A 57,671-nucleotide genomic window follows, 5' to 3' on the forward strand; every position below is an offset into this window, starting at 1 on the left:
GGATGTATTGACCTGATCTCTTTGTTTTCAAACTCTATCCTGTACTTCATAAGGATGTTTTACCGATAGGCCACCAAAACAATACCAGCATAAATTATCGCAGCTTCATATGTATATATCCTTAAGTTTTAAAAAAAAGAAAATATTAATACCTTAGCCCTCCTATAGAGGGCGTGTATGAAAAAGGCATTGAAACAGATCGTTAAGAAGATACCGATAGCGTTTACAAAAAATCAGCAGTACGATAAGTTAACTAATAAGATCATTAAGAAGGTCTGCAAGCCCGACACTAATTGCATTGACGTAGGCGCGCATAAAGGTGAAGTGTTGGACATCATACTGAAGTATTCGCCAAATGGCACTCACTATGCCTTTGAGCCAATACCGGACATGTACGAAAAGCTGAAAGAGAAATATAATAGTAGAGCCGGCTGCAACATAATGGATATCGCCGTCAGTGACAGGAAAGGCACTTCTACTTTCAACTATGTTGTGTCAAATCCTTCATACAGCGGGCTTATTAAGCGCAAGTACGATCGCCCGAATGAGACCGACACCACGATAGAGGTAAAGACAGACAGGCTGGACGATGTATTGCCTGCCGACTACAAGCCCGGACTAATGAAGATAGATGTAGAAGGAGGTGAAATGCTGGTATTGCTTGGAGCAAAAGAAACCATCACCAGGCATAAACCGATCATCATATTTGAACACGGCCTTGGAGCGTCAGACTTTTACGGTTCAACACCGGACAAGTTGTTTGAACTGCTGCATGGCTACGGAATGAAAATATCAACATTAAAAAACTGGTTAGCAGAGAAACCTTCTTTATCACAAAGGGAATTTGGAGAGCTTTATAAACACAATACAGAATACTACTTTATCGCTCATCCGTAACTTAAAAACTCTTGCTGATCGGCCGTAGCTTAATACTCTTACTCAGCGCAACGATATTGGTTTGCTTTACTTCCTGTAAAGAGCAGGCGAGATATGAGGATAAGCAACCCTCAAAAACATCGGCTGCCTACCTCGAGCAGGCAGTACAGATCGGCGATTCTGGTTTTCACCGACGAGCGCTGCACTACCTAGACTCAGCCTACTCCACCGAGAACAAAATATCTCCTGTTGATAAATACTATTACTACGCTTTCTTTTTCAATACCTATAATCACAGGTTGAAGGAACTGGATAAGGCTACGCGATATGCTGATAGCATGCTGCTGATAGCTGAACAGAACGAAAAGGAATACGGTAAAATGCTGGCTGAGGCCAACTACGCTAAAGGTGACGTGCACTTATCGCGGGGAGAGTACAGTGAAGCTTATGGTCGAATTTACAAGGCCAAAACATTAGTGAGGAACAACCTTGATTCCTGTGGTCTGAGCGACTACAGCTACCGTCTTGGAATGATCCTGTACAAACAGAAACGCTATGCGGAAGCAGGCGAACAATTCAAACAGGCTTTTTATGAATCCGATAAATGCCCTGATGTTTTTCTTTACTTCTATCGCCGGCAAGAGCTGTTGGATAACGTTGGACTTTGCTACACCAAAACCGGCGACTATGACTCTGCCCTGCATTATTTCAACAAAACGATCGCGTTTGTCGAGGAACAGAAAATAAAATACCCCGAACGCAACCCCGCAGTTTATGGTACTGCCAAGGCAGTGGTGTATGGGAACATGGCAGACGCCTATGTTAGCCAGGGCAACGACAGCATGGCAGAGGCACTGTATAAACGAAGTATCGATACTAATACCCTATTGCTGCATGACAATGTGGATGCCCAAAGAACTCGCCTGAAACTTGCCGCTCTTCAATTAAGCGATAACGAGATGGACAAGGCCGGTGGTTTGCTTCAGCAAGTAAAAACAATTTCTGACACACTGCACGACAATGCCGTGACGCTACGTTGGTACGACCTTATGTGGCAATACCACCAAAAGAAAGGAGAACCTGCCGTTGCATTCAACTTTCTTCTAAAGCACAAACACATCGACGATTCTATCAACAGTGTTACTCGTGAATTCGTAGAAACGGACATAAACGAACGTTTCAAAAACATGGACAAGCAGTTTGAACTGGAGATCCTGAAGAAAAATAATGAACTGAAGCAGAACTATATCATTCTTATGATAGTTGGTGCTGTGCTGTCAATTATCATCCTTGGTCTTATTTACGTTAACTGGAGAAAATCAAAAAAGAACGTTGAAAAACTTACAGAGCTCAACGACCAGATAAATGCCCAGAACCAGCACCTGGAAAAACTCTTGAAAGAACTGGAACAAAGTAATAAAGAGAAAGACCGCATCCTGCGCGTAGTCGCACACGATATCAGGAATCCAATATCCGCTATACTTGCACTGACTCAGTTCTTGCTGACAGAACATGAGAACTACACCCCCGATCAAAAGGAACTGTTGGAGCTGATCAACGAAGCATGCTCCAATGCTATGACTTTAACGAAGGACATTCTTGAAGCAGCTACCCCAGAACAAACCGGACCACTCGAAAAAGAATGGGTTGATATAAACGCTTTACTCGCTAATAGCATCAATCTTTTACGTTTCAAGGCCGATGAAAAAAAACAAACGATCGATCTTGCCCTGCCGGAGGCCCCGATCTCTTTATACATCAACAAAGAGAAGATCTGGAGAGTGATCAATAACCTTGTGATCAATGCTGTTAAATTCAGCAATACAGGCGCTAAGATCATAGTAACAGCTGAGAGGGATAAAGACAACCTTCGTATATCGGTAAAGGATTCCGGCATAGGCATTCCTGACAATATGAAGAACAAAGTTTTCGACATGTTCACAGACGCGAAACGATATGGCACCGCAGGCGAAAAATCGTTTGGCTTGGGCCTCTCTATTTGCCGACAGATAATTCAGGACCACGGCGGCTCAATTACGTTCGAAAGCCAGGAGAACAAAGGAACAACTTTCGCTGTTATCCTTCCAATCGATAGCATTGCGGTATCTAGCCGACACATATAAGCAAACACAGCCACTGGCGCTAACTTTACTATATTTGAGCCATGAGAGTTTGGATAGTTCTGCTGGCTGTTATAATAATGAGCTCCTGCCGTAAAGGACCATTTATTTGCTACTGTACTGAAAACACGGTTCAAAATGGAACACAGGTCTATCGCCTTACCGAAACCGATTACCAGGAAGCAAAGGCAAAATGTGAAGGTTACCAATGGACCTTGAACCACAATGCATATAACTACAGTTGCATAGTTGATAATTAATAATTGCCTCCGCTTCGCACTTCATACATTTTAACGATAACAGTGAAATGGCGCATACTGATAAACGAATAGACGCTTACATCGCAAAGTCTGCAGACTTTGCCAAGCCGGTATTGGAGCACTTGAGAGCTTTAGTGCATAAGGCTTGTCCAGAGATAACAGAAACAGTAAAATGGGGAATGCCTCACTTCGAATACAAGGGAATCGTTTGCAGCATGGCTTCTTTTAAACAGCACTGCGTTTTCGGTTTTTGGAAGGCTTCAATCATGGACGATCCACACGGTATACTGGAGAAAGTTGGCAAAACGTCTATGGGTAGTTTGGGATCGATCACCAGCAAAAAAGACCTGCCCGCTGATAAGATCATCATCTCGTACATCAAGGCTGCAGTAAAGCTGAACGAAGAAGGTATCAATATTGAAAAAGCCAAGCCAACTACTTCTCCCAAAGACCTGCAAATTCATGAAGACTTTAAAAAAGCGCTGGCAAAAAACAAAGAAGCCCGTAAAACCTACGATGTCTTCAGCCATACGAATAAGAAAGACTACGTGGACTGGGTAAACGAGGCCAAGACGGATGCAACCCGTGATAAACGCATCGCCACTGCTATCGAGTGGATGGCTGAAGGAAAGATCCGTAACTGGAAATACGTAAAGGCAAAATAATTCAAGTTCAATTCTGCTATGACAGCTGCACGCAAACAACAGCCCGGTTTTATTGTTCGCTTCTTAAAAGCCGTTTTATACATATTCCTTGCATCGCTCGTATACCTGGTGGTCTGCAGGTTTATTTTTCCGCCTGTCACCATTACCCAGGTCAGCGCATTGGTCTCTGGATATGGACTCAAAAGAGACTACGTAAGCTGGGATGAAATTTCCCCAAACATCAAGCTTGCTGCCATAGCCAGCGAAGACCAGCTATTTCCTGACCACGGAGGTTTTGACTGGAAAGCTATTGACAAAAGCCTGAACGGTGATCAGCGTCGCCGCAAACGCAAGCGCGCCAAAGGCGCAGCGGCTAGTACTATCAGCCAGCAAACTGCTAAGAACGTGTTCCTTTGGCAGGGAAGCGGGATATGGCGCTACATCCGTAAGGCACCCGAAGTAGTTTATACCAAAGGCATCGAGCTGGCCTGGGGTAAAAAACGCATCCTGGAGGTATACCTGAATGTCGTTGAAATGGGACCTGGCATTTTTGGTGTGGAGGCCGCTTCGAGGGCATATTTTAATAAATCTGCCAAAAACCTCACAAGAGCCGAGGCAGCCATGATCATCGCAAGCCTGCCCAACCCTAAAAAGTATACGGTGAAACCCATGAGCCGCTGGGTAAGATGGCGCCACAACGGGATCATGCGCCAGATGAGTAACTTGGACGGAGACCCGGATGTAGCAGCACTCATCAGGTAGCGGGCATAATATTTATGAGGCTGATCTATAATAATTCATGAACTGCAAAAACCGATAACATGAACAAATCGAAACAGATCGCCTTTTGCCTGGCACTGGGCCTGGTGACCGCCTCTTGTGGAAACGATACGGAGGATGGAAGCAGCACGCCTATTGACACAACAAATGTGCACGGCACGGCGCCTGCCACCTATTCTCCCGAAGATCCGGCCCACCCTAATGCACCCGTTTATGAAGGAAACCTGGACACCGGACTTCAGTCAAATACTATGTCTGCCGAAGACAGCGCGAAAATGCGTAAGAAATAGGTTAAAATTTGAAAAGGCGCCTACCTGTGGCGTCTTTTCAGCTTTAACTGGCGCTCCCAATACATACCTTTGAGCCAGCCGAGGATGAGGAATGTGGTCATGGTGCTACCCATCAATCCGATAATACCCCATAAAAAAACATCGAGGTTTGTTGTGTGTTCCATGGTAAAAGGTTTAACTTATAAAATAAACAATCGTACCAGCTTACTATACATGAGTTTGATCTATAGATATATTGCATTCTTTTTGTTGGTGTTCACGCCACCAGCAGTATTTGCACAGAAATCTAATGACACGCTCAATATTTTCTTTGATCTTGATAATCCGGCACTTACACAAAAAGCCACTACCAGCATTGATCAGTGGTTGTACAACGATCGCATCACACCGCAGCAAAATATCCTCATAGTTGGGTATGCAGATTACCTCGGTACTGACAAATACAACGACAACCTTTCCAGGAACAGGGCTTCTAACACGCAGGACTACCTGGTGAAAATGGGCATTGATACATCTCACATTAAACTGTTGGTGGGCAGAGGCGAGGTGAAACGCAATATTGAACAAACCGACGGATACCCCACCGACAGGCGAGTAGATATTGTTTTGCTGAGCGACAGCATCCCTCCACACCCCACACCACCACCACCGGCAAAAAAAACTGTATCGCCAAAGCCTGCTGCTCCCCTGACGTCGACAGAATTGAAACTCACGACTCTTAAACCGGGGGAAACCTTTCCGCTGGAGAATATCTACTTCTACACCAACCGTCATGTTGTGGTCAAGGAGTCCATACCGGAACTCGACAAACTGTACCAGGCACTTGCGAACAACCCCACCGTCAGGATACAAGTGGAAGGGCACGTGTGCTGTGTGAAAAAGGACCAGGACGCGCTCGACGAGGATACGCTTGAACAAGCCCTTTCTGTAAATCGCGCCAAACATATCTGTGAGTACCTCGTGAGGCGAGGCATAACACCCGACAGGCTGGAGTACCGCGGATTTGGAAAATCTCGCCCCCTTGTTGAAAACGAAGTGACGGAAGAAGATGCCGCCAAAAACCGCCGGGTAGAGATCCGCCTGCTGTCCAACTAACTTTCTTGCTGGTACAATTTTTAGCACAACCAAATGCATTAAGCCACAAAGGCTTAAATCAATGACCCACAAGATCTGGGACGTAATAATAGTAGGTGGCGGCCCTGCCGGCCGAAGTGCTGCTGTAGTGCTGGCTCGCTGCAATCGTACCGTACTTATCATCGACGAAGGGCAGCAACGCAACAGTCGATCGCAAGGTATACATGCATTCATTACCCGCGACTCTATGTTACCGGCTGAGTTCCTACAGGCTTCCGACGAAGAACTTTTAAAATACGACGTCCAATTCAGGCATGCCCGTGTCATCACGGCAAGATCGCTGGAAGACAAGGGCTTCCAGTTAACGGATAATAAGAGGGGCCACCATGTGTGCCGCCGGATACTATTGGCCACCGGGGTCACGGATGTCATTCCCGACATTCCCGGCATGCAAGAGTTATGGGGTTGCTCAGTATTCCACTGTCCGTTCTGCGATGGATGGGAGGCTAAGCACAAGTCAATAGGAGTATATTCGAACAGTACTAATGGATATGGGATGGCGCTTACCTTACGCAGGCTAACGGGTACAGTTACGCTGTTTACCGATGGCGCCCGGTATCTCAGTCCCAGGCAGCGTGCAGACCTCGCAGCCAATCGCATAGCCGTTATAAGCAAAAGGATAGAAAGACTGGAATACGAGGGGTTTACACTTAAGCAGGTCATATTGAAACATGGAGAGGCAATAGATTGCGATGTGTTATTTGTAAACGAAGGGCATACCGTCAATTCAGACCTACTGCAACAGCTCAACTGCGACTGCACCAGGAAGGGCGCCGCTGTTACCAACCGCAAGCAGCAGACCAATATTGCCGGGGTATATGTAGCCGGCGATGCCTCGTACGATATGCACATGGTAGTTGTAGCAGCGGCCGAAGGGACGAAGGCGGGCGTAGCCATACACAATGACCTGCAGAAGGTTGATAACGTAATGGACTAGGGTTGGTATAGTAATTTTACACTTCACATAAACAATAGGCTATGTCTGCGAATTTCCAGGAACTGATACAATCTGATAAGCCGGTGTTAGTTGACTTTACAGCCGAATGGTGTGGCCCATGCAAGATGATGGCCCCGATACTGCAAGAGCTCAAAACCAAAATGGGCGATGAGCTTACCATCGTGAAGATAGACGTGGACAAGAACCAGACGGCCGCCCAATATTTCCAGATACAGGGCGTACCAACGCTGATACTCTTCAGGAAGGGAGTGATCAAATGGCGTCAATCAGGTGTGATGAGTGCGGCTGCGCTGGAGCAGATCATCCAGCAGCACCAGAACTAACTACAGGTAATCGAAGAATACCTCTGTAGCGCCAAATCCATACTTGCCCTGCCATTCGTTTACATACCGTTCTATCCCGGGAGTCTCGGCCAGCACTTTATGCACTTCATCGCGTAGCACTCCCCTGCCCAACCCGTGTATGATCATTAGCCGTTCCTGGCGATTCATTACTGCATCATTCAAGGCCTGCTTTAATGCACTCAGTTGTATCTCCAGCATTTCGGCATTAGAAAGACCTTTTGTGGTGGACACCAGGTTTTCAATGTGCAGATCGATCTCGTAGACGGCTGAACGTGACGACGGCTGAACAGTTTTTTGTTGTGCTGTCACCTTGGGTAAGTCCAGTTTTTCCGGCGCATGAACTCCGGTATCAGCTGATAACTGAACGAGGGTTCATTGTTCTCGAGCATATCTGATACCTGCCTGAACAGCTTATCAGGGCGAATACGAACGATACCCTCTTCAGACTTCATCTCCGGATGCTCAAGATCGTCGAGCTGCCAATGAAAGCGCGGTTGGTCGTTCATATCGCCAAAGTCGATGGTATGCAGGTAAACATTACCAAAGCCGTGCAGCTTACCTTCCAGCTTGAACAGCGTTTTTTGCAGCAGCTTCACTTCGTAATTGAAATGAACCGTTTGTGGCAGCTCATTCAGCAGGTGAATTTTTAACTGGTCCACTATGTCCTCCATCTCGTTTGGCTTAAAGGTGGGAATGAAGGACAAATAGACACCTTTGGCCAGTCTTACAGGTCGTTGCTTTGCCTTTTCTACAGGCAGCTGCTCTGGAAATTTGTTGTCTTTTGTTGTCGTTTTAGGCTTCTTTTCCGTGAACCACTTTAGGTAAGGATGGTCCACCTCGTCGAGATATACAGGAAAGCTGGTCCCGTTCACCTCCACTTCCACCATTTGTTTATTGATGTATGCTACAACACGGCCTTCTTCGCCCGTGCGCTTCAATACCACTTTATCTCCTATCGAAAACTTCATCGTCCTGTTTGCTCTTTTAAAAATGCCACCATGGCCCTCACTGCCTTGCCCCTATGGCTGATGTTATTCTTTACATCCAGCGGCAGCTCTGCAAAAGTCTGCTCGTAGCCGTCGGGTACAAAGATAGGATCGTAACCAAAGCCACCGGTACCCCGCTTTTCACTCAGCAAGCTGCCATGACATACACCTTCAAAATAATGGGTTTCGCCCTTCCAGATGAGGCAGATGACCGCTTTATAGTAGGCCGACCTGTTGTCTTTTGTTGCCGTTTCGGCCAGTAATTTCTGCAAATTATCCTCGTCGCTGGCACCGACTCCGGCATACCGGGCGCTGAAAACACCTGGCGCACCACCCAGAGCCGGAACACAAATGCCACTGTCATCGGCAAACACACTCTTGCCGGAGAACCGGTGTATCGTTTCAGCCTTTATATGTGCGTTTTGCTCAAACGTATCGTAAGGCTCAGGTATCTCGTCACTAAAGCCAATGTCTTTTAAAGAGAGCAATGATATATTGTCTATCATCGATCGTATCTCCCTGATCTTTCCGGCGTTGTTAGAGGCTATTACCAGTTCCTGCATGTGCTATTGATATAAAACAGATTATGATCGTCGTTGTTGTCATTTGTTGTCGTTTTTTTGAGTCGCACTAACGTCAACAAATAATAAATTTATACAGACTTCGTACATTCATTTACTATTGTAATTGGCAAACTAATCATAATACAAATTTACAATAAATCGCCAAAATACTAAAATCGTTTATTTAAATGCTGACATACAGGCTGGCTACAACTGACGATATAGACCTGCTGGTTGACCTCAGGGTAGAATTTTTGAACGAGATATCTGGCCCCCACCCTGCAGAAACAGAGAACGAATTGCGCGGGTTGCTTATGGAATATTTTGAACATGCGGTCGTTGATGGCAGCTATGTTTGCTGGCTGGCATTCGACCACGGCGCTGTAGCAGGCGTGGGCGCGATGGCCATATGGACCAAACCAGGTAACTATAAATGCCCCAACGGTAAGGTTGGATATGTAATGAACATGTACACTCCACCTGCCCATCGCAGGCAGGGCATCTGCAGCGAACTGCTTCGTAAGCTGATAGCCACTGCACGCGAACAGGATATCACTATGCTGGAGATGCACGCCACCATCGATGGCGAACCTGTGTACCGCAAGCAGCATTTCACAGAGCCTAAAAGTCCCTTTCTCGAATTGCCATTGTAGGTATAATTTGTTTCAGATATCCGGTCATGATCGTTTACAGCATGTTGTTTGTCACCCTGCTTACCGCGTTCGCAAGTTTGCGAACGGTATGGCGGGCGTCTGCACGCTATCTTGGCGATAGCTGGCCGGCCTTGTTGCTGGGGCTGGCAACGGGCTGGTTTATTTACCTCTATGGTACCTGGGTGTACCTGTCGGTTTATCTGAAATACGTATTCGCGGCATTGGTTTTCCTGACGCTCTTTATCGGAATGACCCGAAATAAACAAGACCACAGAAAACCGGGTGCGGGCAAAAAAGCTGCGAACATCTCCGGAGCTTCCCTATTAATTCTTTTATGCATCCTGTATTACACAGGAATTAATGGTAAGCCCAGAACGGTTGCTTTGCAATTTCCCTTAAAGACCGGGAAGTACTTTATTCTGCAAGGCGGCAAAGGCCTTCCCGCAAACCTGTTTCATTACAGCTACCGCGGTGCCATCTACGCTATCGACATCGCACGACTGGACGAACGTGGCAACCGGGCAAAAAAGATATTCTCTAATCGGCTCGAAGACTATCACATCTTCAACGACACCGTTTACAGTCCCTGTGCGGGACGCATTGTAAACGTGCGCAACGATAACCCTGACAATATACCCCCCCACCGCGAGCGTGGCCCCAGCAACCTGAATGCTGTTTTGATCGAGACGGACTCATTCTATGTTTTCATGGGACACTTCAGAAAAGGCAGCGTAATTGTTTCCGAGGGACAAACAGTACGCGCAGGACAGGCATTGGCACAAGTAGGCAATTCAGGTATGAGTCTTGAACCGCACCTGCACATACAGGCACATACAAAAAAGCCTGGTCAAAGCTGGTATTCCGGAGCCCCTTTGTATATTGAATTTGATGGAAAGACCTATCTTTTATTTCAAACCATCAGGCCCAAAAATGTGTCTATGATAGGCGGGAAGTAATAGCTATATTACTAAGTACCGTAAACCAACAATATGAAAAAGCCCATTTTATCGAGTCTGTTATGCATGGTTATACTATGTTTTCAAGCCATTACCACAAAAGCCAACTATGCCGCAGGTGGCGAATTGCTTTATGAGTGGACCTCCGGAAGTACTTATCGTTTCTACTTCAAACTTTACCGCGACTGTGGAGGAATAACGGAACCAAGTACTTTGCCACTATGCTTCAGCAACAGCTGCAATTCTTCGAGTTTCACTACAACACTGACCAAGTACCCCATGACGGTACCACCTTATAAATTTCAATGTTCACAGATACAAACCAAATGCGATAATCCGTCGTCCACAATACCTGGCTATCAAGAGGTTTGGTATTATGCCGATGCGACCCTCCCTTTTCAATGCAATTCGTGGAGAATATTCACTTACCTCGCCACGCGGAATACATCTAATAATATCACCAACTCCAGCTCTACAAACATGTATGTTGAAGTTTTCTTCAACAACACGGGCACTTTCGAAGGAAATAGTTCATCTTATTACAGCGTTAAGCCTTTTATAAATGTTTGTCAGAATACACCATATGCTTTTAACAACGGCGCAGTTGATCCGAATGCAGACTCATTGGTGACCGAGGTAATTCAGCCTTTAACGGGCATTACCAGCTGTTCAGGAGCAGCAGCTCCGGTAGGTTTTGTTTCCTCTATACCGGCACTCAGTATACCAACCAACCCCTTCCAGACTGGCACCAGCTTCACCATAAACGCGCAAACCGGGCAGATAGGTTTTAGTGCAGCCCAGGCTGGCGTCAGTGCATTAGCCATTAGAACGAAAGAATACCGGAACGGTGTGTTTGTAAGCTCTATCATGCGCGAAATGCCGGTAAATGTATACAGTTGCCCCTCTACATGGTTCCCGCCCGCGCTTAACCTGGTCGGAGGCACACCGCCCGGTGGTGTTTACAGCACCTGTATCGGGCAAAACCTAAGCTTCAGTTTCTACTTCAAGACAGGCAGTCCCACTAGCAGGCTGTATGCCATGAACGCACCATTCCCGGGTGCAACCGTCAGTTATACCAACCAAGGCACCGATTCTGTGGCCGGAACATTTAGCTGGACACCATCTGCCAACGCAGCCGGACCATACAACTTGTTTGTGACGGTACATGATTCAACCTGCGATGTCCCGGGTATTATTTATTCCAACATGTACATCATATCAGTCATGGCTTGGAACAAAGTGAATGCTGGCGTCGACACCACCTTATGCCTGAATGCTACAGTGGATCTGAAAACAAATGGCATAGGGCAATTCACGTGGACGCCAATATCGGGTGATATGAACAGCCTCAATTGTACGACCTGCGCTTACCCGACTGCTGCACCAAAAACATCATCGCAATACGAAGTTGTTGTAAACGGACTCCCGGCGGGTTGCGCACCACAAGTGGATACTATTTATGTTGACATCATTCCTTACAACAAACCGAATGTGAGCATCGTAGCGAGCCCAAGTACTAACGCATGGCCAGGCCTCAATGTGACATTTACCGCAACGCCTGCTAACTGCGATACTCCATCCTACCAGTGGCGCATAAACGGAAACGACGTACCTGGCGCAACCGGTTCAGCGTTTAATACTACTACACTTGCCAACAACGATATTGTAACCTGTGTGCTACATTGCAGCGATACCTGCATCATAGATACACCAAGCAGTGCCATAACTATGAACATTGCTACAGGAATTCACAACACTTCAGCAAACGGCTTAACGATATACCCCAATCCTAACAACGGCAGCTTTACACTAGCCTTGCCGGTTGGAAGACACAGCTTAAAGCTTGAGATAGTAAACACGCTTGGACAGGTTGTATGGACACAACAAAGGACACGGAGCACAAATGCAAAAACTGTAGAAATCGAAACTGGTACACTTCCCGAAGGTCTTTACATATTAAAAGTGGGCGATAACGGCACAACTGATGTGCTTCGCTTCACGATCAGACGCTAACATCTAAATAGCAGAGAATCAAAGCCCCGCCATTGCGCGGGGCTTTTTTCATGCTAAGAGGTCGTTAACTACATGCTAAGCAAGCGTTAAAGACGCACGTATATTTTGCGGGCTATCAACCTATTACAACATTTGCACAAAGGCCCGGTGCTTATGCGCAGTTTTCTTTTGATCGTGTTCCTGTTACTTCTGCTGCTGTTGGTGATATCGACGTTTGCAGGTTACGGAAAGAAAATTGCACCATACATACCGGCCAATCAAACACCAAAGCGCTAACAAACATTACTTAACTCGTTCAGCTGGATGCATGGCAACAGTTTAGTGGACCACAGGTAAATGCCCCAGTTGTACTTTCAACACAGAAGAAGGGATAAGGCTGCAAATTCTTCTTCTAGCGCATAAACAGGAAAAGGCTGTATCAGTACAGCCTTTTTTCTTTTGCATTGCTTCCGGCCAGTGCCGGAAAAACTCTTTAGTACATAGAACCTACACTGCTATCTATTGAAGAGTCAACCGATGAAGTAGTTGACTTCCTGTTTTTTATGTTGGAAACCAGGTTTTCTACATCCTTTTTCCAACCGTCCACCCTGTGCATCAAATCGTTTTTCACATCTTTTCCTCGCTGGGTCTTTAAAAAGGCATTGATACCGTAACCAATAGCCGCCAGCAACAATAATCTTGAAAGTCTCATAACACTCATTTTGCCTATTTATCAATGAACATCATGCCATTGTGCAACGAAAAAATGTTAAAAACAGCTTAACTGCACACAGTAACAAAAAAACCTTTATGATAAAATAAGTTAAACGACTTAATACTGTTGCTAAAGATAAATTAAAACAACCTTACAAATTGCGAAAAAGATTCATAAAAACACGCTCTCAGCACGGAGTTTAAGTACATTTTAATCATTTTTTACAACAGCAAATTTAATACTCATTTAATTAATAATGCTGCGATTAAATCATAAAATTTGATGTTGAAAAGTCATCAAATATTTTGTTTATGAAACCCAGTTTTACGTTTTTTCGCGGTCCTTTTTTAACGCTTTTTTTGTGCTTGATCGTTGATGCTGCTCACAGTCAACAAACAGCGATCATTGGCGCAGGTGCTCAATCAGGCACGTCATCCAATAGCTCTACAGGCGATCCCGGGCCTGTATACCGATCGTCTGCATCCAGTTCTAACGACTACTCGCGCCACCACTACTTGTATACGCAATCAGAGCTAACGTCAGCAGGCATCACGCCGGGATCCGTAATTACCAAACTGGCCTGGTACAAAGCAAACAGCGCAGCCAGCAATGGCAATTATCATTTCGAGATATGGATAAAGAACTCCTCGCTAACATCAGTGCCAGGCGCCCCGCAGTCGTGGAGTACGCTTACGACCAGCAGTACGCAGGTGTATAATACCAATTCGCAAACCATGGCATCGGCTACGGGTTTCATTGACTATACGTTCACAACGCCTTTCACCTACACCGGTGGCGCGCTGGAAATATCAGTGCACCACAACTGCTCCATGATATCTGGTAGCCCGTTCAACAACGGCATATCATGGAATAAAGACCCGATCAGCAATCGTACTATTTCTTATACGGGCACCAGCAATTCTACTACACTAAGCTATCAACGCACTGTACGTCCCCAGCTGCGCATTACCTACAATGCATGTAGTGCTCCTACAGGGCTTAGTGTTTCCAATATTACTCCAACATCGGCTGTGGTAAGCTGGAACACTGTTTCAGGATCTGCAGGCTATGAATACGTGGTAGACCAAACTGCAACTAGCCCAACCGGAACCGGTACCTCAACCAGCGCAGCCGGTTTCAACGCTTCGGGCCTGCAGCAAAACACCACTTATTATGTACACCTGCGCAACAAATGCAGCAGTAGCAACTCTGCATGGGTAACTGTTCAGTTCGCAACACTCACCAATTGTTATCCTCCAACCAACATCGTGGCCAGCAACCTTACCGGCAGTACCGGTACCCTAAGCTGGATAAAGCCTGCTGTATCTACGGGCTTTGAATATAAGATCGACCAGGTGACCACCAACCCCGGCAGCGTCTTTCAAACCACCACTACACCGGTTGTTAACTTTACAGGTCATACACCCGGACAGACCTATTATGCGCACGTTAGGAACGTATGCGCCGCTACTGACAAGTCGAACTGGATCAGTCAGTCGTTCACAATGCCCGAATGTAAAAAACCAACAAACGTGCTGATCAGTAATATCACCGATTCGTCAGCCAACGTATTATGGAGCCTGATGCCCAATTCCGGCGGGTTTGAATATGCAGTTAATTTCAGCAACCAGCCGCCTACAAGCGGTATAACATCGACCACAAACATCAGCGCCCAGGTCAACAAGCTAATGCCTAATTCAAAATACTATTTCCACCTCCGCAATAAATGTTTTGCTGTCGACAAATCAGGATGGCGCCTCGACTCGTTTGTTACAAAGATGGTTTGTTACGGGCCAATCGTACAGGTAAATAATTTAGGCACTAACCAACCCTATGCATTTTGGGATCCTGTTCCTACTGCCGTAGGTTACGAATACGCCACTACAAGTAATGCAGTTGGCCCTGCCTTTGGCGCTACCATTTATACCGAATTCGTGGAGCTGGAGTTGCCTGCTGATGGAAAAGACTACTACCTGCATGTGCGCACAAAATGCAATAGCATATTTACCTCGTCAGCGTGGTCAACGGTTCAGTTACGCACGGGCGCAACGCGCGTGCAAGACATCAGCAACGCCGGGTTGCATATCTATCCAAACCCGGCAAACGATGTTGTAAATGTACAAGGCATTATCAACGGTGAGTATTCCATTATCAGTGCCACAGGACAGCTCGTTCAGGAGGGAAAGATCGAAGATCAACGCATATCAATATCACAATTGCCCACGGGCGTATACATTCTACGGTTGAATAGTCCGGTTCGTGTTTTCCGGCTTATCAAACAATAAACCAATATAGGTTTCGCACGAGAGGTTGCCTGTCCAGGCAACCTATTTTTTTTCCAGCTGTTTCGACCCTACGATATCGTAGAGGCGTTTTGCGAATGGATCGTATTCTATGAAGGTATCGGGCTTAGCCATGTAATCTGCAGCGCCCAGGCTCATTACCTTATCAATAGTATTTTTTGTAGAAGAAGTGGAAGTGATGATAATGGGAATATTCGAGTAACCGGCATTTGCCTTCATCTCTTCGAGAATATCGTAACCATTCTTGCCGGGCATATTAAGATCTGAAAGGATCACATCAGGCAGGTTGTTGCCGTTCCCGGCAAGCCATTCCTGCAGCGTATCGCCATTCTTTACAATGGCTATAATGTCAAACAACCCCGAATTCTCGAAGGCCTCACGCATAAAGAACTGTTCGTCCTGGTCGTTCTCTACTATGACGATCTTTTGTTTATTCATGTGGTCGGTTGATTTGCAGTTGTTGTGTCATTAATAGTAAAATAGAAGGTGGTACCCTTACCCGGAGTAGACTCGGGCCATATCTTGCCGTGGTGGCGGTCTACGATCTTTTTACAGATAGCCAGGCCAATACCAGTGCCGGGATATTCTTTACGCGTGTTCAAACGTCTGAATATTTCAAAAACCTTGATCATTTCACTTTGCTCAATACCTATACCGTTATCTGAGATCGCAAATTTAATATGCCCGTTCTCTTTTTCTGCCCTGATCCTTACTTCTGGCTTATCTGTATCGGTAAACTTCAATGCATTGCTCAGCAGGTTTTGCACTAGTTGCACCAATTGCACCCTATCACCTTCTACTATCTCAACACTATTGTCCACCGTGATCTTTGCATTGCTGGTATCAACAGAACTCTTCAGGTTTTGCAGCGCTTCATTGACAATATCATTTACAGCGACACGTTCTGTAATAAGTTCCATCTTGCCCAGCTGAGAATAATGCAGCAAGTTATTGATCAGTTCGCGCATGCGGTTAGCTGCGGTTATCGACTTACCTATGTAGGCTTTCAAATCTATTGTTTGCGCCGCATCCAGCTTCATATCTATCAACTGCAGGAAGCTTTTAATAGTACGGATAGGCTCCTGCAGATCGTGCGATACGATAGACGTGAATTGTTCCAGTTCTCGGTTGGTATAAGAGAGTTCAGCGTTGGTCACCTGCAGTTCACTGGCCAGGTTGCGATAGCGGTCAAAACTTTCGTGCAGTGCACGCTCTGCTTCTTTCCGTTCGGTAAGGTCGCGGGTTACTTTGGAGAAGCCGATGTGAGACCCTTCAGCATTGTATACAGCGGTGATCACCACGCTGGCCCAGAAACGGCTGCCGTCCTTTTTGATGCGCCAGCCTTCCTCTTCGTACTTACCTTCTTCTTTTGCTATGCGCAATTCCATCGCCGGCTTATCGTTCAGTATATCTTCTTCAGGATAGAACGTAGAGAAGTATTTGCCGATTATTTCATCGGCAGCATATCCACTAATATTTTTTGCCCCTTCATTCCAGTTAACGATACGCCCTTTTTCATCCATCATGAAGATGCCGTAATCCTTCACCTGCTCTACCAGCCCACGATAGCGCTCCTCACTTTGGCGTAATGCTTCTTCGTTCTGCCTGCGTTCTGTAAGATCGCGCGTTACTTTTGAGAAGCCTATGTGCTTGTTCTGATCATTGAATAACGCAGTTATGACCACGTTTGCCCAGAACAACGACCCATCTTTTCGTACACGCCAGCCCTCTTCCTCGTATTTGCCGGTAGCCACTGCAATCACCAGCTCACGTTCAGGCTTCTTTTCATCAAGATCGACCTGGGTATAAAACGCCGAGAAGTGTTTGCCTATGATCTCATCAGGCGAGTAGCCTTTGATACGGCGGGCGCCTTCATTCCATGTCACTATGTGGCCGGTTGTATCCAGCAGAAAGATCGCATAGTCTTTCACGCTTTCCACCATCAGGCGGTAACGTTCTTCACTTTTCCTTAGTTCCGACTCACGTGCCATACGCTCCGAAAAGTCGCGAAGGATGATGCTATAGCCTGAAAAATTATTGTTTCGTTTATCGATAATAGGCGCCAGCGACAACTGTGCCCAAAAGCGGCCACCGGTCTTTGTCGGCTTCCAGCCTTCAGATATAAACTTGCCTTTAGATTTAGCCTGCGAGAGTTCGTATTCCGATCGCACACGGTCTTCCTCACCGTTGTAAATCTTGTATAATGGCTGACCGATCAATTCGTCGGCTGCATAACCTGTTAATTGAGATGTGGCGGGGTTGATGTCTTTTATGTAGCCATCACTATCCAGGATAATGATCGCTTCGTTTATGGTCTCAAATAATTGTTGACAGTCGTGCAGCATGAACCCGAGGGCCTTTTAGAGCTAATAAAGTTATAACGTCTTAAATGCAAGGCAAACACATGTAATACACTTCACATTTATTATCCTTACTATGTGGCATAATCTAGACTGTTAAAAAATCATGCCAACAGACTGCTTTTCAATCAACTATGATTGTAACCAGAAGCAAAAATGCCGCGCTTTCGCACGGCATTTTTTAATAATACATTAATAAAATTTCTTACTTCGCGTCTTTCACACGCTCGCCTAAGATATAGATCTTATTCTCATCGTACTTGATGGTAACCATGTGCATATCAAAGTCGCCTGCCGACCATGCCTTTACCTGGCGGCCACCGCTTACGGTCTGGTAGATGTCTTCCTGCAGCTCGGTGATCAGTGTGTGCTGCTGGCCATACTCTCCTTTGTTGGTTTTAACCGTGCCGTTTGACTCCGCCATTATCCACCATTTTATCTTATCTGCTGGTACACCATGACGTTGAAACAAACCGGTACCATCGGGATTTAGTTGAATGATAGGTTCACCTTTCCCCTCGTACTTATATGTACCGGTAACGGTGTATCCGGGTATGCTGCGCACACCATAGTAGGTTTCGTCTTTGATCTTGATGGCTTCTGCTTTCTGGGCGTAGCTATTTAAAACGAAGAAAACTGATAATACAATTAGAGAAAGTACCCGGGTCATAAAATTGGCTTTTAGTTTAGACCCGAAAAATAGACCGCGCCTTCTAGTGCTGAAATACCCAGATATGGGTAATATTTATGCGTAAACGCAGGCTCATAATACATAAAAACTATGCAAATACAAGTCATAAAACCTGCTCATATCATTGCCCAAAACCCATATATTTCATAACTTTGCAAGCTAAAATTACCCACTGCTAATGCGCCGTATTTATTTCGACAATGCTGCTACCACCGCGCTCGATCCGGAAGTGCTGGATGCTATGATGCCTTACCTGACAGAAAAGTTTGGCAACCCTTCATCCATCTACTCTTATGGCCGTGAAACCAAGATGGCCATCGAGACAGCGCGTAAATCTGTAGCCCGCATTTTGAACTGCAACCCGGGTGAGGTATTCTTCACTTCGGGCGGTACGGAAAGCAGCAATACGGCCATACATTGTTCTGTGCGCGATCTGGGGTGTAAACACATCATCACTTCTCCTATCGAGCACCACGCTACCCTGCACACAGTAGAGCACCTCGATAAATCGGGCCAGGCAAAACTGAGCCTGGTGAAACTGGGTAAAGACGGTCATATAGACCTGGTGCACCTGGAAGAACTGCTGGCTGGTAGCTCTGAAAAAACGTTGGTTACACTGATGCACGCCAACAATGAAGTAGGCAACCTGCTGAAGATAAAAGCTGTTAGCGAGCTGTGTGAAAAATACAGCGCCATCTTCCACAGCGATATGGTGCAGACCATCGGTCACTACCCCATCGATCTGAAAACTATCAACGTACACTTTGTGAGCGCTGCAGGCCATAAATTCCATGGTCCTAAAGGCGTGGGCATGTTGTATGTGAACGAGAATATCAAGATCAATCCACTGCTGTGCGGCGGCGCGCAAGAGCGCAACATGCGTGCAGGTACGGAGAACCTGTATGGCATCGTAGGTTTTGCCAAAGCGCTGGAGCTGGCAATGGACCGCTACGAAAGCGACAGCAATCATATCAAAGACCTCAAACAATACATGTCGGGGAAATTGCAGGAGCAATTCCCCGGTGTCTGTTTTAACGGCGATACTAATGGTAGCTGCCTGTACACCGTACTGAATGTCGGCTTCCCTAAAAACGACAAGTCAGACATGCTGCTGTTCAACCTCGATATCGCTGGTATCTGCGTAAGCGGTGGCAGTGCCTGTAGCAGCGGTGCCAACTCTGTAAGCCACGTGATCAAAGCCATCTGCAATGGCCGCAGTGAAACCATGGTACCTATCCGCTTCTCTTTCTCCCGCCACAACACCAAAACTGAAGTGGACGAGGTAGTAGAAAAGCTGAAGGAGCTGGTGTAGTTCACTAAATAATCAGCGATCAAAATAATTAACGAAAGCCATCCAACGGATGGCTTTCCTGTTTCTATAACTTTTTGCAGCCAGCTGATTTCTTGCTATTGAGCATCGTTGCTGCCTGCCCCGCCCAATCGGCGGGGTCGCACCCTTCAACGGCGGGACTTCTACAACATAAGAACCGGCATGAGCGATGAAAGCGTTAAGAAAAATGTCGGAACGCAGCGGCCGCATTGAAAGTCACAGTAGCGCTATCAGACCAGATCAACATTGCCTGGCACTTACTACTAATGACGATAGTAAGCTATTTCAATGCAGCGTAGTGCAGGCATTTTTTAGCTTGAGTCGCTAAGCCTTGAACTTTTCTTTGCTTCTTTCTTTTGGTTCAAGCCAAAAGAAAGAAGAAGATAATATGAGCTATCGTTTCGTCACCTTCACAACACTCCTGCTACCATCAGCCCCCGTCAGCAGCACCACATAACTACCCGGTACAAACTGCGAGATATTGATAACGTCTTTAACAGTAATTATAACGCCATTATACACTTCCTGCCCCAGCACATTCAGTATCGATACCTGCATACCGGCTTCGCCTTCTATGGTCATCTCATTAGCAACCGGGTTAGGATATACTTTGTAGTGCGTATTTGCAACATCGTTGATGCCCGTCTTGATGTGCACTGCTATCTTGTTGCTTTCTACATTGGCGGGGTTGGTACACCACTCACTGCTGGTTATTACGCAGCTGATCTCATCATTGTCTGAGAGATTATTAGCACTCCAGGTGGTGCTGGTGGCGCCAACTATGTTGCTGCCATTGCGTTTCCATTGATAGGTTGGGTTGCTGCCTGCATTGCCGCCGGGCGTGGCGGTGAACATCACCGTTTGCCATGGGCTGAGTGGTGTAGATGGATTGGCTGTGATGCTGATAGTAGCCGGAGGAGCTGGTGGCAATACCGTCATACCTACCTTGTTGCTATACAATACAAGCGGCGCGCTGCATAACCCTGTCACTGTCATGCGGCAATAAAAGCTGTCGCCGTTGGCTATACCGGTTGCCGGGAAAGTGAGCCCCATTGCACCTGTCATCAGGTTACCGTTCTTGTACCATTGATACTGTGGACTGCTGCCGCCGTTATTGGGCACAGCCACAAAGCTGGCGTTGGGCGACAGCTGGCAAATGGTATCGTTCGGGCTCGGGTAGGCACCAATGCTCGATACGTTATTGACCACGACAACTGTACTACCTGCGCCTGTTGAGGGGCAGCCATTCAGCGTAGCGGTTACGCTGTAGATACCTGCATTATTTAGTGTCGCCGGGTTGATAGCAGGATTTTGCTGGTTTGATGTAAATCCGTTAGGCCCCGTCCAGCTATATACGCTGCCTGCTGTACCATTTGCAGTAAGATTGAGTGGTGCACCCGCGCATATCGGCGTGTTGCTGCCGGCCATTGGCGTAGCAGGTGTAGGTTTTACAATAACGGTTGTATTACCTGCTGAAGAAGTGCAACCATTCAGCGTAGCGGTTACATTGTATACACCTCCGTTGCCGGAGTTTACGTTCAGCACATAAGGGTTTTGAAGACCGCTGCCGAACGATGCAGGACCATTCCAGTTATAGCTTACACCTGCAGTGGTGCTGCTCGCAGTCATGCCCAGGCTGTCGCCGGGGCATAGCGGGCCATTATTCGTTGCTGTAGGTACGGCGGGCATGGGTTTTACCAACACGGTCACCGTGTCCTTGGCATCGCAGTTATTGAGCGTTGCCGTTACTATATAGTCACCGCTGTGCGCTGTGGTAGTGCTGACGCGCGATGGGTTCTGCACGCCTGCTGTATAGGTTGCCGGCCCCGTCCAACTGTACGTAGCACCTGCGCCACCGCTGGTGCTTGTCAGGCTCAGAGTTCCGCCTTCGCAAACAGCACTGTTGCTGCCGGCAGTTATTGCTGCGGGCGACTGGTTGACTGTTACAGTCACCGTATCCTTACCTATGCAGCCATGCAGCCTGCCAGTCACTATATAATCGCCCGACTGTGTAACGGTACTATTGGCGATAGAAGGGTTTTGCACATTAGAAGTATAGGACAAAGCCCCTGCCCAGCTCCAGTTATAACCGCTGCCTGTTGTATTGGCCGTAAGATTAAGCGTACTACCTGAACACACCGGTGTGTTAGCTGCCGCATTCAGGCTGGGTGGCGGTGCATTGCCTATGGCAATGTTCTTTATGTTGATGTCAGAAGTATCTACAGGGTTAGTAGAGATGATGCGCAGCTTGTAGCCGGTACCTGTAGGCGTATTTACGGGGATCTGACATTTAATGGTATCTGTAGTATCTGCCGAACGGGTACCGATATTAATGGGAGTAGCGAAGCTGCCCGCAGCATTAGAAAGTTGTGCAGTAAACACATTGTTACTCTTAAACCTGCCCATGGTGGTAAACGCCAGCTTAATACTATCAAGAGAGCAGAGCAGGGTGTCTTGCATAGGCTCTTTTATAGATACCGTAGTATCACCACCGAATTGGAAACTAAAAAGACTACCGCCCCCAGCCCATGTTGGTTCCATGACACGTATAGAATCGATAGCGATAATATTAGTAAAATGTACTGCGACATTGCCCACGCCCTGAATATCCCCTGACGAATTCACTGTGATAGTATTTATTGGGCCGCAGCTAGAACTCGAAAACATGGAAGAATTCAGAAAATAATGGCTACCGTTAACGTAAAAACTCAAAATTTCTCCCGTGTGTATTTGAGTGAATTCTACAATTACATAATTAGCTGGGTTTGAGAACGTGAACATCCAACCTGTGTTAACAGCCTGCCCAGCAGCATACGGTCCAACGCAGCTATAACCATTAGGGGGACTGTTAACTGGGGTCACTGTTACCGTTCGGTTGCCTATCGATTGCGCTCCGGAAAGATGGGTTATAGGGTAATAAACCTGTGCGCGAATGCTTACATGTGCACATATTATCAATAAGAGAAAGAACAAACTGGCGGTCCGGTAATTCATGCAGATAGTTTTGTACTAAGCTAAAAAAAATCTACCGGTCAGAAAACCCCTGAAAACAGGGGTATAAAATTGGAGGTTTTCCGGGATTGATGTAGCAATAAGGCGGGTGTAGCCCCATCTGGCGCGGGTCTTCCGCAGGACGACCCGTGTCTAAATAAATCAGCCGGTCTCTGACCGGCATTTGAAATACAAGAGCTGAAATTAACTACAAAAGCATTTCAAGTTTTAATAAACCCGGCTTATTGTTGTAATAATCGTCAGCACTACTATACTTATAATGTTGCGGCTCCCAAACAATACCGGCGCGGACGGGGTTTTCGTGAAGGTAGTTGAGTCGCTGACGTGTGAGATATTCATTACTCAATTCAATAGGATGATAGTCCTGTTGCCAGAATTGATGTCCCTCATTCGCATTGTTGTTTCCACCTGCGAACCGAAACATATTCATCAGCCATTCCTTTCGGCTCTCCTGTGGGTTTTGATCAATAGCATTTATCAGCGAACGGCTTGTAAACTTTTTGAAATCACGGACGATATCCGGTAGTTGCTTACCGTCTGTCGCACTGACTATTAAATGCAGATGATTACTCATGATCACCCATGCGTGTACAATTAACCCTTTGTTTTCCTGGCAGTATTTCAGACTGTCGATGATTATGTCCTTGTATGCTTCTCTGCTAAGAGCATCTGCCCATCCAACTACTGTTGTTGTAATAAAATGTGGCATCCAGCTTTCGTGTACTTTATATCTGTCGGACATGCTACAAGATAATATTTGGCTGCGGTTCTTTGAATGCCGGTCAGAGACCGGCTGATTTGGTTTGACACGAGTGATCCTGCGGAACACTCGCGCCAGAGTAGTAATAGACTCCCCTCCTCAGATGAGGAGGGGCACACCGGCAGAGGGCGAACAGCCCGTTGCCGGTCGGGGTGGTTGAAACGCTGAGAATTTAAACTTCCGCTGAAGGAACATTCCTCAGCCATCCAACCACCCCGGTTTGCAACGAGCCCTTCGGGCTCTCTGCAAACTGCCCCTCCTTATTTAAGGAGGGGAGTTTCTATATTACTGCACAACAAAATAAATAAATCATTGTATATTTGTAATAAATAAAAAACTGGGCCTATGCCTTGCACGATCAGGTCACCAAATGCGAAATAATTGTTCTCTCCCGTTTGTTTCCTCACAGGGAATAACACCAAATTGACAACAACGGCAACAAAAAACACGCTATGAAAACATCCTTTCTCAATCCCAACCCGCTTTACTCCTGCATTAGAGCGCAAACTGCCGCAACACTGAAGCTCCGGAAAACAAAATCCATGACAAAACCGGCAACAAATGCTATCAACGAATAGAAAAATTCATCAATCCTTTCACAAATGTTAGTTTCAAAAACGACAACATCCTGTAACAAATTCGGCTGCAAAGCTGTCGCTACAATAGCGTCGGTCTAATAAGTCAAATCGGATTAATCTGAGGTTCAGAAACATTGGAACAACTTTTATAATACAACCTATAAATCAACGCCACATGAGCAAAGACACTATTTACGACTGGAGCCGTTTTATATTGAAGATCAACATAAAAGCCCCCGTTGATGCTGTTTACTACGCATGGACGCGTGCCGACGAGCTGGAAAAATGGTTCCTGCGCAGGGCGCTTTTTCACAACCCTGTCAAAAAAGACCTGTCAAATATTCAGCAGTTTCATGCAGAAGACACTTATGAGTGGTGGTGGCATGGGCGCGACAACACAGTAGTGGAAAAAGGAAAGGTGCTGTACGCCAACGGTGTTGATAAAATTCAGTTTTCTTTTGCAGGGGGCGCGCATGTAACTGTGCAAATTGGCACGTTTATGGATGAGACGATTGTGATGCTCACGCAGGATAAGATACCCACTACAGATATAGGAAAGGTGAAATACCATATGGATTGCAAATGCGGCTGGACATTTTACCTGGCCAATCTCAAATCATATCTCGAAGGCGGTGTAGACCTGCGCAACAAAAACGTTGAGCATGCGAACATGGTAAATTCCTGATAATGAAGCTGAAAATAGGGATAATGATGGCCTGCCTGCTGGCGGGCACTTCTGCTTTTGCACAAAGCATGGAAGAGGACATTTTAGTGCTGATAAACAAATACCGCAAGAAGCACGGACTGGCGAAGCTGGAAATGGTATCGGCCATAAGCGCCGAAGCTGAGAAACACAGCCGGAATATGGCCACGGGTCATACCGGCTTTGGTCACAGCGGCTTCGACGACCGGCTGAACAGGCTGATGCGCAAGTTGCCCGGTAGTAATGCAGGGGCAGAGAATGTAGCCTATGGCGCCCGCACGGCAGAAAAAGTAGTAGACATGTGGCTGAACAGCCCCGGCCACCGCAAGAATATTGAAGGCAACTACAACCTGACCGGTATCGGTGCTATAAAAGGAAAAGACGGTACTACGTTCTACACGCAGATCTTTATACGGCAGCGTAGCAGGTAGCAATCCACATCAGGAGTATAACTCAGTACTTTGACGTATCAGCGCTTGAATTATCTTTAACGGAAATTCACAGCACAACATGGCAATACTGTCGAAACTGGGCAGATACCAGGACACCGGATTATTAGTGATGCGCGCAGGCATTGGTTTCATGATGATCATGCATGGATACACTAAACTGTTTGCAGGACCTGACAAGTGGACCAAGCTCGGCACTAATATGAAATACTTTGGTGTTCACGCCTACCCGGAGGTTTGGGGTTTCATGGCGGCAGCGTCTGAAACCGTAGGTGGATTGTTCCTGATACTCGGATTCTTTTTCCGTCCCAGTGCATTTTTCCTGATGTGCACAATGATCGTTGCTGCGGCAAGTCATCTGTATAAAGGACAAGCTTTTATGGAAGCGTCGCATCCAATTGAGCTGGCATTTGTGTTCTTCGGGCTGTTTATCATTGGCCCGGGCGTACATTCTGTGGATAAGGGCTAATTAAGCCCTGAAAGCATAATAAGGGAACTGGATGTTTCGGTTGATCCGGACGCGCTTCTTAGGCGTTATACTATCGGCAAGCAGGGCGCATTTTATACCGTCAACTATATTGTCGGTTATCATGTTACGCTTATCGCGGCTTGCTGTGCGTTTGCGGTTCACCAGGTAAACATCGTCTTCTGAAAGTGTATAGATCACCGGGATGCTGGCGTACTTAATATTGTCCAACAGTTCGTGGTAAACCTTAGTACTATGCAACCCGGGATCGTGGGGATTTACGAAAACCAGGTCTGGCTTGATCTCAGATATAGCCTCCTCTATATTCTCTTCCTCGCAGGTGTATACCAGGAAGCCCCGGTCCTTAAGCATTTCTGCCTCAGTTCGCATGTACTCCTGTTCTGCACCTGTCATTAAGATCCGAATCCGCATAAATAACGTTTTTCGAGGTTAGAGAATTTTTTTGTTTTCCGTAAACCGCGCTCTGGTTTTATTTGTGAAGCATTACCAGGTTATGTATAACCTCCTTACAATCATGTATCCTAACAGTGGCTGCTGTGATCACTGTGTAGGTAATCTCTCTTTCAATATCAAAGAAATACTTCAGAACAAACATCAAAAACGGCATCAAATACTTCGTTGTCATAACCCTTCTTTTTAACTAACTCCAATTTTTACTATTATCATCATCTGCCTAAGTAGTAAAAAGAACCATGCCAAGCCTGAATTCAAATTGTATTCACTATGCAACAACCATTAATAAAGACAGTTATTAGCTTATATGAAGTTGGTTTTTCACCCTGAGAAATTATTATATCATAACTCTGTGGGAATGTGGAATCGCGCCCGCAAAGCGGCCCGATATTTAAATAAAACCGTAAAATGATTTTTCAACCATAACTTTAGGCAAAAATTGCACTGGAGCTTTGCTTCACAGCCATGATATTTGACATATTTCTCACACTCTTCCTGGTTTTCCTCAACGGTTTCTTTGTTGCTGCAGAGTTTGCTATTGTAAAGGTTAGATCCTCCCAAATCGAAGTTAAATCGAACGTCAACAAACGCCTGGCAGGCGCTGCCAAATCTATTGTCAGTAACCTGGATGCGTATCTGGCCGCCACTCAGCTCGGTATTACACTAGCCAGTCTTGGCTTAGGTTGGGTTGGCGAAGACGTTATGTCTGGTATCATACTAAAGATATTTGACTGGATGAACCTGGACATGTCGGTAGAGGCTGCACACAAACTGGCGCTGCCGATCGCCTTTGCGTTGATCACGATTCTGCATATTATCTTCGGGGAGCTTGCCCCGAAGTCTGTCGCTATACGGTTCCCAACCTCGACAACCTTTGCTGTTGCATGGCCGCTTAAAGTCTTCCACTTTGTTTTCCGTCCTTTTATATGGATGCTGAATGGCCTGGCAAACCTGATACTGAAACTGATCGGCATTCAACCTATTCATGGTTCAGAAATACACTCCGAAGAAGAGCTGAAAATGATCATTAGTGAAAGCCAGGAGGGAGGCGCTATTGAGCAAACCGAGAGGGAACTGATCCAGAACGTTTTCGATTTTGATGACCGGAGGGTTTGGGATATACAAACGCAACGTAAAAACATTACTGGCATCGAGATGCGCAGCTCTCTTAAAGAGGCTATCGATTTTGCGATCATAGAAGGTTATTCGCGCTACCCAGTATATGACGGAACAATAGACGATATCAAAGGCTTCATCAATACAAAAGACCTGATGAGGACCATGGTTTCTACTACCCCTCCTTCCGGCATTGGCACGCTCATCAGGAAGACCATTTTTGTATCTGAGAATAAAAAGATCAAAGACCTGCTGAAAGAACTGCAGGTAAAGAGGCTCCAGATGGCAGTAGTAACTAATGAAATTGGCGAGGTAGCCGGTATCGTTACCATGGAGGATATTCTTGAAGAGCTGGTTGGTGAGATACAGGATGAGTACGACAATGAAAAACCTTATGTGCAGCGCATATCAGAAAGCACTTACCTGATCAGCGCGCACCATAAGCTTTCCGACATCAATAAATACCTCCCCTACCGTTTCGAAGAAGACAGGCACTATGAGACCCTGGCCGGCTACATCGCCGAACACTATAAAGGCGAATTAAGAGAAGGTACTAAGCTGTGGCTCAATAATTACGATATTACCATCATCAAAATGTACCGTAATTCGGCCGAGTTGGTTGAGTTAAAAATGTCACAAGAAGAGGAAGAATTCTAGGTTTTTTGGAGTGAGTTTTCGTAAATTCACGTAACTAAAACCGCGGGCTATGTTTGTACAAACAAAACGGACCAATATACGCCCATTCGTTCACAGCGACCTCGAGTGTCTCTGTCAGCTCTGTAGTAGTGCTGACGCTATGCAATTTATCCCACCACATTTTGGTCCTGAAACAGAAAAACTAACGGAAGACCGGCTGAAAAAATACATGCGACATCATGATGCACATGGTATTAGTTTCGGCTATGTATCCAACAAGAAAGGCCAGTTCATTGGTCGTGCAGGGTTTTATTTTGTACCTGAAGTAAATCTGTACGAGCTCGGCTATTCTTTGCTACCTCAACATTGGGGCAAAGGATTGGCCACAGAAATAGCGAGCGGACTGATCGACTATGCTTTCAATAATCTCAATCTGGATTCGGTATGCGCACGAACAATTTCCGGAAATGAAAGTTCAGAGAATGTTCTGCATAAGATAGGGTTCGTTCGTTTAGGAGAACGCATGTTTCCTTTAAAAGGAAAGCAGATCTTTTGGAACTACTTCGAATGCTATAACGAAACTAACCTGGACTTTGCAGACCAGCAGGCTAATGCACGTTTTGCCGACGACTGGGACCTGTCATTGTAAAACATTCAAGCTCATCTGGTTAATCGCCAATAATGGCATGGTATTGGTCGCTTCATAAAAAACTATGAGCGATGAAATTGAGAAAGTTGTTAGCGGGGATGCTGGTGGTTTTGATACCGATTTTCGGGTTTGCCCAAGGACATGGTCATGGGCATGGCCATGGAAGAGGTCATGGGCATGGCCACCCTGGCCCTCCTCCGAATGCAGTTAGGGTTTACCCGGGTAATCCATATATATATAGAGGCTACAGAGGCAGACCTGTAAGAGTATATGACAGGAGAGTTGTTGGATATCCAGGCTACGGACGCAGGGTCGGGCCACCACCATGGGCTCCTGCGCACGGATACAGAGCTACGCAGCACGTTTACTTTCCCGACTATCGTTTCTTTTATGATCCTTACCGTGGCGGGTATGCTTACTGGTACGGCAACCGATGGGTTTTCAGTCCAAACATGCCGGGATACATGTCCGGCGTAGACATGGGGAGAGTACGAATCCAGGTATTGAATGGTATTCCGTTGACGACTCATCCGGAACTCTACTATCATAGGTATTCGAATATATATCCGTCACGCGTAGTAAACATTACGATACCGATACCGAGGTAGTACAAAGATTAAGACTAATAAAGGCATGAGTTCTGCTCATGTCTTTTTGATACTGAGTTGTTCAAGCTCATCATTTTAACAGCCGCTCCACGCCGGATGGCATGGTATTGGTCGCTCATCAGTAAAACATTAAGGCGATGAAACTAAGAAGAGCGATCATAGGAATACTGATGGTCATGATGCCAGCTTTGGGCTCTGCACAAGGCAAAGGTAAGGGCCATGACCAGGGACACGGTGGTGGCAAACCCGCTAAAGTAAACAAGGGTAATCCCAATGTATACAAAGGCAAGTCAGTAAAAGTTAGAACACAACAACCAGGAGTGTATACCGGGCGTGTAAAGGGCGGACCTCCACCATGGGCACCGGCGCACGGCTATAGAGCAAAGCAACACGTGTACTTCCCAGACTATCGTTTCTTCTACGATCCTTATCGCGGCGGTTACTCTTACTGGCAAAACAATGGCTGGGTTTTCAGTCCGACTGTACCAGGATTCTTAGGCGGTGTAGATCTTGGCAAAGCACGTATCCAACTGTTAGGTGATGTTCCGCTCGCGACCCATCCAGAGCTGTATTACAACAGGTACTCTCAAATGTACCCGGCACGTCCTATAAACATTTCGGTACCAATACCAGGTCGATAAGTAGATTAATATAATATTATAAAGGCACGAGCTATTGTTCGTGCCTTTTGTTTTAGGGCGATATGAAATAGCTTTACGGCCCAATCCGTCATTTATGATACACAACATACTGAACGACAAGCCTACCAAACTCTTCATATTCCTCGCCTCGTTCTTCGTTGCCAATGCACTGATAGCTGAATGTATCGGTGGCAAACTATTCTCGTTGGAGCTGCTGCTGGGAAGACAACCAGAACCCTTTAGCCTACTTGGAGAAGAAGGACTGACTTATACACTCACGGCAGGCGTACTTCTTTGGCCGCTGGAATTTGTGATGACCGATATCGTCAATGAGTACTACGGCCCAAAAGCCGTACGCCGTATCTCGTATATCGCTGTGGCTCTTATCTGCTATGCTTTCCTTATGTTTTATATGGCCATCAGCGTTCCTGCCGAACGATCTTTCTGGATAGGCAGCCAAAAGGAAGCCGGGATACCTGACATGCAGGCCGCTTTCATGGGCGTATTTGGCCAGGGCATGTGGATAATCATTGGCAGCCTCGTAGCCTTCCTCGTTGCGCAGATATTGGACGTTTGGGTGTTCCATAAGATAAAGAAGGCTACCGGTGAAAGAAAAGTCTGGCTACGTGCCACGGGCTCTACTCTTGTCTCCCAATTCGTAGATAGCTTTATTGTGCTGTTTATAGCCTTTAAAATAGGCAGGGACTGGACCTGGCAACGTGTGCTGGCTATTAGCCTTGTTAACTACTCTTATAAGGCTTTTATGGCCCTCGTTCTTACCCCTGTGATCTACCTGGTAGAAAACAGGATAGAACACTACCTTGGTAAAAACACAACCGCCGCTATGAAAGCGGCGGCGATGTCGAATGAATAATATCGTTTTTATTGTTGTCTGTAAGGTTTGTACTTGTTGCTGCTAAAGCGGTAGCTCATGTTGAACTGCAGTGAAGGCAGCTGGAAAACCTCTTTCGATACCCTTGCAGCACCGGCACCTGCAGCGTTATCCCATACCGACTGACTCATGCGCATATCTAATTGCACAGCTGGAGACACCTGGTAACCTACACCGAACAGGTAGCCAACTCCGAAGCGCGAACCAAAGTCAGAAGAACTCATGATAGCACCACCTTCTGCAGGAGTGATCGGCGGCTTAGCACCTGTCAAACGATAAGGCTGCTCAACATGGTTCGGACTGAATCCCATATAGTAAGCCAGGTTAGCACCAGCCAACACATTGAATCGATTGTGAGAGTATTTAAACATAACAGGAAGCTCAACACTGCTAACCGTAGGATATGTGAAATAGCTCACAACAGAATCCCACTGATAGCTCTGACCATTGTTAACTGACTGCGTGTTGGTTATGTAGTCGTTACGATTGCTTTCCCTGTTGCCATTCTTGAAACGTTGCATGTATTTCAGTTCAGAAACGATGCCCCATTTCTCATTCAGGCTTAAGTTACCTGTTACACCCACCTGGAAGCCGGTCATGCTGTTCTTACCGCTCAGCGCCGTATTGATACCTACTATCAGCCCGGGATAGAAACGAACACCGCCCAGTTGCAATTTGGCATTCTTCACCATCTCTTCAAAGAAGTTATGGGTTTCGTAGTTGCTGTTTTTGCTGGAGGTACGGAAGTTAGACAGAGCAACCAGCTTTTCTGCTTCGTTCTCTGATTTTACTGCAACTGCAGCAGCAGGAACTATAGCGGTTGCGGTATTGTCAGCAGGTTTATCCACGTTCGCCACTATCAGGTCTTCCTGTTTTTTCCATTCTACTTTACCCTGGTCGATCGTATCCTTTTTCCACAAGCCTGTCTTACGATCATACGTTTCCCTTTCTTCTACTTTATCGATCAGGTTTTTCTTGTGATTATCATTTTTAGCCACTTCGTTTTTAGCACTGCTTGCAGCTGATGCACCTACCGAAGCCGACGGCTTATTCTGCAACTGCGCGGCTACAGGCTTTTTGTTGTCATTTGTTGTCGGAGCCGCAGATGCAAACATTTTTTCCTGTGTAGGAGTATTGCTGGTTGTTGCAGTTGAAGACTTGTTAGCTGAGTTTGAAGTCGCAACAGGTGTTGTAGTAGCCTTAGCAGCCGTCGCATTTGATGCATTTGATGCGCCACCGATCGAGATAGCTACAGTCGGTTGGTTGATATTTGATTTTCCTGTTGATGCAGTATTTTTTCGCGTTTCGGCAAGTTTGTTGTCGTTTGTTGTCGTTTTCGTGGCCGCAACCGTTGTTACAGTTGTAACGGTTTTGCCGGAAATGTTGCGTTTTGTTGTGTTTACAACTGGTTGTTGAGCAACAGTTTGCTGACTGTTGTGTGTTTTAGCGACAACGCCGTTATTATCTATTGCCTGGCCGGCAGGGATATTTGACGTGCTATTTGCAATAGCAGTCGCCGTTTCAATTTTTTGTTCAGTTTTGCCTGTTACCACCATGGCAGACGAACCGCCAAAGCCGCCTGGATTAGTTGTGTTAACAGCAACCGTCGCAGGAAGTTGTTTTTCTGCATCCCTGAAAGAGGTATAGGCTGTATAACCGCCAATGCTGGCAGAGGCCAGTAACACCAGCCCGGCTGCATAGCCGAACATACGACGCCAGTTGGTCGTATTGCCTGCAGCAACAGGCATTTCTTTGTCCAGCAGCTCCCGCATCTGCAGCCAGGCTCCCGGGCGCTCTTTATCCTCGCCTCCGCTGAGCCCCTGCCTGAACAGGTCATCTATGTTTATCATGTTTTTATCCATCTGGATAAAATTTTATTTTTTATAATGCAATTGCAATTTCTCTATCTTATCCTTCAGCATCCTGCGCCCTTCGGACAGGTGCCATTTTGAAGTGCCCTCGCTAATGTTCAGCATTTTGCCAATTTCTTTATGCGAGAACCCTTCCATAACATACATATTGAAGACCGCCTTAGTAGCATCCGGCAAGGATTGTACCAGCTCCAGCAGCTGGTTGTAATACATCCTGTCTGCGTGGTCTTTATGTATGAACTGATCTTTTTCCACCAGCACGATCTTTTCATTATAACGTACATTTTGTTTCACATAGTCTGAAACAGCGTGGAAAACTATCTTTCTTAACCAACCTTCAAAAGAACCTTGAAAAGTATACTGTTCAATTTTCTGGAAGGCGCGGAGAAAACCATTATTCAGTACCTCTTCTGCCTGCTCCTGATGATCAATATACCGCCTCACCACGCCCATCATGCGCGAATAGAACAAGTGGTACAACTTTTCCTGTGCACTCCGCTCGTTGCGGATACATGCCTGGATGAGCTCTTGTAACTCACTAGTCTGACCGGGTACACTATATGCCAAGGCGACGGACAAGTAACGGGCGTTTTATCAATTTACCATATACATAGACTGAATCTATGGTACGCTGGTTGGGTAAACCGCCGTTTATATTTTAAGGATGAACAATTGATTTGCTGCTGCTAAGATAAAATTTAAGGGCCGAACTGCATAATTAAACCATATGAACCTCGTTTCACACAGCCCTCAAGATCAATATATAGCAAACGGCGTGCCGTGTGAACCGGCTATATAAGAGCACATTTAATATTTTATTTGGTGCTTTTTAAGGGGTTTTAACACCCGATGGTAGATGTTTTTTAGCAAATGGATGGGATAAAACGAAGAGGTATGAAAACACTAATTTATATCGTAGCGGCTGTATTGACCCTGAGTTTCGCTTCGTCGTGCGTTTCAGGTCCGAAAGAGGCCCGCAAAGACAATGTGAACTATTGGAAGCACGGCGATAAAGACGAATGGTATGATGGGGATTAATACGGCTTAGTAATAAAATAAAAAAGGGCTGCAGATGCAGCCCTTTTCGTATAGAAGTGTTTCATTTTATCGTAACAAAGTCACGTTGCCGGTATAGTTCTCAGATACGTTGTTTTTGAAAGTAACAGCGATCTGGTAGATATAAACACCCAGCGGCTGAGGTTCATTGTTGAACATGCCATCCCAGCCACGGCCATCGATGGTAGATGTTTCAAACACTTTCTGCCCCCAGCGGTTGAAGATGGTCATAGAGAAATTCTTCACACCTTTCGACAGTATCTGGCGTGGCAGGAAATAATCATCCAGACCGTCGCCATTTGGCGTAAATGCATTCGGAATGTTCACATAGCAATTCTTAAATACCATAATACTGTCAGTAGTAACGCAACCGTCCACTTCAACCGAAGCAGCATACACACCTGGATGACGAACCAGCAGGTCTGAAGTTGTATCACGTTTCACATCGGTGTTCCACCTATATCTTGCCAACGGATTAGCTGCATTGAAAAGATCCCGGATCAATACCGGCGCACCATTAGGACAGATGCTTGTATCCGGACCGAGGTCGAGCAATGGATAGGCATGCACCACCATATCGCGGGTAGTGGTAGCATCCGGACATACGCGGTTGAACGTCGTAAACTTAACCGGGTAGGTACCAGGAATATCAAAACCATGTTGTGTGATCGGTGTATCGGCAACTTTGTTTCCGTCACCAAATTCCCACAGCTGGGTCACCGAACCGAAGCGCTCATAGACACCTGAGAAGTTGATCTTATCACCCGCGCATACCGTACTATCACTGACAGTGAAAGATATTGGCCCCGTGGAATCGATAAACATCCACCGCTGCGCTGAGTCTTTACAACCCAGATAATCGGTTACAGTCAACGTCGCCAGGTATACCCCTTGCTCATGGTAGGTAAATTGCGCGTCGAAAGTTTGCGCGGTATCTCCGAACTTAGTTTTAAACTGCCACAAGTAGGTGTGTGTAGGACCAGTTGCAGCCGAAGACTTGTTGAAAAAGTCAATCAGCGTATGTTGACAAACTGTGTCGCCCGATACATCAAACGCCGCCCTTACCGGGTGGTTGAAGATGATTCGTTGTGTCATAGAGTCATTACAAACACCATTACCAACCACTATCTTCACGTCCACCGTATCCGGAATGGTATCGGTCAATACGTGTGGCTTGTAGATGATCGTAAGTGGATTGCCTAAAGTATCTACAAGGTTTGTTGTTGGAATACCGCCATTAACCGGGTTAAAGTATATGTAGGTCTTGTTGTTACCGGTAGAATTATTTGTGATCTTAACTGTATCCTGCGTACAACCATAGGTGTAGGTTACGCCCATTGTGGCCGTAACATCAGGAAGCATGTTGATCGGGTAAATAGTTGTATCCGAAACACAACCTGCCTGCGATATTGCATATACGCGATATGTACCCGCATCAGTAGGCTGAATGTTCGGGAATACAAGCGATTGGCTGTTTAACAATCCCGGAAGACTACCGCCATACCAGTAGTATTGAATACCACCTGCACCTGTTGATGCTGCTTCTACTTCCAGCGGCATATTTTTACAAGTTGGATTGTTACCAACTTTCACGCTTACGTTTGGCGGGATCGGGGTTGGCTTTGTAGCTACGATAACTTCAGTAGAATCTTTAAAAGTACAGCTACCCCATGTCACATCTACTGCATACCAGCCACCCTGGTTCAGCAATATTGGGTTACGGCTTACGTTAGGGCCAGTTGCTGTCCACAATTGTGGGCCATGCCAGTTGAACGTAGCGCCGGGGAAATTAGTAGCACTCAGCTTTAGTTCCCTGTTGGCGCAAGGATTGTTGCTGGTAACCTTCAATGTCTGCGAACAGCTGTCGATCTGGAACTCGATCTGGTAAACCACGCCGTTAGGATTTGAACTGTTGTTGTATACAGTAAAATCATTGATGAGGTTAGGAGTATTTTCGAGTGTAACAATAGCACCTGCTCCAAGGCCACCCGGGCTTGTGGATGTCACTTCACCACTACCAGTCACGGTAAATGTGTTATTCATACCACATGGACCGGGATAGTGTGTCAGGTCTGTTGCTGCAACGGGCCTTGGTGTACCGTTAATCGAAAAAAGGATAGCATCGGCTGTGTGCAGCTCAACCATAGTTACACGGACATGCGTTACCGGGGTATTAAAATGGTACGTCCATCCCTGCGCAGCACCATAGGCACCAGCATAATACGGACCTACACCGCAATAACTTGTGGCAGATGACGGCCAGTTACCGGGACCTACAGGAGTAACTGTGATCAAATTTCCGTTCACAGTCTGGCTACCTGATGCATACTGCGTTATAGGGTAATACACCGCGAGCACCTTGGTAGATATTAAACCTAAGAGCGCGACGAGGGACAGTAATTTACGCATGTTCAGATTTTTTGTGCGTTTAAATATAAAGGTTAATAATGTAGTATATCTTTTAGAGAAGCTGGTACTTCCCGCTTAAAAATACTAAAAAAGTTAAGATTTCGATAACACTCAGCAAAAATTCTTATCGTTTTAATCCACAATCTCTGCAAACAAATCCGCCTTATCTTCGCATCCATGAAATTTTTAATTGCCGGGCTTGGAAACATCGGTCCGGAGTATGACAGTACCCGCCACAACATCGGATTTGACGTCGCCGACGCCTTTGTTATTAAACACGGAGGCAATTTCAACTTAAGTAGACATGCGTTTATGGCAGAATGTAAGTGGAAAGGCAAAGTTTTTTTTGTTATTAAACCTACCACTTATATGAACCTGAGCGGCAAGGCTTTAAAGTACTGGATAGATAAAGAAAAAATACCATTAGAAAACGTCCTGGTGCTGGTGGATGAGATCGCTTTACCAGTAGGTAAACTTCGCATGCGGTCAGGCGGCAGCAGCGGCGGCCATAACGGACTGAAAAACATAGAATTACTGCTACAAACAGAACAATACCCAAGGTTGCGTTTTGGCGTCGGCAACGATTTCCCGAAAGGCAGGCAGGCGGAGTTTGTTCTGGGCCGCTGGAAAAGTGACGAGATGCCCGCCGTAAAAGATGGCGTGCTAAAAAGTATAGAGGCCATAGAATGTTTCGCCTCACAAGGCTTGAGCAAAGCAATGACTTTATACAATAAATAGAAAAGCCGGCACAAACGCCGGCTTTTTTTCTCTCAGAGACATTCCTCTTATCGTAATAGTGTCACATTCCCTTCGTAGTGTTCCTGGGCGCCGTTCACAAAATTCACATCTATCAGGTACACATACACGCCCAGTGGTTGCGGGGTATTATTAAAGCTGCCATCCCAGCCACGGCCGTCGGCAGTAGTTGATTCAAACACCTTTTGTCCCCAGCGGTTGAATATCAGCATTTTGAAATCCGTTACACCAGAAGACAACAGTTGACGCGGCAGGAAATAATCGTCATGACCATCGCTGTTCGGTGTAAATGCGTTAGGTACGTTGATATAACAATTGTTGGCCACTACTACAGTATCTGTAGCAGCGCAACCATCGATCTCAACCGTTGCTGAATATGCGCCCGGGTGACGGGCTACAATTGACGCACCGGTATTGTCTCCCCGGCTGTTCCATTTCCATTTTGCCAGGGGGTTACCATTGTTGATACGATCTGTAAGGATCACCGGCTTGCCATTTACACAGATGCTTGTATCGGGACCGAGGTCAATGATCGGAAAGGGTTTTACTATGATCGTCTTGTTGAATTGCACTTTGGGGCACACACGATACATTGCCTCGAAAACAACATTATAGATGCCAGCCCGGTCATAACCGTAGTTAAAACCTGGCACGTTATGCACAACGTTGCCATCACCCATTGTCCACGTGGTACCTGTATTGCCTATCTGCATAAATGTTCCGGAGAAGTTGAGCGTTTGACCAGCGCAAAGCTCGTCGATAGACGATTCAAAACTTATAGCACCGGTTGAGTCTACGACTATCAGGTGCTCGGTAGAATCCATACAGCCAATATAGTCTGTTGCTATCAACTTAGCCCTGTACTCTCCCGCCCTCGCATATACATAGGTAGGATCCACGACCGCATCTGTTCCACCATCCCTGAAGTTCCATTTATAACCGGGAAGAATCGCAGGCACATAAGCTGTGGTATTGGTGAATGTGATCGGTGTGTTCTGGCAAATACTATCGTCGCTCACAACAAAGTTGGCTTTAACACTGTGATTGAAATTGACGATCTGCAAACTGGTATCACGGCAAACTCCATTCGTTACGATCAGTCTCACAGTATAGGAGCCCTGGCTTTTATAAATGTGCAATGGATCTGAATCTATTCCAGTACCACCATCACCAAATGTCCACTCGCTTGCATTGTGACCGGTAGAGTTATTGGTAAATTTGACGGAATCTTCATCGCAACCTAACATCACGGTTGTAGCAAAATCAGAATTTACCTGCGGGTGAACATTTATCGGAACGATGAACGGATCTGACGTACATCCCGCTGTGCTGGTAACGGTTACACTATAATTACCCGCATCTGCAGGTGTCATACCGGCGCGAGTAGCGACGTTGGTTGTAGTACTCGTAAAAGCCCAACCTCCGGGACCAGCCCAATCGTACGTAGCACCGATGCCGCTGGCCGAGTTGGCAACAAAGACCTCATCCTCTCCCACACAAATTGGCGACTTATGATTTACACTATTTATGGTGGGTGTGATCTGAACGAAAACGTTGACATTAGCCGTGTAGGTACACGCGCCAAGCGTCATCGTAACCGAATATATACCGCTGTGCCCCCCCACAGTGACGCCGGTAAGTGTTTGAGACGACGGACCGCCGGGTACGATACCGCTACCTGCAGGACCGGTCCATGTATATGTAGCTCCCGGATAGTTGGTTGCGCTGAGAGTGAGCGATCTGCCGGTGCAGATAACACCCGGTGAAACATTCAAAGCAAAAGGATCTATGCACTGCGCGATAGCCTGCGCAGACAATATCGCAGACAGTGCGAGTAAGGGTAAAAACTTAAAGGTCATGACGGTGTTTTTTTACATAGACATCTCATTTTTAAAAAATGTTTGCTACAAATGATGATTTTTTACCCGCAGTTAAAAATTTTAATGTCTTTTGGCGATTAGGAAAAACCCGGTTAGCTTTGCTGTCTTCAATTTCAGCGAACTATGGTGTTCTAATTCCACCGGACCCGGACCCGGCATTTTAATCCCGATACTGCAGGCCCGGTCTTTGCAAACCCTGCTATTCATCATCAACCAAAAAACATCTTTCATGACTGAACGTGCACAAAAATCACGTGCGCTACATATTGTTGGCCTTTTGAAAACCGCCGTCACCGGGCAGGAGAAAGAATTTACCACCGGTAGCATCGATAAAGCCATCTTCATGCTCTCTGTACCTATGATACTGGAAATGCTGATGGAATCGCTGTTTGCCGTAGTAGACGTATTTTTTGTAGGCAAGCTGGGTGTAGAGGCAGTAGCTACCGTAGGACTGACAGAATCAATGCTCACCATTATTTATTCCATCGGCATCGGCCTGAGCATGGGTGCTACTGCATTGGTGGCCCGCCGCACTGGGGAAAAGAACATGAATGCAGCATCGCACGCAGCTATGCAGGCTATCTATGTAGTGCTGGTAATAGCATTGTTGATAAGCATACTCGGTATATTTTTTGCCAAAGACCTGCTGTTACTAATGGGTGCCGCGCCGGAAATGGTCGCTAAAAATTATCGCTATACCCAGATCTTGCTAGGTAGCAATTTCGTGATCATGCTGCTGTTTATGATCAACGGCATCTTCCGCGGCGCCGGAGACGCTTCGATCGCTATGCGTTCGCTATGGCTGGCCAATATCCTGAATATCATCCTCTGCCCTACCCTCATTAACGGGTTTGGACCAATACCTGCTCTTGGACTGACCGGCGCCGCCCTGGCCACAACCATCGGCCGTGGCACAGGTGTGCTTTACCAGGTGTATCATCTATATATCGGCAAAGGAATTATCAAAGTAAAACCGCAACACCTGAAGCTGGACCCGCCTATTATGGGTAACCTGCTAAAGATCGCTTCAGGCGGAACGGCACAGTTCCTCATTGCATCTGCCAGCTGGATATTCCTGATACGTATCCTGTCGCACTTCGGCAGCAATGCGCTGGCGGGCTATACGATCGCCATCCGGGTGATCGTGTTTGCCATATTACCCGCCTGGGGCATGGCCAACGCGGCCGCAACCCTGGTCGGGCAAAACCTCGGCGCGCAACAACCCGAGCGTGCCGAACGATCAGTATGGAGAACGGCCTATTTCAATATGCTTTTCCTGGCGGGTGTCACAGTGTTATTCTTTTTCCTGGCCGAACCGATAGTGCGCATCTTCAACAACAATGAAGAAGTGGTGAGTAATGGAACTCTTTGCCTTCGGATAGTGTGCCTTGGCTACATTTTTTATGCTTACGGCATGGTTATCTCCCAATCCTTCAACGGCGCCGGCGATACCAGGACCCCCACAATACTGAACGTGTTTGGCTTCTGGATGTTCCAGATACCACTGGCCTACGTACTTGCTATTGTGATGAAATTGGGGCCTGTCGGCGTATTCTCTGCCATCTCTATTGCTGAAAGTGCGATCGCCATAGCGGCGATCTTAATTTTCCGACAGGGCAAATGGAAATCCGTAAAGCTGTAAAAAGCGGCACAAAAAATGTATGTTTGAACCGTATAACTACTATTAAATGAAAAAGCTAAACCTCCCACTTATTGCAACACTTGCATTGTTTGCAAGCCTGATATTTGCCTCGTGCAAGAAAGACCATACCTGCGAATGCAACGTGGGCGTTATTACCTACGATACGACTATTAATTTCGTGATCGAAGACCAGACCAATAAAAATGCTAAACGCATGTGTGAAAATAACGAGTCGACGCTCAAGACCTATACCGCAACAATGCTAAACGCACTGCTGGGGGGCTTCACTGCAGACTCAAGCATGGGTGGCATACCACAATTTACGTTTACGCCCGCCATGGTCAATGCTAGTTGCGAATTGAAATAACTAAAAAGCCTGCTCTTCGCAGGCTTTTTTTATAAGCTTTTATTGATGCAAAGGAAATTGGTGGTGATAAAGAGTTCGTAAGTTTCTTTATATCCATCCAGCTTCTGAATGCCATCCTTCAATATCAGGTAGATGTCGAACTGGCTATTCAGTAAGTAGTAGAAGTCCTGGAAGAAAGTGCGCGAGTCTATATTGCAGCCGCCAAATTCAAACTGGATATATTTCACTTTGGGTAGCATATTTGATGCACCTTCCAGCACTTTCAACTCGTGACCTTCAACGTCCAGTTTCAAAAAGTCGATCGCCTCAATCCCGTTATCAACACAAAATTCGTCCAGGGCGGAAAAACTGGCCATTTCAGCGATGTTAAAATCCTTTCCAAAATGATCCATACGTCGCTTATATACGCTGGTCATGCCTGACAGCTCTGCGTCCTGGAACAGCTCGATCTCGCAGGCAGTGTTACTCAAACCAAAATTGTGCAGGTGTATATTGCTACCACGATAAGGTTCAAGTGTTTCCTCCAGCTTAACAAAGGTCTTGGGCGAAGGTTCGAAGGAATGCAAATCAACCTTGCTGCTGCCGAAAATATCCAGGATGCCCTTTGCATAGTTGCCGACATTGGCACCAACGTCGAAAACAACCACCTTCTCTTTCGACTCAAACTTTTGCTTTAGCAGTTGTAATACAGCAAACTCACCACTGTCGTGCACGTCACTGCCGCCGCCAATATTCATGCCCCGTATGCTGAGCTCATAGAGTCGCCTGAAGGCATAGTACTTTTCTTTTTTTCCAACGTACGGAACGAGGAATTTATCGATCAGTTTGAATATTAAACCTAACATCTGCAGACTTTGTGCTAAAGTAGGCATTATTGGCCTAAAAAAGCTGAGCCTGCTATCAAGCAGGCTCAGCGGTATAGAACTTATTGGCAAATTAATCTGCCTGGTGGAACGGATACCTGTAGTTGGTAACCGGCACGTAGGTTTCTTTTACTGTGCGGGCATTCAGCCAGCGGTACAGATTCAAAATAGAACCTGCTTTGTCGTTGGTACCCGAAGCGCGCGCACCGCCAAATGGCTGTTGCCCTACAACTGCACCGGTTGGCTTATCGTTGATATAGAAGTTACCGGCAGCATTTACCAGTTTCTTTGTCATCGTTTCCAGTGCGTAGCGGTCTTGTGCGAAGATGGCACCTGTCAATGCATAACCGGATGTATTATCAACTACATGAAGGATATCTTCCCACTTATCAGCATCGTACACATGAATGGTCATTACGGGGCCAAACAGTTCTTCGCACATGGTTACATAATACGGGTCCATAGCCTCGATAATGGTTGGCTCGATGAACCATCCATTTGTTTTATCATAGTTACCACCGCAAATGATCTTTGCTTTGCCTGCGCTGTTCTTTACTCCGTCTATATATTTCGCAAGGTTATTGAACGATTTCTCGTCGATAACAGCGTTCACAAAATTGGTAAAGTCGTCAACGCGGCCCATTTTCATGGTGCGTACTTCAGCTATCAGTTTCTCTTTTATTTCTTCAGCAAGGTTCGACGGCAGATAGGCGCGGCTGGCAGCCGAGCATTTCTGGCCCTGGTATTCAAACGCACCGCGGGCAATGTTAGCTACCACTGAATCTACATTGGCGCTTGGATGCACCATTACAAAGTCTTTACCACCTGTTTCGCCTACGATGCGTGGATAAGACTTATAGTTCGCGATATTCTCGCCGATAGTTTTCCACATTGTCTGGAACACGCCGGTTGAACCGGTGAAGTGTACACCTGCGAAATCAGGATGTTTGAAGCAGATATCACCTATGGTCGGGCCCGAAGGATAAACCAGATTGATGACACCAGCAGGCAGACCTGCTTCGAGCAGGATCTCCATGAACACGCTGGCGCTGTATATCTGCGTATTGGCAGGTTTCCATACTACCACGTTACCGCACATAGCCGGTGCAGTAGGCAGGTTGCCGCCAATGGCTGTAAAGTTGAATGGTGTTACAGCCAGGATAAAGCCTTCCAGCGGGCGGTATTCCATACGGTTGTGGAAACCTTGTGGTGAAAGAGGCTGTTGGTTATATATCTGTGTAAGGAAATGAACATTAAAACGCAGGAAGTCTATCAGTTCACAAGCGCTATCAATCTCTGCCTGGTAAGCGTTCTTGCTCTGCCCCAGCATGGTAGCAGCATTCATCCTCCAACGGTATTTTGTAGCCAGCAGTTCGGCAGCCTTCATAAAGATAGACGCCCTGTGTTCCCAGGCCATATCAGCCCAGCTTTGGCGGGCTGCCAGTGCTGCATCAATGGCTTGCTTCACATGTTCGCCGGTACCTTCGTGGAAATGTCCCAGCAGGTGGCCAGTCTCGTGTGGTGGACGAATTTCTTTTTGGCTGTTGCTGCGCACTTCTTTGCCATTAATATACATAGGTATATCGCGTGTCTCTGCTTTCAGATCGGCGAGGGCTTGTTGAAGTGCTTTGCGCTCGGCGCTACCCGGAGCATAGTTCAGTACAGGCTCATTTTTAGGCTCTGCGTAGTGAAAATAAGCGTTATGCATTGCTGTATGATTCGAGATTTTATATAAAGAATGGCAAAGGTAAACGTTTAATCGTCACTGACGAAACGTTGCCGTCTATACTGTCTTAGAGATGCCTGATAAGTAAAACGGCCTTGCAGGTGCAAGGCCGTTTATCAATTATATTATATAGATAATATTAGAAACGTTCCAGACCGTTGAAGAAGAAGTCGCCTTCGATCTTCGCGTTCTCGTCGCTGTCAGAACCGTGTACTGCGTTCTCGCCTATCGATTTTGCGTACAGTTTGCGGATCGTACCCTCGTCTGCCTGTGCCGGATTAGTAGCACCGATGAGTTTGCGAAAGTCGGCAACGGCATTCTCCTTTTCGAGAATGGCCGCAACTATTGGTCCGCTGCTCATGAACTCAGTCAGTTCGCCGTAGAAAGGACGCTCAGCGTGTACTTCGTAGAATTTACCAGCCTGGGCCAGGGTGATCTGTGTATATTTCATAGCAACGATGCGGAAACCTGCAGCGTTGATCATTTGCAGAATGTTACCAATATTACCGGCTCCTACTGCGTCCGGCTTGATCATTGTAAAGGTGCGGTTAGACATAAAATATATTCTTTGAATTTGACGCCGCAAAGGTAGGGGGATAATTTGGATTTTGGCGCAGCAGAGGCGCAAATGAAGCAGAACTCCTTATTTTTGCGCTCTTATCAGAATATCCATAATGCGACCGATCCAGGATGCTTTCCCGTTACTTCAGACACCCAAGAAGATCTTTATTACCACTCACCACAAACCTGATGGTGATGCGATCGGGAGCATGCTTGGTCTTTACCACTACCTTGTAAAAAAGGGCCATACAGTGACAGGGGTTTCGCCGAGCGAGCTACCCGAGTTCCTGATGTGGATGCCCGGCGTAGAAAACCTGCTGAACTTCGAAGCAGAATCGAAATTGGCCATAAAGGCTATGCAGGAAAGCGACGTGATCTTTGGCGTCGACTTCAATGACTTCAGCCGTACCAAACACATGACCACGCAGCTGGCGGAAGCGACACAGCCCAAGATACTGATAGACCACCACCTGCTGCCCAGCCCGGTGTGGGACTATGGTATGAGCATCCCTGAAAAAAGCAGCACCTGCGAAATGGTGTATGACTTTATCAAACTTGCCAACGATACCGACCTGATAGACACGACGATAGCAAAATGTCTTTATACCGGTGTACTCACGGACACCGGTTCGTTCCGTTTCCCGGTTACCACGGCCAGCGTGCACGAAATGGTAGCCGACCTGAAACGCCGGGGTCTGGATCACAGCCCCATCCACGAAAACATCTACGACTCGTGGTCGCTGCGCAGGATGCAGTTCCTTGGATATGTGCTGTTAGAAAAGATGGAGATCTTCCCCAAGTACAACGCAGGCCTGATAGCGCTGTCGCGCAAAGACATGAAGCTGTTTGACATTACTACGGGAGACACCGAAGGTCTTGTCAACTACCCGTTGAGCATCTCACACGTGCGCTTTGCCACGCTGATCACCGAGCGTAACGACGAAGTGAAAATGTCTTTCCGCAGCAAAGGCGATTTTGACGTCAGCAAATTCGCCCGCGAGCATTTTAGCGGCGGCGGTCACTTCAATGCCTCCGGCGGCCGCTCCACGTTAAGTTTTATAGATACTGTTACTCGTTTTAAAGAAATTTTGTCCGATATTCACCCCCGATAATTTAAAAACATGACAAATCGTTTCGTACCCGTTGCCATGCTGAGCGTGGCTGTTTTAGGTTTTGGCGCCTGCAAAAGCGGCGGCAGCTATAAAAAGACCAAAGAAGGACTTGAATACAATATAATAAAAGACGAAAAAGGCGACCGCAAACCTATCGTGGGCGATGTGGTAGCTATGCACATCACCATCCGTTACAAAGACGACAAGACCGATACGGTGCTGCTGAGAAGCCGCGACATCAACAGCGGCCAACCTGCAGAATTCGTACTGGGCCCTGCGCAGTTCAAAGGTGCATGGGAAGAAGGTATCACCATGCTGACTGCCGGTGATAGCGCATCTTTCCGCGTACCGGTTGATTCGATCAAAAAAGCCAGCGGCGGTCAAATGCCTCCGTTCATGAAAGACGGTCAGAAGATCCAGTATGACGTTGTCCTGGTGTCTGTAAAATCTCAGGCAGAGGCAGAACAGCAAATGAAATCTAACGCTGGCAAACAAGCCGAGACTGACGACCGCATCATCCAGGAGTATTTAACAAAAAATAACATTACTGCTCAAAAAACGGCATCAGGCTTGTACTATGTTGTTGAAAAAGAAGGCACTGGAGCAACACCTCAAAAAGGCCAGGCAGTAAGCGTTAACTATACAGGTAAGACACTGGACGGAAAACCATTCGACTCGAATGTTGATCCACAGTTCCAGCATACAGACCCTTTCCAGTTCAACGTTGGCCAGGGCATGGTGATACCGGGTTGGGATGAAGGCATCATGTTGCTTAAAAAAGGCAGCAAAGCAAAATTGTTTGTACCTTCTCCCCTCGCTTACGGTCCACAAGGCAATGGCCCGATAGCGCCAAACTCAGTTCTGTTGTTTGACGTAGAACTGCTGGACATTAAATAGTATATCTACAATCTTAAATAAACCAGGAAAAAGCAAAAATGAAAAAGCTTCTCGTTCTCGGCCTTATCGGCTGTACTGCCACTGCGGCGTACGCTCAGAAAAACAAAAAACAAGCAGATAAAGCACCTGTCGTTGCCGCAAACGACGGTTTCACAAAAACTCCCAACAACCTGGAGTATAAAATAGTTCGCGACATAAAAGAAGGCATGACGCCGAAAGTGGGCGACTACCTGGAACTGCACATCAGGGTATCGGCAAACGGTACATCTGTAGGCGATACACTGCTGTACGATAGCAGGGCGGTTATGGATAACAAGCCTGTCCCTTACCAACTGCCGGCTCCGTCTTTCAAAGGCGACCTGCCAGAAGGTCTGATGCTGCTTACTGCTGGCGACAGTGCTGTATTCCGCATGGTGGCGGACAGCATACCTATGGGCGACCAAAAACCAACATGGTTCAGGGGCGGTACAGGGCAAAAGATCATCTATAACATCTCGATGGTGTCTGTAAAAACACAGGAGCAGATGATGAAAGACCAGGAAACTGCTTCGGCTGCGCAAAAAGGCATCGATGACAAGATCATCGCTGACTACCTGGCTAAAAACAACATCAAAGCACAAAAAACTGCTTCTGGCCTGTACTATAAAATAGACAAGCCGGGTGCTGGCGAAAACGCTAAGGCTGGCCAGAAAGTAACTGTGAACTACACAGGTAAAACACTGGATGGCAAAACATTTGACTCTAACGTTGATCCTGCTTTCCAACACGTACAACCATTCTCATTCGTATTGGGTATGGGCCAGGTGATCAAAGGCTGGGACGAAGGTGTTGCGCTGCTGAAAAAAGGCGGCAAAGGTACCCTGTACATCCCTTCTACACTGGCTTACGGCTCACAAGGCGCTGGTGGTGCTATCAAACCAAACACTGTGCTGATGTTTGATGTAGAAGTAACTGACATCGCAGCCCAATAATAAAACAACATGAAGAGAACTATTTTCTTCACGGTAACAATATGCATGTGGTATTTGCTCTCAGCAAATACCACTTTTGCTTATAGCCGTCAGGATAGCTTAAGAGGTGGGAATGGAAGTGGCAGGAATTGGTGGGATGTGAGAAATTACAACCTGGATGTATTGTTAGACACAGCGTCCAAAGAGATACGAGGTAAGGTCATCATAGTGTTTGACATTACAAACACGCCCACAGACAGTATGCAGATCGATCTGCAGGAACCACTTGTGATCGACGAAATAGAACTCATTCGCGATGGCTCGCGCGTCGATGAGAACATTAAGCTATCCTTTGTAAAGGAGGAAAATGTATGGTGGGTACAGCATCCATTTAAGACCCTGGCAAAAGGCAAGTATGCACTCTCAATAAAATATCACGGCAAACCAAGAGAAGCTAAACTTCCACCATGGGATGGCGGGCTTATCTGGACAAAGGATAGTACCGGTAAACCCTGGCTGGCGGTGGCGTGCCAGGGCCTTGGCGCAAGTAGCTGGTGGCCTTGTAAAGATGACCAGGGAGATGAGCCGATAAGTATGGATATCAATGTAAAGCCATTTGCAAACTATAAGCAAGGCTCTGGTACAATGGTATCGATCAGCAACGGCAAGCTAAAAACATCGCTCACTACCGGTGAGCAGGTTTGGCAGGTAGACAACGCTATCAACAACTATGACGCCACCTATTACATCGGTGACTACGTGAGCTGGACCGATACCATCATGGGCGAAAAAGGTAAGCTAGACCTGAGCTTTTATGTACTCCGCCACAACGAAGCAAAAGCCCGCAAACATTTTGCGGTAGTGAAACAAATGTTGCACTGCTTTGAGTACTGGATGGGGCCCTACCCTTTTTATGAGGATGGTTATAAGCTGGTAGAAGCTCCCTATTTGGGGATGGAACATCAAAGTGCTGTAGCATACGGCAACGAATACAAACTGGGCTACCGGGGCATAGACCGGAGCGCCTCAGGTATAGGTATGCTGTTCGATTTCATCATCGTGCACGAGAGCGGGCATGAATGGTATGGCAACAACATCACGGCCAAGGACTTTGCCGATAACTGGCTGCACGAAGGATTCACGACCTATACCGAGGCCCTGTTTGCTGAATGCGCTTTCGGCAAGGAAAAGGCCTTCCAGTACACCCGCGGCGAATGGCTGAACATCCGCAATGACCGTCCTGTTATTGGCGACTACGGGGTGCACGACGATGGCTCGTCTGATAAATACGACAAGGGTTCGGCGGTAGTACACATGATACGTATGCTGATGAACGACGATGCGAAATTCCGCCAGCTGCTGCGCAAAATGAACGAGACCTACTGGCACCAAACCGTGACCAGCGCAGAAATAGAGAATTTTATCATCAATTTCACCGGCATTGAGCTGAAGCCGCTTTTTGATCAATACCTGCGGACGACGAGCATCCCCACCGTAGACTGGTATATCAAGAAAAAAGAATTGCATTACCGTTTTAAGAATACAGTACCGGGCTTTACCCTCCCTCTTGAGGTAAAAGAGGGAAATAACAAAGCCAATATTCGTCCAACAGCCGAATGGCAAAGCATTCCGTGGAAAAAAGGTGGATATAATCTTGAGTTTTCGAGGGACTTCCTGGTAAACCAGTAGCGGCTATTTCTTAGGTTTGTAGCTGGTATGGCAGTAACGAAGAAGGCACCAGAGGAAACGCCCTTAATGAAGCAGCACCGGGATATTAAAGCAAGATATCCCGATGCTGTTTTGCTGTTCAGGGTGGGCGATTTTTACGAGACATTTGGCGAGGATGCACACATCGCTTCGCGCGTATTGGGAATTACACTCACCAAGCGCTCTAACGGTGCTGCTGCATCGATCGACCTTGCGGGTTTCCCCCACCACTCGATGGATACCTACCTCCATAAGCTGGTGAAAGCCGGTTATCGTGTAGCCATATGCGACCAGCTAGAGGATCCTAAATCTGTAAAAGGTATCGTAAAGCGCGGCGTGACCGAACTGGTGACACCCGGCGTTGCTACTAGCGACAAGCTGCTGGAAAATAAGACCAACAACTTTCTTGCTGCTTTATACCTTGGCGAGCCACTTTGCGGTGTCGCCTTTATCGACATAAGCACGGGTGAATTTTATGCTGCCGAAGGCAACGTGGAGTACATGGACAAACTGCTCCAAAGCTTCCAGCCTTCGGAAGTCGTCTTGTCCAAGTCGCAACAAAAACGTTTCAAAGAACAATTCGATACGAAGGTCTACACCTTCCTGCTGGATGAATGGGTATTCCAGGAGCAGTATACTTACGACCTGCTGCTTCAGCAATTCCAGACGCAATCGCTGAAAGGTTTTGGCGTGTCAGACATGAAGGCTGCGCTACTCGCTGCCGGTGCTGCGCTGCATTACCTGAAAGATACCGAGCACCCCAACCTGCAACACATCAATTCGCTGCAGCGCATCGTTGCCAATGACTTCCTGTGGATGGACAGGTTTACGATCCGCAACCTGGAGCTGGTGCACAGCAGTGACGATAAAGGCAGCTGCCTGCTCGACGCTCTTGACAATACATACACCCCAATGGGTGCACGTATGCTGAAACGCTGGCTTATCTTTCCGTTGTACGATATCAACCGCATTAACCAAAGGCTTGACCTGGTTGGACATTTCATAAAAGACCAGGACCTCAACCACGAGCTACTGACGCTGATCAAACAGATAGGCGATGTGGAACGACTGGTGGGCAAGATACCATTGAAGAAAGCCAACCCACGCGAGGTGATGCAGCTGGCTAAGAGCATGCAATTCATGGAGCAGATGCGAGATAAATGTCTCGCGTCTGAGCATGATCCATTGTGCAGGCTGGTTCAATCACTGCTGCCTCTCACTGATCTTCAGAAACGCATACGCACTGTATTGATAGAAGACGCGCCCGCTCAAGCCAACAAAGGCGGCATGATAGCAGAAGGCATATCGAAAGAACTGGATGAACTGAGAACAATATCACGTAGTGGTAAATCTTACCTGCTGCAAATACAGCAAACCGAAGCGCAAAAGACCGGTATCGGCTCTCTGAAGATCGCTTACAACAATGTATTCGGTTACTACCTTGAGGTAACGCATACACACAAAGACAAAGTGCCTGCGGAATGGATCAGGAAACAGACGCTGGCCAATGCAGAGCGATATGTGACCCCCGAGCTGAAAGAATACGAAGAGAAGATACTGGGTGCTGAAGAAAAGATACTGGCTATCGAAATGCAGCTGTATACACAACTACTAGCTGAGATAGAACCATACATCGCATCGATACAGGCTAATGCCAATATCATAGCGCAGATAGACTGCCTGCTATGTTTTGCTACAAGCGCCAAACAATATAATTATCGTAGGCCTAATCTACTCGATGAAGCTACGTTGTCTATTAAAGCGGGTCGTCACCCTGTAATTGAACAGCGACTACCGCCGGGAGAAGCTTACGTAGCCAACGATATTGAACTGAATAAAGAAGAACAGCAGGTCATCATCCTTACCGGCCCCAACATGAGTGGTAAGTCGGCACTGCTGCGTCAGACCGCTATCATCACGCTGATGGCGCATATGGGAAGCTTTGTGCCAGCGGATGCTGCAGACATTGGGCTAACTGATAAGATATTTACCCGTGTAGGTGCATCCGACAACCTGAGTGGTGGAGAGAGTACCTTTATGGTAGAGATGAACGAAACCGCCAGCATCATCAACAACCTGAGCGACCGTAGCCTGGTATTGCTCGATGAGATAGGCCGCGGCACCAGCACCTATGATGGTATCTCGCTTGCATGGTCTATTGTAGAACATCTGCATAACAGCGCTACAAAACCAAAAACACTGTTCGCCACACACTACCACGAGCTGAACGAATTGGAACCACAGTTACCTCGTGTACGCAACTACCACATCACGCACAAAGAAACAGGCAACAAAGTGATCTTCCTGCGCAAGCTGGCACCCGGTGGCAGCAGGCACAGCTTCGGTATACAGGTAGCGCGCATGGCTGGTATGCCACCGGTATTATTGAGTCGAGCAGAAGAGATACTGAAACTGCTGGAAGAAAAACACGGCAGTGCAGAGCCAACTACTGAGAAGGTGAAGAAAATATTGCCGGCACCTAATTTCCAGCTCAATATTTTCGATGGCTTATCGGAAGACATGAAGCGCATCAACCAGGTGCTTTCAGAAACCGATATCAACAGGTTGACACCAGTGGAAGCACTGCTTAAACTCAATGAATTGAAAAATATTGTAGAGCAGTATAACTAATCATTGCATTTATATTTGGCATGATTTTGCGGCCTTTACACTAAAACCATCCGGCTTGAGACCACACTTCCTACCCTCGTTGATCATTGCTTTTTTTGCGATATGCTTAATTGCATGTGCATCAAACAAAAAGCAAACGGGGTACCGTGCCAGCACGAGCAACGTCCAGCAATTTGATGCGATCATTGTACCGGGTGTACCATTCAAAAATGGTAGTTGGGACTCTGTAATGAAGGCCAGGGTTATGTGGTCGTGGATCTTGTACAAGAACGGTATCACCAAGAATATTATTTACTCAGGCAGCGCCGTTTACTCGCCTTACAAAGAAGCCATCATTATGGGACTGTACGGACAAAAACTGGGTATACCGGCAGAGCACATGTATTACGATACGCTGGCGCTGCACAGCACTGAAAACGTGTATTATTCCTACCTCCTGGCAAAACAGCTCGGGTTTAAAACCATCGCACTAGCTACAGACCCCTTTCAATCGTTCATGCTGCGTGGGTATACCCGTCGCCGATTTGGCACACCGATATACCACATCCCGTTTGTGAACGATTCGATAGCTGCCTACCGGTACGTCAATCCGCGTATTAATCCTCGCCCAGCCAAGGTCGACAGTTTCGTGTCTATCACTGATAAACAATCATTTTTCAGACGGTTCAGGGGAACTATGGGGAAGGATATAGACTGGTCGAAATATGAGGGTGGAAAACTGGAACCGCTGTGATTTCACGGCACAGCTTTTTTATGGCCTGATTAAACGTCTATACTATGAGCAGGAAGCCCAAAAACGAACGACAAGAAGACGATAAAGACCTGCCGGGATATCCGCATTATCCCGAAAATGAGGATATAACGAGACCGGAAAACAACACAGGAAAGGTTAACTTTACTGAGGAAAATATTACCCTGCCCGAAGCGCGCGATATACCCGGACAGGAAAATGTTACACCGCCGCCTCCGGGTATCATGGCCGATACCACCATCTCATCGATTGACGAGGAAGAGCTGGTGAGTGGCGACTCGCTAACTAAGACGGAAGATGAAGACGATGAAGTAAAAATAGTGATGGGCACTGAGGCGGATGTGACTGCAGAAGACCTGCTTTTACTGAGCGACGAGGACGATGCGAACATTGCACGTGGACAACTGGATGAACTGGACGAGGATGGAGAACGACTGAGTGAGAACAGTGATTTTGATGATATGGGCAGCGACCTGGATGTACCTGGCAGCGAGAGTGACGACAAAAACGAAAAGATAGGTGAAGAAGACGAAGAGAACAATTACTATAGTTTAGGAAGCGAAGACAACGACAATATAACAGAGGGCACACCTTAATCAATCATAAAAACAATTTAAAACATCTACCATGTTGACCAAGACTATTTCGCGGGAACCCGCCACAGCTGAACTGATGACCGCTGTTGAATGCATTGAACACAGCCGTGTACTCATGCGCGCAGATCCGGACGAAGATGAGGATGATGATGACGATGACATTGATGACTTTGACGACATCGATGATGACGACCTGGATGCTGACGTCGATGATGACGATGATATTGAAGTTGACGAAGACGACGATCTCGACTTCGACGATGATGAAGACGAAGATGATGACGATGATATCTAACTAAGAGATAATCTCAACAAAGCGGCATAGTGATGACTATGCCGCTTTGTTATGCTCGCTCAACTTGCTTTTCTTACGACCGTAAAGGAAATAAACGATGAGCCCAACCACCAGCCAAACAAGGAAACGTTCCCAGTTCGAAGTGCCTGATTCGCACAGCAGGTAGAAACAGCAGAGAAATCCAAGTACTGGTATCAGTGAGAATCCCTTCAGGAATGAGAGTACAGCCATAACGAGGAAAGCAATTGCAAACATCACATAAGGTACTTTTTCCCTTATGGCCTCCCAACCGGTTTTATCACCAGTATCAAAGAAAGCAGAAATGCCGCCGGGGTAGTACGTCACGAATAAGATCACTGTTGTCACAAACAACAACGGCACGATCCATCTACCACTTATATACGGTGTCTGAAATTTGCTAACCGGTACTACCTGCTGCTCTCCACTTTCATTAACAATGTCGACGTTCGGTCTATGCACCGCATTCTTTCTTTGTTCCTGCAGGCGAAGGATACCGCCGCAGACCAATACAAAAGCAAACAAGGTTCCCACACTCGTCAGGTCTACTACCACGTTTAGATTTAAGAATAGTGCAGGAATACCAACCACCAAACCAGTAAGTATAGTAGAGAACGAAGGCGTCTTGTATTTCGGGTGTATCCGCGAAAAAACAGGAGGCAACAAGCCGTCGCGGCTCATGCTCATCCAGATACGGGGCTGCCCTAGCTGGAATACCAGCAACACACTGGCAGTGGCGATCACAGCGCTCACGGCAATAACGCCAGCCAGCCAGTCAAGCCCATTGGCTTCAAATACATAAGCCAGGGGATCACCCACATTCAACTCCGTATAACTCACCATACCCGTCAACACCAGTGCTATCAGCACGTATAAAATAGTACAAATGATCAGTGAGTTGAACATAGCCTTTGGCAAATCGCGCTGAGGATTACGGCATTCCTCTGCGGTAGTAGATATAGCATCGAAACCAATGTAGCTGAAGAATACCGCGGCCGTACCACCCAAAATGCCGGGAATACCATTTGGCATAAACGGTGACCAGTTATCTGGCTTCACATAAAATGCACCAGCCACTATCACTAAAAATATCACCGCCATCTTCAGTATTACCATCGCATTGGTGGTCCGCTTCGATTCTTTAATACCTACATAAATGATCGAAGTGATGATGACTGTAACTACGAACGCAGGTATGTCACAAATAAACCTCACCTCGCCAAACATGGGAGCTGTATTCCAGGCGGCTTTCGCGGCCTCCGTTGCGCCTTCTTGGGCGGTCCAATAGTCCATCGTAAGATAGTCCGGTATATGCATACCCAGCCCGTCGAGCAAACTCGTCAGGTAGTCGCTCCACGAGATAGCCACCGCAATATTACCGATGGCATATTCCATTAGCAGGTCCCAACCTATTATCCAGGCAATGATCTCACCAAAGGCTACATAAGAATAAGTGTACGCACTCCCCGATACCGGCACCATGCTAGCAAACTCAGCATAGCAAACGGCCGCGAAACCACAGGCTATTGACACAAAAAGAAACAGGAACACGATACCCGGACCACCGTCGAAGCTGGCCTTACCGATAGTTGAAAAGATACCCGCTCCCACAATGGCCGCGATACCCATAAACGTCAGGTCACGCGTAGTGAGCACTTTATGCAGGCCAGCTGAGCCATGTGCATCGGTCATGCCCGTGGCGCAATCTTTTTCAATCTGTTCAAGTGATTTTCGGCGGAATATGGATCGTGACATATCGTAATAAAGCGAAAAATAGGCTAAAAAATCAATTCATCTATACCAGGCCAAACGATGAAACCTCTGATAACAAGGTTTGTGCTTCCACTGTCGCTTATTTTCTTCATGCTATTTAATAAGTGGTGGCGTGTAGAGACCGACCTGGCAGTGAGTAATATGTATGGGTTTCCCCTACCTTATACAGCACCATGTGTGGGTGGCGGCGGTTGTGTGCAATACTTCCTGGTACCATTGGCAGCAGATCTTATTGTCTATTTCCTTGTGGTGTGGTTGTTCACCTGGCTTGTTTATCGCTTTCAAAAAATACATATTCCTCCTGCTATTGGTTATCTACTCTGGGCTATAAACATACTTTATTACATCCCCTCGGTTGCGTACAAAAATGTCACGGCCAACAATGAGTATTACTTAAAGCGTGAATTCAACATCTTCCGGGTGGTGCACTCTGGCTATTTTTTTGTGTGGGAGGAAGATCCTATCGTTGACTATTCGAAATATGGACCAGCAAAGGTTGCTAGTCAGCCAGAGTAGCGCGAACGCCCAGCAGCCAGTTAGTACCGGGCATAGGGCGGGCATTTACAACCTCATACCTTTGGTTCCATACGTTATTCACTTGTCCCGTCAACTGCAAAGGTTTGGAGCGTATATACATTGTATAAAACAGCTGTAGATTACCCGTATTGTAAGGAAGAATGTAACCGCTTTCGTCAGTAGTATAGAACCTGTAACCCGTGTAGGTATGATTGTAATTCAAGTACAGCGACTTCCAGGTGAACCCAATATTTGCCTGGCCGTTATAGCGTGGAGCATATGGTATCTGTTTGCCTATACTACCATCTCCCGGCAGATCGCTTTCCTCCGTAGTAGAAAGCACATAAGCAGTGTTGACACCCAAATGCAGTTTCCATGCCTGTATGCGCCATTGCAATTTGTTTTCTGTTTCTATCCCTCTACTGTGCACTGAGGCAATGTTGTGCGGCGTCCATACTGCCCCTCCAAACCATATGATCCAGTCGTCTATCAGCCTCGTGAACACCGACAGGTCATGCGTAAGTACCAGCGCGTTTGATCCTCTAGTCTTCACTGCATAACCACCGTCAAAACTCCATCCCTTTTCCGGCTTCAACTCCTCGTTGCCACCCGGTTGGTAGTATAGCTCACTTAGCGTTGGGGCACGGTAGGTCTTTTGTGCATTGCCTCGTATCATTAGCCATGGTGCAATGGCAAAAGACCCATTAGCCCCCGGAAGCAATACAGATATATCATTGATCATTTCGCCCCGCAAACTGGCTGAGAAATTTAACCGGTCGTCCAGGTGCGTAAACGCATAAGCCATGGCAAGGGCTGCACGGTTCTGTGTTTTTGCGTCACTGTATTGCCCTCTTTCTAAAACAGAAATATGAACGGGAGTGAAGGCCAATAACTGGTGGTGTGCATTGAAACGATATTTTACGCCAGCCTCGCCATATACCTGGCTTGTATTGTTGACCGACTTAAGCTGGATCGTAGTATCCTCATATACCATATTGTCGCGGATATACGCCAGTTTAGCATGAGTTGTGAGTTTAATACCAGTTCTGTTCCAGTCCAGTAAAAGCCTTAACGATTCATCGCGCCTGCTTTTTATCGACACCGGTTCAAACAGGGCACGCGGTATCTCCCTGTAATATTGCTGGTACCAACCCGTCAGGCTAATTGTGTTCCTGTCATCGATCTTATAGCCGCCGTTCAGCATGACCACACCACTCTGCAGGTCGGAATTGAGCGTTTGCTTCCGGCTTTTATCTTCCGGATCGAAATAAGAGAAATCATTGCGCGCCGTCTGGCCAAAGGCATTAGCTGCGACATACCATTTGCGCGTGCTTAAAGACGAGCGTAAACCCAGTTGATATTGACTATAGCTACCAGCTACCGCCGACACGGAATGTTGCGCCCGACCATTCGAATCAAATACCGGTTTGTTGTTCTCGATCAATAATGCGCCCCCCACGTTGCCACTGCCCCATAGCGCCGATGAACTGCCGTATACTATATTGACCTTATCCATCAGCGATACAGGCAGCAACGATATGTCAGACATACCTAATGCCGCATTTTGTATCGGTATACCGTTCCAGTATACCTGCGATTGAGCAGCCGAAGAACCCCGAAAGTTGAGTGTAGATAGTGCATTAAAGCCATACGACTTGATGAATACCGGCGTTTGCTGCGCAAGCAAGTTGGCCATGTTTTGAAACTGGTATTGCTGCAGTGTAAAGCTATCTATGGTCGTTACTTTTTGCCCGGGAGAAAACGTATTTAGACGGTCGTCGTTAGATACAGGTTTATTCCTTCGTCCTTTTACCCGTATCTCACCAAGCGTATCGCGCACCTGGGCATTTGACACAAAGCCATAACACAGTGTTATCGCTAACACCATGCCTGCTTTTACTATGCCAGAGAACCGATACATGCTTGTTTACTTATTGTCGAAATAAAAGTGACCGGGCCCTATACCTACCGCAAATTCTTTTTCCTTCTCGCCTGCGTTACTGTATATCAACACCGAACCTTTCTGAATAAACCCTTTAGGGTCGCCGATGTATAGTTTATCAGTTACCGGCTCTACACCCAGCGCCCAGAAATACTGGTATTGCTTTGCAGCAATGAACGGCTGGGCAGGTATCGCAGCATCCAGGATGCCCATCCTGTAAATGCCATTATACTCGGTACTACCTTTATAGTTTACCGAAATAAAATACAGTTCATCGCCAACGGTATTTGTCACCAGGCGTATCGGATCTGCTTTTTCTGGGAACTGATACACAGCCAGGGTCTGTCCATTTGCCGGGTCTATTCTCGTTAAAGCAGCACGCTTACCTTTAGTCACATTGCCCGACAATATCC

General features: G+C 46.7%; 58 protein-coding genes (2 of these 58 only partly in view). 35 read left to right on the forward strand and 23 right to left on the reverse strand.

Going from position 1 to position 57,671, the window contains the following annotated elements; translation table 11 throughout:
• On the reverse strand, nt 1-50 hold the start of the coding sequence (locus tag P2W83_RS00335) for a hypothetical protein (RefSeq protein WP_276131679.1). The gene continues 181 nt to the left of window position 1, outside the view; 50 of the gene's 231 nt are visible here — the first part of the coding sequence; its start codon is at nt 48-50; its stop codon lies off the left edge, out of view.
• Nucleotides 51-177: 127 nt separating this feature from the next.
• On the opposite strand from P2W83_RS00335, the gene P2W83_RS00340 reads away from it, so the two are divergent.
• The 6 genes from P2W83_RS00340 to P2W83_RS00365 are packed head-to-tail and all read left to right on the forward strand — an operon-like array spanning nt 178 to nt 4,970.
• Nucleotides 178-897 (forward strand): FkbM family methyltransferase, encoded by a 720-nt coding sequence (locus tag P2W83_RS00340; RefSeq protein ID WP_276131680.1) that lies wholly within the window; start codon nt 178-180, stop codon nt 895-897.
• An 11-nt stretch (nt 898-908) separates the two neighbouring features.
• Complete coding sequence (locus P2W83_RS00345; RefSeq protein ID WP_276131681.1) at nt 909-2,999, forward strand: ATP-binding protein; 2,091 nt, start codon at nt 909-911, stop codon at nt 2,997-2,999.
• A 41-nt stretch (nt 3,000-3,040) separates the two neighbouring features.
• Nucleotides 3,041-3,256 (forward strand): hypothetical protein, encoded by a 216-nt coding sequence (locus tag P2W83_RS00350; protein WP_276131682.1) that lies wholly within the window; start codon nt 3,041-3,043, stop codon nt 3,254-3,256.
• Nucleotides 3,257-3,303: 47 nt separating this feature from the next.
• Nucleotides 3,304-3,921, forward strand: coding sequence for a YdeI/OmpD-associated family protein (locus P2W83_RS00355; protein WP_276131683.1), 618 nt, complete (start codon nt 3,304-3,306; stop codon nt 3,919-3,921).
• A gap of 18 nt (nt 3,922-3,939) precedes the next feature.
• Nucleotides 3,940-4,662 (forward strand): monofunctional biosynthetic peptidoglycan transglycosylase, encoded by a 723-nt coding sequence (mtgA, locus tag P2W83_RS00360; RefSeq protein ID WP_276131684.1) that lies wholly within the window; start codon nt 3,940-3,942, stop codon nt 4,660-4,662.
• A gap of 59 nt (nt 4,663-4,721) precedes the next feature.
• The gene (locus tag P2W83_RS00365) at nt 4,722-4,970 is read left to right on the forward strand and encodes a hypothetical protein (protein ID WP_276131685.1); all 249 of its coding nucleotides are present in this window, start codon (nt 4,722-4,724) and stop codon (nt 4,968-4,970) included.
• 20 nt (nt 4,971-4,990) lie between these two features.
• Here P2W83_RS00365 and P2W83_RS00370 read toward each other — a convergent pair whose 3' ends face one another.
• Entirely contained in the window at nt 4,991-5,134 is a 144-nt protein-coding gene (locus tag P2W83_RS00370; protein WP_276131686.1) for a hypothetical protein, read from the reverse strand.
• Between the two features lie 49 nt (nt 5,135-5,183).
• Between P2W83_RS00370 and P2W83_RS00375 the strand changes: the two genes are divergently transcribed.
• The 3 genes from P2W83_RS00375 to trxA all read left to right on the forward strand — a co-directional run bounded on the left by P2W83_RS00375 (nt 5,184) and on the right by trxA (nt 7,385).
• Nucleotides 5,184-6,065: an OmpA family protein gene (locus P2W83_RS00375; RefSeq protein WP_276131687.1), complete on the forward strand. Its 882-nt coding sequence runs from the start codon at nt 5,184-5,186 to the stop codon at nt 6,063-6,065.
• 61 nt (nt 6,066-6,126) lie between these two features.
• A complete protein-coding gene (locus P2W83_RS00380) occupies nt 6,127-7,041 on the forward strand; it encodes an NAD(P)/FAD-dependent oxidoreductase (RefSeq protein ID WP_276131688.1) in 915 nt (304 codons plus the stop codon).
• Nucleotides 7,042-7,082: 41 nt separating this feature from the next.
• Nucleotides 7,083-7,385 (forward strand): thioredoxin, encoded by a 303-nt coding sequence (trxA, locus tag P2W83_RS00385; RefSeq protein ID WP_276131689.1) that lies wholly within the window; start codon nt 7,083-7,085, stop codon nt 7,383-7,385.
• Here the strand turns inward: trxA and P2W83_RS00390 are convergent, their stop codons facing one another.
• From P2W83_RS00390 to rdgB, 3 genes are read right to left on the reverse strand one after another with little or no spacing between them, the layout of a single operon-like run.
• Nucleotides 7,386-7,715, reverse strand: coding sequence for a Smr/MutS family protein (locus tag P2W83_RS00390; RefSeq protein ID WP_276131690.1), 330 nt, complete (start codon nt 7,713-7,715; stop codon nt 7,386-7,388).
• Entirely contained in the window at nt 7,712-8,374 is a 663-nt protein-coding gene (locus P2W83_RS00395) for a hypothetical protein (RefSeq protein ID WP_276131691.1), read from the reverse strand. The genes P2W83_RS00390 and P2W83_RS00395 overlap by 4 nt, the downstream gene beginning before the upstream one ends.
• A complete protein-coding gene (rdgB, locus tag P2W83_RS00400; RefSeq protein ID WP_276131692.1) occupies nt 8,371-8,955 on the reverse strand; it encodes an RdgB/HAM1 family non-canonical purine NTP pyrophosphatase in 585 nt (194 codons plus the stop codon). The genes P2W83_RS00395 and rdgB overlap by 4 nt, the downstream gene beginning before the upstream one ends.
• Before the next feature lie 188 nt (nt 8,956-9,143).
• On the opposite strand from rdgB, the gene P2W83_RS00405 reads away from it, so the two are divergent.
• The 4 genes from P2W83_RS00405 to P2W83_RS00420 all read left to right on the forward strand — a co-directional run bounded on the left by P2W83_RS00405 (nt 9,144) and on the right by P2W83_RS00420 (nt 12,853).
• On the forward strand, nt 9,144-9,608 hold the full coding sequence (locus P2W83_RS00405) for a GNAT family N-acetyltransferase (protein WP_276131693.1): 465 nt from the start codon (nt 9,144-9,146) through the stop codon (nt 9,606-9,608).
• A 26-nt stretch (nt 9,609-9,634) separates the two neighbouring features.
• On the forward strand, nt 9,635-10,564 hold the full coding sequence (locus tag P2W83_RS00410) for a M23 family metallopeptidase (RefSeq protein WP_276131694.1): 930 nt from the start codon (nt 9,635-9,637) through the stop codon (nt 10,562-10,564).
• 33 nt (nt 10,565-10,597) lie between these two features.
• Nucleotides 10,598-12,577: a T9SS type A sorting domain-containing protein gene (locus tag P2W83_RS00415; RefSeq protein WP_276131695.1), complete on the forward strand. Its 1,980-nt coding sequence runs from the start codon at nt 10,598-10,600 to the stop codon at nt 12,575-12,577.
• Between the two features lie 153 nt (nt 12,578-12,730).
• The gene (locus tag P2W83_RS00420) at nt 12,731-12,853 is read left to right on the forward strand and encodes a hypothetical protein (protein ID WP_276131696.1); all 123 of its coding nucleotides are present in this window, start codon (nt 12,731-12,733) and stop codon (nt 12,851-12,853) included.
• A 196-nt stretch (nt 12,854-13,049) separates the two neighbouring features.
• Here the strand turns inward: P2W83_RS00420 and P2W83_RS00425 are convergent, their stop codons facing one another.
• Nucleotides 13,050-13,268, reverse strand: coding sequence for a hypothetical protein (locus tag P2W83_RS00425; RefSeq protein WP_276131697.1), 219 nt, complete (start codon nt 13,266-13,268; stop codon nt 13,050-13,052).
• Nucleotides 13,269-13,630: 362 nt separating this feature from the next.
• On the opposite strand from P2W83_RS00425, the gene P2W83_RS00430 reads away from it, so the two are divergent.
• Entirely contained in the window at nt 13,631-15,556 is a 1,926-nt protein-coding gene (locus P2W83_RS00430) for a fibronectin type III domain-containing protein (protein WP_276131698.1), read from the forward strand.
• A gap of 42 nt (nt 15,557-15,598) precedes the next feature.
• On the opposite strand, the gene P2W83_RS00435 is transcribed toward P2W83_RS00430, so the two are convergent.
• The 3 genes from P2W83_RS00435 to P2W83_RS00445 all read right to left on the reverse strand — a co-directional run bounded on the left by P2W83_RS00435 (nt 15,599) and on the right by P2W83_RS00445 (nt 18,604).
• Nucleotides 15,599-16,012, reverse strand: a complete 414-nt coding sequence (locus P2W83_RS00435; protein ID WP_276131699.1) for a response regulator — start codon at nt 16,010-16,012, stop codon at nt 15,599-15,601.
• Nucleotides 16,009-17,919 (reverse strand): PAS domain-containing sensor histidine kinase, encoded by a 1,911-nt coding sequence (locus tag P2W83_RS00440; RefSeq protein WP_276131700.1) that lies wholly within the window; start codon nt 17,917-17,919, stop codon nt 16,009-16,011. Before P2W83_RS00440 ends, P2W83_RS00435 begins: the two co-directional genes overlap by 4 nt.
• Nucleotides 17,920-18,139: 220 nt before the next feature.
• Entirely contained in the window at nt 18,140-18,604 is a 465-nt protein-coding gene (locus P2W83_RS00445; RefSeq protein WP_276131701.1) for a hypothetical protein, read from the reverse strand.
• 199 nt (nt 18,605-18,803) lie between these two features.
• Between P2W83_RS00445 and P2W83_RS00450 the strand changes: the two genes are divergently transcribed.
• Nucleotides 18,804-19,937, forward strand: a complete 1,134-nt coding sequence (locus P2W83_RS00450) for a cysteine desulfurase family protein (protein ID WP_276131702.1) — start codon at nt 18,804-18,806, stop codon at nt 19,935-19,937.
• Between the two features lie 411 nt (nt 19,938-20,348).
• Here P2W83_RS00450 and P2W83_RS00455 read toward each other — a convergent pair whose 3' ends face one another.
• Together P2W83_RS00455 and P2W83_RS00460 are read right to left on the reverse strand one after the other, a co-directional pair.
• Entirely contained in the window at nt 20,349-22,949 is a 2,601-nt protein-coding gene (locus tag P2W83_RS00455; protein WP_276131703.1) for a T9SS type A sorting domain-containing protein, read from the reverse strand.
• 205 nt (nt 22,950-23,154) lie between these two features.
• Nucleotides 23,155-23,709 (reverse strand): REP-associated tyrosine transposase, encoded by a 555-nt coding sequence (locus P2W83_RS00460; RefSeq protein ID WP_276131704.1) that lies wholly within the window; start codon nt 23,707-23,709, stop codon nt 23,155-23,157.
• Nucleotides 23,710-24,480: 771 nt separating this feature from the next.
• Between P2W83_RS00460 and P2W83_RS00465 the strand changes: the two genes are divergently transcribed.
• From P2W83_RS00465 to P2W83_RS00475, 3 genes are all read left to right on the forward strand, one after another.
• Nucleotides 24,481-24,990 (forward strand): SRPBCC domain-containing protein, encoded by a 510-nt coding sequence (locus P2W83_RS00465; protein ID WP_276131705.1) that lies wholly within the window; start codon nt 24,481-24,483, stop codon nt 24,988-24,990.
• Between the two features lie 2 nt (nt 24,991-24,992).
• Nucleotides 24,993-25,439 carry a CAP domain-containing protein gene (locus P2W83_RS00470; protein WP_276131706.1) on the forward strand — a complete coding sequence of 149 codons (447 nt, stop codon included), beginning with the start codon at nt 24,993-24,995 and terminating at the stop codon, nt 25,437-25,439.
• A 79-nt stretch (nt 25,440-25,518) separates the two neighbouring features.
• A complete protein-coding gene (locus P2W83_RS00475; protein ID WP_276131707.1) occupies nt 25,519-25,926 on the forward strand; it encodes a DoxX family protein in 408 nt (135 codons plus the stop codon).
• Here P2W83_RS00475 and P2W83_RS00480 read toward each other — a convergent pair whose 3' ends face one another.
• Nucleotides 25,927-26,355 carry a TroA family protein gene (locus P2W83_RS00480; protein WP_276131708.1) on the reverse strand — a complete coding sequence of 143 codons (429 nt, stop codon included), beginning with the start codon at nt 26,353-26,355 and terminating at the stop codon, nt 25,927-25,929.
• 507 nt (nt 26,356-26,862) lie between these two features.
• Here P2W83_RS00480 and P2W83_RS00485 point away from each other — a divergent pair.
• Nucleotides 26,863-28,170 carry a hemolysin family protein gene (locus P2W83_RS00485; protein ID WP_276131709.1) on the forward strand — a complete coding sequence of 436 codons (1,308 nt, stop codon included), beginning with the start codon at nt 26,863-26,865 and terminating at the stop codon, nt 28,168-28,170.
• 49 nt (nt 28,171-28,219) lie between these two features.
• A complete protein-coding gene (locus P2W83_RS00490) occupies nt 28,220-28,798 on the forward strand; it encodes a GNAT family N-acetyltransferase (protein WP_276131710.1) in 579 nt (192 codons plus the stop codon).
• A gap of 89 nt (nt 28,799-28,887) precedes the next feature.
• Here P2W83_RS00490 and P2W83_RS00495 read toward each other — a convergent pair whose 3' ends face one another.
• Nucleotides 28,888-29,346 carry a hypothetical protein gene (locus P2W83_RS00495; RefSeq protein ID WP_276131711.1) on the reverse strand — a complete coding sequence of 153 codons (459 nt, stop codon included), beginning with the start codon at nt 29,344-29,346 and terminating at the stop codon, nt 28,888-28,890.
• A 197-nt stretch (nt 29,347-29,543) separates the two neighbouring features.
• Between P2W83_RS00495 and P2W83_RS00500 the strand changes: the two genes are divergently transcribed.
• Both P2W83_RS00500 and P2W83_RS00505 read left to right on the forward strand, forming a co-directional pair.
• The gene (locus P2W83_RS00500) at nt 29,544-30,047 is read left to right on the forward strand and encodes a hypothetical protein (protein ID WP_276131712.1); all 504 of its coding nucleotides are present in this window, start codon (nt 29,544-29,546) and stop codon (nt 30,045-30,047) included.
• A gap of 94 nt (nt 30,048-30,141) precedes the next feature.
• Entirely contained in the window at nt 30,142-30,921 is a 780-nt protein-coding gene (locus P2W83_RS00505; protein ID WP_276131713.1) for a queuosine precursor transporter, read from the forward strand.
• Nucleotides 30,922-30,929: 8 nt separating this feature from the next.
• Here the strand turns inward: P2W83_RS00505 and P2W83_RS00510 are convergent, their stop codons facing one another.
• Both P2W83_RS00510 and P2W83_RS00515 read right to left on the reverse strand, forming a co-directional pair.
• Nucleotides 30,930-32,801 (reverse strand): outer membrane beta-barrel protein, encoded by a 1,872-nt coding sequence (locus tag P2W83_RS00510; RefSeq protein ID WP_276131714.1) that lies wholly within the window; start codon nt 32,799-32,801, stop codon nt 30,930-30,932.
• Between the two features lie 12 nt (nt 32,802-32,813).
• Nucleotides 32,814-33,389, reverse strand: coding sequence for an RNA polymerase sigma factor (locus P2W83_RS00515; RefSeq protein WP_276131715.1), 576 nt, complete (start codon nt 33,387-33,389; stop codon nt 32,814-32,816).
• Between the two features lie 315 nt (nt 33,390-33,704).
• Between P2W83_RS00515 and P2W83_RS00520 the strand changes: the two genes are divergently transcribed.
• On the forward strand, nt 33,705-33,848 hold the full coding sequence (locus P2W83_RS00520) for a hypothetical protein (RefSeq protein ID WP_276131716.1): 144 nt from the start codon (nt 33,705-33,707) through the stop codon (nt 33,846-33,848).
• Between the two features lie 66 nt (nt 33,849-33,914).
• On the opposite strand, the gene P2W83_RS00525 is transcribed toward P2W83_RS00520, so the two are convergent.
• Nucleotides 33,915-36,275, reverse strand: coding sequence for a T9SS type B sorting domain-containing protein (locus tag P2W83_RS00525; RefSeq protein WP_276131717.1), 2,361 nt, complete (start codon nt 36,273-36,275; stop codon nt 33,915-33,917).
• Between the two features lie 177 nt (nt 36,276-36,452).
• On the opposite strand from P2W83_RS00525, the gene pth reads away from it, so the two are divergent.
• Nucleotides 36,453-37,013: an aminoacyl-tRNA hydrolase gene (pth, locus tag P2W83_RS00530; protein ID WP_276131718.1), complete on the forward strand. Its 561-nt coding sequence runs from the start codon at nt 36,453-36,455 to the stop codon at nt 37,011-37,013.
• 47 nt (nt 37,014-37,060) lie between these two features.
• Here pth and P2W83_RS00535 read toward each other — a convergent pair whose 3' ends face one another.
• The gene (locus P2W83_RS00535; protein ID WP_276131719.1) at nt 37,061-38,890 is read right to left on the reverse strand and encodes a T9SS type B sorting domain-containing protein; all 1,830 of its coding nucleotides are present in this window, start codon (nt 38,888-38,890) and stop codon (nt 37,061-37,063) included.
• A gap of 250 nt (nt 38,891-39,140) precedes the next feature.
• Between P2W83_RS00535 and P2W83_RS00540 the strand changes: the two genes are divergently transcribed.
• Both P2W83_RS00540 and P2W83_RS00545 read left to right on the forward strand, forming a co-directional pair.
• Nucleotides 39,141-40,553 (forward strand): MATE family efflux transporter, encoded by a 1,413-nt coding sequence (locus P2W83_RS00540; protein WP_276131720.1) that lies wholly within the window; start codon nt 39,141-39,143, stop codon nt 40,551-40,553.
• 46 nt (nt 40,554-40,599) lie between these two features.
• The gene (locus tag P2W83_RS00545) at nt 40,600-40,920 is read left to right on the forward strand and encodes a hypothetical protein (RefSeq protein WP_276131721.1); all 321 of its coding nucleotides are present in this window, start codon (nt 40,600-40,602) and stop codon (nt 40,918-40,920) included.
• Between the two features lie 29 nt (nt 40,921-40,949).
• On the opposite strand, the gene P2W83_RS00550 is transcribed toward P2W83_RS00545, so the two are convergent.
• The 3 genes from P2W83_RS00550 to P2W83_RS00560 all read right to left on the reverse strand — a co-directional run bounded on the left by P2W83_RS00550 (nt 40,950) and on the right by P2W83_RS00560 (nt 44,065).
• Nucleotides 40,950-41,765 carry an FkbM family methyltransferase gene (locus P2W83_RS00550; protein WP_276131722.1) on the reverse strand — a complete coding sequence of 272 codons (816 nt, stop codon included), beginning with the start codon at nt 41,763-41,765 and terminating at the stop codon, nt 40,950-40,952.
• Nucleotides 41,766-41,856: 91 nt separating this feature from the next.
• Entirely contained in the window at nt 41,857-43,491 is a 1,635-nt protein-coding gene (gene pruA / locus P2W83_RS00555; protein ID WP_276131723.1) for an L-glutamate gamma-semialdehyde dehydrogenase, read from the reverse strand.
• 157 nt (nt 43,492-43,648) lie between these two features.
• A complete protein-coding gene (locus tag P2W83_RS00560; protein WP_276131724.1) occupies nt 43,649-44,065 on the reverse strand; it encodes a nucleoside-diphosphate kinase in 417 nt (138 codons plus the stop codon).
• Between the two features lie 118 nt (nt 44,066-44,183).
• Here P2W83_RS00560 and P2W83_RS00565 point away from each other — a divergent pair, with 118 nt between their 5' ends.
• From P2W83_RS00565 to P2W83_RS00600, 8 genes are all read left to right on the forward strand, one after another.
• On the forward strand, nt 44,184-45,182 hold the full coding sequence (locus tag P2W83_RS00565; RefSeq protein ID WP_276131725.1) for a DHH family phosphoesterase: 999 nt from the start codon (nt 44,184-44,186) through the stop codon (nt 45,180-45,182).
• Nucleotides 45,183-45,191: 9 nt separating this feature from the next.
• Nucleotides 45,192-46,079 (forward strand): FKBP-type peptidyl-prolyl cis-trans isomerase, encoded by an 888-nt coding sequence (locus tag P2W83_RS00570; RefSeq protein WP_276131726.1) that lies wholly within the window; start codon nt 45,192-45,194, stop codon nt 46,077-46,079.
• A gap of 38 nt (nt 46,080-46,117) precedes the next feature.
• A complete protein-coding gene (locus P2W83_RS00575) occupies nt 46,118-47,050 on the forward strand; it encodes an FKBP-type peptidyl-prolyl cis-trans isomerase (RefSeq protein WP_276131727.1) in 933 nt (310 codons plus the stop codon).
• 9 nt (nt 47,051-47,059) lie between these two features.
• The gene (locus P2W83_RS00580; protein WP_276131728.1) at nt 47,060-48,718 is read left to right on the forward strand and encodes a M1 family metallopeptidase; all 1,659 of its coding nucleotides are present in this window, start codon (nt 47,060-47,062) and stop codon (nt 48,716-48,718) included.
• Nucleotides 48,719-48,784: 66 nt separating this feature from the next.
• Nucleotides 48,785-51,367, forward strand: coding sequence for a DNA mismatch repair protein MutS (mutS, locus tag P2W83_RS00585; protein ID WP_276131729.1), 2,583 nt, complete (start codon nt 48,785-48,787; stop codon nt 51,365-51,367).
• A gap of 55 nt (nt 51,368-51,422) precedes the next feature.
• Nucleotides 51,423-52,100: a YdcF family protein gene (locus P2W83_RS00590; RefSeq protein WP_276131730.1), complete on the forward strand. Its 678-nt coding sequence runs from the start codon at nt 51,423-51,425 to the stop codon at nt 52,098-52,100.
• A 44-nt stretch (nt 52,101-52,144) separates the two neighbouring features.
• The gene (locus tag P2W83_RS00595; protein ID WP_276131731.1) at nt 52,145-52,714 is read left to right on the forward strand and encodes a hypothetical protein; all 570 of its coding nucleotides are present in this window, start codon (nt 52,145-52,147) and stop codon (nt 52,712-52,714) included.
• 115 nt (nt 52,715-52,829) lie between these two features.
• On the forward strand, nt 52,830-53,009 hold the full coding sequence (locus P2W83_RS00600) for a hypothetical protein (protein WP_276131732.1): 180 nt from the start codon (nt 52,830-52,832) through the stop codon (nt 53,007-53,009).
• A gap of 36 nt (nt 53,010-53,045) precedes the next feature.
• Here P2W83_RS00600 and P2W83_RS00605 read toward each other — a convergent pair whose 3' ends face one another.
• Nucleotides 53,046-54,782, reverse strand: coding sequence for an amino acid permease (locus tag P2W83_RS00605; RefSeq protein WP_276131733.1), 1,737 nt, complete (start codon nt 54,780-54,782; stop codon nt 53,046-53,048).
• Between the two features lie 57 nt (nt 54,783-54,839).
• Here P2W83_RS00605 and P2W83_RS00610 point away from each other — a divergent pair, with 57 nt between their 5' ends.
• Nucleotides 54,840-55,316: a hypothetical protein gene (locus P2W83_RS00610; protein WP_276131734.1), complete on the forward strand. Its 477-nt coding sequence runs from the start codon at nt 54,840-54,842 to the stop codon at nt 55,314-55,316.
• On the opposite strand, the gene P2W83_RS00615 is transcribed toward P2W83_RS00610, so the two are convergent.
• Entirely contained in the window at nt 55,300-57,237 is a 1,938-nt protein-coding gene (locus P2W83_RS00615; protein ID WP_276131735.1) for a TonB-dependent receptor, read from the reverse strand. The two genes, P2W83_RS00610 and P2W83_RS00615, sit on opposite strands and share 17 nt — an antisense overlap.
• Nucleotides 57,238-57,243: 6 nt before the next feature.
• Nucleotides 57,244-57,671 carry the 3' end of a DUF5074 domain-containing protein gene (locus tag P2W83_RS00620; RefSeq protein WP_276131736.1) on the reverse strand. Its footprint extends 622 nt past the window's final position, so only the last 428 of its 1,050 coding nucleotides appear in the window; the start codon falls outside the window, past its right edge — the gene reads right to left on this strand; its stop codon occupies nt 57,244-57,246.

Source organism: Polluticoccus soli, from assembly GCF_029269745.1.
In the GTDB taxonomy this organism is placed as follows: Bacteria; Bacteroidota; Bacteroidia; order Chitinophagales; family Chitinophagaceae; genus Polluticoccus; species Polluticoccus soli.

What these genes read in the sequence shown, in the direction of transcription:
- P2W83_RS00375 (WP_276131687.1), top strand. Translation starts at nt 5,184, where the DNA reads ATGAGTTTGATCTATAGATATATTGCATTCTTTTTGTTGGTGTTCACG.
- P2W83_RS00380 (WP_276131688.1), top strand. Translation starts at nt 6,127, where the DNA reads ATGACCCACAAGATCTGGGACGTAATAATAGTAGGTGGCGGCCCTGCC.
- P2W83_RS00465 (WP_276131705.1), top strand. Translation starts at nt 24,481, where the DNA reads ATGAGCAAAGACACTATTTACGACTGGAGCCGTTTTATATTGAAGATC.
- P2W83_RS00500 (WP_276131712.1), top strand. Translation starts at nt 29,544, where the DNA reads ATGAAACTAAGAAGAGCGATCATAGGAATACTGATGGTCATGATGCCA.
- P2W83_RS00495 (WP_276131711.1), bottom strand. Translation starts at nt 29,346, where the DNA reads ATGATAGTAGAGTTCCGGATGAGTCGTCAACGGAATACCATTCAATAC.
- P2W83_RS00460 (WP_276131704.1), bottom strand. Translation starts at nt 23,709, where the DNA reads ATGTCCGACAGATATAAAGTACACGAAAGCTGGATGCCACATTTTATT.
- P2W83_RS00415 (WP_276131695.1), top strand. Translation starts at nt 10,598, where the DNA reads ATGAAAAAGCCCATTTTATCGAGTCTGTTATGCATGGTTATACTATGT.
- P2W83_RS00600 (WP_276131732.1), top strand. Translation starts at nt 52,830, where the DNA reads ATGCGCGCAGATCCGGACGAAGATGAGGATGATGATGACGATGACATT.
- P2W83_RS00580 (WP_276131728.1), top strand. Translation starts at nt 47,060, where the DNA reads ATGAAGAGAACTATTTTCTTCACGGTAACAATATGCATGTGGTATTTG.
- mtgA (WP_276131684.1), top strand. Translation starts at nt 3,940, where the DNA reads ATGACAGCTGCACGCAAACAACAGCCCGGTTTTATTGTTCGCTTCTTA.
- P2W83_RS00370 (WP_276131686.1), bottom strand. Translation starts at nt 5,134, where the DNA reads ATGGAACACACAACAAACCTCGATGTTTTTTTATGGGGTATTATCGGA.
- P2W83_RS00605 (WP_276131733.1), bottom strand. Translation starts at nt 54,782, where the DNA reads ATGTCACGATCCATATTCCGCCGAAAATCACTTGAACAGATTGAAAAA.
- P2W83_RS00510 (WP_276131714.1), bottom strand. Translation starts at nt 32,801, where the DNA reads ATGGATAAAAACATGATAAACATAGATGACCTGTTCAGGCAGGGGCTC.
- pth (WP_276131718.1), top strand. Translation starts at nt 36,453, where the DNA reads ATGAAATTTTTAATTGCCGGGCTTGGAAACATCGGTCCGGAGTATGAC.
- P2W83_RS00525 (WP_276131717.1), bottom strand. Translation starts at nt 36,275, where the DNA reads ATGCGTAAATTACTGTCCCTCGTCGCGCTCTTAGGTTTAATATCTACC.
- P2W83_RS00505 (WP_276131713.1), top strand. Translation starts at nt 30,142, where the DNA reads ATGATACACAACATACTGAACGACAAGCCTACCAAACTCTTCATATTC.
- P2W83_RS00395 (WP_276131691.1), bottom strand. Translation starts at nt 8,374, where the DNA reads ATGAAGTTTTCGATAGGAGATAAAGTGGTATTGAAGCGCACGGGCGAA.
- P2W83_RS00615 (WP_276131735.1), bottom strand. Translation starts at nt 57,237, where the DNA reads ATGTATCGGTTCTCTGGCATAGTAAAAGCAGGCATGGTGTTAGCGATA.
- P2W83_RS00550 (WP_276131722.1), bottom strand. Translation starts at nt 41,765, where the DNA reads ATGTTAGGTTTAATATTCAAACTGATCGATAAATTCCTCGTTCCGTAC.
- P2W83_RS00475 (WP_276131707.1), top strand. Translation starts at nt 25,519, where the DNA reads ATGGCAATACTGTCGAAACTGGGCAGATACCAGGACACCGGATTATTA.
- P2W83_RS00520 (WP_276131716.1), top strand. Translation starts at nt 33,705, where the DNA reads ATGAAAACACTAATTTATATCGTAGCGGCTGTATTGACCCTGAGTTTC.
- P2W83_RS00425 (WP_276131697.1), bottom strand. Translation starts at nt 13,268, where the DNA reads ATGAGACTTTCAAGATTATTGTTGCTGGCGGCTATTGGTTACGGTATC.
- P2W83_RS00405 (WP_276131693.1), top strand. Translation starts at nt 9,144, where the DNA reads ATGCTGACATACAGGCTGGCTACAACTGACGATATAGACCTGCTGGTT.
- P2W83_RS00610 (WP_276131734.1), top strand. Translation starts at nt 54,840, where the DNA reads ATGAAACCTCTGATAACAAGGTTTGTGCTTCCACTGTCGCTTATTTTC.
- pruA (WP_276131723.1), bottom strand. Translation starts at nt 43,491, where the DNA reads ATGCATAACGCTTATTTTCACTACGCAGAGCCTAAAAATGAGCCTGTA.
- P2W83_RS00535 (WP_276131719.1), bottom strand. Translation starts at nt 38,890, where the DNA reads ATGACCTTTAAGTTTTTACCCTTACTCGCACTGTCTGCGATATTGTCT.
- P2W83_RS00470 (WP_276131706.1), top strand. Translation starts at nt 24,993, where the DNA reads ATGAAGCTGAAAATAGGGATAATGATGGCCTGCCTGCTGGCGGGCACT.
- P2W83_RS00355 (WP_276131683.1), top strand. Translation starts at nt 3,304, where the DNA reads ATGGCGCATACTGATAAACGAATAGACGCTTACATCGCAAAGTCTGCA.
- P2W83_RS00410 (WP_276131694.1), top strand. Translation starts at nt 9,635, where the DNA reads ATGATCGTTTACAGCATGTTGTTTGTCACCCTGCTTACCGCGTTCGCA.
- P2W83_RS00595 (WP_276131731.1), top strand. Translation starts at nt 52,145, where the DNA reads ATGAGCAGGAAGCCCAAAAACGAACGACAAGAAGACGATAAAGACCTG.
- rdgB (WP_276131692.1), bottom strand. Translation starts at nt 8,955, where the DNA reads ATGCAGGAACTGGTAATAGCCTCTAACAACGCCGGAAAGATCAGGGAG.
- P2W83_RS00560 (WP_276131724.1), bottom strand. Translation starts at nt 44,065, where the DNA reads ATGTCTAACCGCACCTTTACAATGATCAAGCCGGACGCAGTAGGAGCC.
- trxA (WP_276131689.1), top strand. Translation starts at nt 7,083, where the DNA reads ATGTCTGCGAATTTCCAGGAACTGATACAATCTGATAAGCCGGTGTTA.
- P2W83_RS00365 (WP_276131685.1), top strand. Translation starts at nt 4,722, where the DNA reads ATGAACAAATCGAAACAGATCGCCTTTTGCCTGGCACTGGGCCTGGTG.
- P2W83_RS00570 (WP_276131726.1), top strand. Translation starts at nt 45,192, where the DNA reads ATGACAAATCGTTTCGTACCCGTTGCCATGCTGAGCGTGGCTGTTTTA.
- P2W83_RS00340 (WP_276131680.1), top strand. Translation starts at nt 178, where the DNA reads ATGAAAAAGGCATTGAAACAGATCGTTAAGAAGATACCGATAGCGTTT.
- P2W83_RS00455 (WP_276131703.1), bottom strand. Translation starts at nt 22,949, where the DNA reads ATGAATTACCGGACCGCCAGTTTGTTCTTTCTCTTATTGATAATATGT.
- P2W83_RS00545 (WP_276131721.1), top strand. Translation starts at nt 40,600, where the DNA reads ATGAAAAAGCTAAACCTCCCACTTATTGCAACACTTGCATTGTTTGCA.
- P2W83_RS00445 (WP_276131701.1), bottom strand. Translation starts at nt 18,604, where the DNA reads ATGACCCGGGTACTTTCTCTAATTGTATTATCAGTTTTCTTCGTTTTA.
- P2W83_RS00420 (WP_276131696.1), top strand. Translation starts at nt 12,731, where the DNA reads ATGCGCAGTTTTCTTTTGATCGTGTTCCTGTTACTTCTGCTGCTGTTG.
- P2W83_RS00435 (WP_276131699.1), bottom strand. Translation starts at nt 16,012, where the DNA reads ATGAATAAACAAAAGATCGTCATAGTAGAGAACGACCAGGACGAACAG.
- P2W83_RS00485 (WP_276131709.1), top strand. Translation starts at nt 26,863, where the DNA reads ATGATATTTGACATATTTCTCACACTCTTCCTGGTTTTCCTCAACGGT.
- P2W83_RS00480 (WP_276131708.1), bottom strand. Translation starts at nt 26,355, where the DNA reads ATGCGGATTCGGATCTTAATGACAGGTGCAGAACAGGAGTACATGCGA.
- P2W83_RS00440 (WP_276131700.1), bottom strand. Translation starts at nt 17,919, where the DNA reads ATGCTGCACGACTGTCAACAATTATTTGAGACCATAAACGAAGCGATC.
- P2W83_RS00540 (WP_276131720.1), top strand. Translation starts at nt 39,141, where the DNA reads ATGACTGAACGTGCACAAAAATCACGTGCGCTACATATTGTTGGCCTT.
- P2W83_RS00575 (WP_276131727.1), top strand. Translation starts at nt 46,118, where the DNA reads ATGAAAAAGCTTCTCGTTCTCGGCCTTATCGGCTGTACTGCCACTGCG.
- P2W83_RS00350 (WP_276131682.1), top strand. Translation starts at nt 3,041, where the DNA reads ATGAGAGTTTGGATAGTTCTGCTGGCTGTTATAATAATGAGCTCCTGC.
- P2W83_RS00565 (WP_276131725.1), top strand. Translation starts at nt 44,184, where the DNA reads ATGCGACCGATCCAGGATGCTTTCCCGTTACTTCAGACACCCAAGAAG.
- mutS (WP_276131729.1), top strand. Translation starts at nt 48,785, where the DNA reads ATGAAGCAGCACCGGGATATTAAAGCAAGATATCCCGATGCTGTTTTG.
- P2W83_RS00490 (WP_276131710.1), top strand. Translation starts at nt 28,220, where the DNA reads ATGTTTGTACAAACAAAACGGACCAATATACGCCCATTCGTTCACAGC.
- P2W83_RS00450 (WP_276131702.1), top strand. Translation starts at nt 18,804, where the DNA reads ATGCGCCGTATTTATTTCGACAATGCTGCTACCACCGCGCTCGATCCG.